Source organism: Methylobacterium sp. J-001 (genome assembly GCF_022829565.1).
Taxonomy (GTDB): domain Bacteria; phylum Pseudomonadota; class Alphaproteobacteria; order Rhizobiales; family Beijerinckiaceae; genus Methylobacterium.
Map to the genome: position 1 here is coordinate 1 of NZ_JAKSYN010000028.1, position 56,709 is coordinate 56,709.

A 56,709-nucleotide genomic window follows, 5' to 3' on the forward strand; every position below is an offset into this window, starting at 1 on the left:
CCGAACAAGCCCTACGACATGGGCGAGCTGATCCGCCGGGTGGTCGACGAGGGCGACTTCTTCGAGATCCAGGCGGCCTATGCCCGCAACATCATGACCGGCTTCGGCCGGATCGAGGGCCGCACGGTCGGGTTCGTCGCCAACCAGCCGATGGTGCTGGCCGGCGTGCTCGACTCGGATGCCTCGCGCAAGGCCGCCCGGTTCGTGCGCTTCTGCGACGCCTTCGCGATCCCGATCGTGACCTTCGTGGACGTGCCGGGCTTCCTGCCGGGCACCGCGCAGGAATATGGCGGCCTGATCAAGCACGGCGCCAAGCTGCTCTTCGCCTATTCCCAGGCAACGGTGCCGCTGGTCACGATCATCACCCGCAAGGCCTTCGGCGGCGCCTACGACGTGATGGCGTCCAAGCATGTCGGCGCCGACCTCAACTACGCCTGGCCCACCGCGCAGATCGCCGTGATGGGCGCCAAGGGCGCCGTGGAGATCATCTTCCGCAGCGAGATCGGCGACCCGGAGAAGATAGCCGCCCGCACCGGCGAGTACGAGGACCGGTTCCTCTCACCCTTCGTGGCGGCCGAGCGCGGCTATATCGACGAGGTGATCATGCCACACTCGACCCGCCGCCGGATCGCCCGGGCGCTGGGCATGCTCCGCACCAAGGAGATGGAGCAGCCCTGGAAGAAGCACGACAACATCCCGCTCTGAGGCGTACCACGCGGGGCGGCGGCTTCCGCGGCCGGTCTCTCAGCTCCGGTCGCTGTGCTCGATCACCGCGCACAGGGTCAGGGGCCCCTTGTCGGGCGAGACCATGGTCGAGCAGGTGATCCGAGCGCCGCCCAGGTCGACATTGCTGTGCCGCAGGCGGACGGCGTCGGCCTGGGCGCGGTGCGCGGCTTCCGTGATCGTCGCGGCGTCGATGCCGGTGACCGCGTGACCGGCCCGGCCGAAGGTATCGTAATACACGTCCGGCGGATTCGCCCCACGATACTGGGCGCCGACCGAGGACAGGTCCGGCGTGCCGCAGGCGAGGGACAGGGTCATGTCCGGGCCGGCGGTGAAGCTGGCGTAATCGCTGCGCCGCTCGGTCGCCTTCGCGGCCGTCTCCGCCGTGACCTTGTCGATCAGCGTGTCGCAGGATTGCGCCCGGGCGGGGCCGGGACCGGCTACGAGGACGCCCAGGGCAAGGATGGAGAGGAGTGCGCGCATCGCCAGAACATAGCGCGGGAACCGGGACCCGCGAGGGGCGCGGCGTTCGGGCGCTGCTGGTCCAGCAGCCGACCTCGCGACGCTGGCCGGCGGCATCGGTCGGATGTTCCTCAAGCAGGCAGCGCTTCAGCCGACTGATAGCCTTGCGTTGCAATGCGCTTGGCGCCGAATAGGCGCCGGCCAACGACGTCACCATGTCGCTCCGGTCGGCACGCTCCGCGACCGTGAGGTGTCGGTGCAGCAGGGGAATCGACGGGTCGGCAACCTGAGAGAAAGGCCGACGCGCCTGCGTGTATCGCCAAGCGCTCGAACGCGGCGGACATCGCGTCGATCCCGAGGGGCGTCTCCAGGAACTCGAGGATCTGCGTCTTCTCGCTCGCCGTGACCGGGCTCCCGGTCCGCACGATCTGGATCATGCGTATGCGTGCGGCCAAGCGCGCATCGTGGACGCGCTCCGGGGACGGGCCGAACACGTCCACCAGGACGGATCTCGGCCGCCGCTGAAGCCTCCCCGTGTCTCGGTCGACCGCGTTGAGGTGTTGAACCGTGCGCTGCGCCCGCAGGATCCAGAACAGGATGGCGGCCAGGACTCCCACCACGGCGATGAGGATCGGCAAAGCGGCCTCGCCCTCGATTCGAGACCGCGATATCGCCGCGCTGAATAAGCCCGGTCGATTTGACGCATGCCGTCCGGCGACGGGCGGCGGGCGGACCGGGATTAGGCGGCACTCGCCTCGGCATCCACAGATCCGAGCTCCAGCAAAACGATCTCTGGCGGCACGCCGAAGCGCACCGGGATCCGGCTCATGCCGAAACCGCCCGACACGATCAGGTGGCGCCCGTCCTGGATGACGTGGCCGTAGGCGTAATCGTGCCCGCGCACCCGCCGGATCGCGGGCGAATGCCCGAACAGCCGGATCTGCCCGCCATGGGTATGGCCGGCGAGCGTCAGCGAAACCCTGTCGGGCACGTCGGCGAAGATGTCGGGCTCGTGGGCCATCAGGATCACCGGCGCGTCGTCGGTGATCGTGCCGAGGGTGGCGGGCAGGTCGTCGAGGCCGACATCGAAGCTGTTGAAGTAGGGCTGCTGATCGGCGAGGCCGGCGAGCCAGAACGGCCGCCCGTCCTTCACCAGCCGGACCGCCTCGTTCTCCATCACCGGGATCCCGCGGGCCTCCAGGAGATGCTTGACCGCGGGCGAGCCACGCCGGGAGCGCTGGACGGCGTGGTCGTCCCACCAGTCGTGGTTGCCCAGGATCGCGTGGGTGCCGAGCGGCGCCTTCAGGCCCTCGACCATCCGGGCGAACTGCTCGAGCGGCAGCTTGCGCCAGGCGATCTTGCCGGCCGGGTAATCGCCGAGCATCAGCACGAGGTCGGGCTTCAATGCGTTGGTCGCGTCGATGATCTCCGCCACCCGGTCGAACGGCATATAAGGCTCGCAGATGTGGAAATCCGCCAACACCGCCACGCGCAGGCGGAGCGCCGGGTCCCAGCGCGGCAGAGCGGGCGCGTACGGCGTCACCACCAGGCGGTGCAGCGGCTCGACATCGACGGCGTAGACGCCGGTGGCTGCCACGAGCCCGGCGCCGGCGCCAAGTCCGGTCAGGAACTGCCGTCGGCTCGGCACGATCAGCATGGGGGATCCAAGGCTCTCGAAGTGACCTGCGAGCCGCTAGGCGCGCAGTCCGGCGAAACCGGGGCGGCGCCAGCCTGGCACGAAGACGCTTCAGCGAGTCTGAATTCCGCACCCGGCGATGGTCTGCGGCGACGGGCAGGCTATAACGGGCGGACAACGCCGCAAGAAACGTCCGGACCCCAATGTTGAACCGCCCTCTGCGCATCGGCACCCGCGGCAGCCCGATGGCCCTCGCACAGACCGGGATGGTGCGCGACAAGATCGTGGCCGCCAATCCGGGCCTCGAAACCGAGCTGGTGGTGGTCACCACGGTGGCCGACAAGATCCTCGATCGCCCGCTCTCCGAGATCGGCGGCAAGGGCCTGTTCACCAAGGAACTCGAGCAGGCTCTGTTCGCCGACGAAGTCGACGTCGCGGTGCATTCCATGAAGGACGTGGAGACCTGGCTGCCGGACGGTCTGGTGATCGGCTGCATTCTGGAGCGGGACGACCCGCGCGACGCGTTCCTGTCCCCGCATGCGGATGGGCTCGCCGGCCTTCCGCAGGGCGCACGGGTCGGCACGTCGTCGCTGCGGCGGGGCGCGCAGGTGCTGATGCACCGGCCGGACCTGAAGGTCGTGCCGCTGCGGGGCAACGCCAACACCCGGATGCGCAAGCTCGAATCCGGCGAGTGCGACGCGACCCTGCTGGCGCTCGCGGGGCTGCAGCGCCTCGGCCTGCAGGACATGGCCCGCAGCATCCTGTCGGTGGACGAGATGCTGCCGGCGGTGGCGCAGGGCGCGCTCGGGATCGAGTGCCGGATCGATGATGCCGCGATCCGCGATCTGCTGGCGCCGATCGCCTGCGCCCGCACAACCACGGCAATCGCGGCCGAGCGGGCGCTGCTCGCCGAGCTCGACGGCTCCTGCCGGACCCCGATCGCCGCCCTGGCACAGATCGACGGCGACCATCTCACGCTCGACGGGCTGCTGTTCCTGCCCGACGGCAGCCGACACTGGGCCGTCTCCCGGCAGGGCCCGGCGGCGGAGGCCGAGCGGATCGGCCGCGAGGCCGGCGCGGTGCTGAAGGACGCGGCAGGCGACACCTACACGCGGCACCTGCAATAGCCGGCGCCGTCAGCAGACCGACGACCATCCCGATCCCCGCATCCCGCTGAGATTGGGATTGTCCGACCGCAACCGGCTCACTCCCGCGCGTCACCGCGTGCGCGGTCGCGGCGGATGCTGCGGCGGACCGCGATGAGCTGCCAGAGGCCGAGCCCGAAGGCCAGGGCGAAGACCAGCCCGATATCGAAGGCGGCGAAGAGGCCGTCGCTCACGGGCCGGCCTCAGGACGGGGCGGAGCGGCCGTAAGCCTCGCGCTCGCGCATCCGCTCGATCAGCTCGAGCACGTGCACCACGCGGCCGCCCACGTCCCACCAGGGCCGCAGCACGGAAAGCCGTCGATCGGGCAGAGGCGGCTGACGCATCACCGCGTCGATCAGGAACGCGACTTCCGGAAGGGCCGGCGCCGCGAGGCCGGGTGTGGCCGGATCGGCGCGGAGGGCGCGAGCGATCAGGGTCAGCTTGCGCACGGTGCCGACCCGGGCGCGGGTGCTGATGGTATCATGATCCTGCACCGCCACGACGCGACCGATCTCGGCATAGATCAGCGCGGCAGTCCGGATCGCCGGGCGGCAGGGCGATGGCAGCGCCGCGATCCCGGCCTCGGCCCGGCGATAGAGTCCGTCCGCCTCGGCGAGCAGCCGGGCGACCACGCCGGCGAGCGCCGGGCTCGGCCGCGGATCAGCCAGGAACGCCGCCGGGTCGAGTCCCGCCGCGACCATCCAGTCGAGGGGCAGGTAGAGCCGGCCCATCCGGGCATCCTCGCCGACATCGCGGGCGATATTGGTGAGCTGCATGGCAGCGCCGAGATCGCAGGCGCGGGCGAGCGCGTCGGGGGAGCGCGCGCCCATGATCAGCGCCATCATGGCCCCGACCGAGCCCGCCACCCGGGCGGCATAGGCGTGCAGCGCGGACATGTCGGGGTAGCGCCGGCCCTCCGCATCCCAGGCAAAGCCCTCGATCAGCGCGTAGGGCAGGGCTTCGGGGATCGCGTAACGACCGACGATCTCCGAGAAGGCCCGATCGGCCGGCGTATCTGCCGGAGTGCCGGCATAGGCCAATGCGACCCGCCGACCGAGCCGCGCCACCGCGTCGCGACGGTCGGAGGCGGTGGCGGCGTCGTCGACGAGGTCGTCGGAGAGCCGGCAGAAGGCATAGAGGCCGTAGGCCGCCTCGCGCACCTCGCCGGGCAGCAGCCGTCCGGCGGCGAAGAAACTCTTCGAGCCGGCCCGGATCGCAACGCGGCAGGCGGTGCGGTCGGCGGCGGCTGCGAATTCAGGCGGAAACACGGGCATCCGGAACCACAAGATCGAGGATACGGGCGGAGGAGAGCACGCCGGGCAGACCCGCCCCAGGATGCGTGCCGGCTCCCACCAGGTACAGATTGCGGACGTCGCTCGACCGGTTGTGTGGCCGGAACCACGCGGATTGGGTCAGCACCGGCTCCAGGCCGAAGCCCGAGCCGCGGTAGCTCTGGAAATCGTCCTGGAATTCCTGGGGCGTCGTGACCTTCGAGGTGACGATGGCGTCGGACAGACCGGGCAGGACGCTCGATTCGAGCATTTCGGCGATCCGGCGCCGGTACGGCTCGGCGAGGGCGCCCCAATCCTGGCCGCCGGCCAGGTTCGGCACCGGCGCCAGAACGTAGAACGCGTCGCAGCCCGGGGGCGCGAGGCTCGGATCCGTCGCAGTGGGCCGATGCAGGTAGAGGCTCGCATCCTCGGCCAGCACCTTCTTGTCGAAGATGTCGGCCAGCAGGCCGCGATAGCGCGGCCCGAGCAGGATCATGTGGTGGGCGACGTCCGGGTAGCGGCGCTTCGTCCCGAAATACCAGACGAACAGCCCCATCGAGGAGCGCGCGCGCTTCAGCCGCCCGGAACTCCAGCGCCGGGGTTTCGGCAGCAGCCGCGCATGCGTCACCGCCGAATCGGCGTTCGAGACCACGAGATCGGCCGCGATCGTCTCCCCACCGGCGAGTTCGACGCCGGTCGCAATCCCGTTCTCGACCCGGATGCGGTCGACGTCGACGCCGAGCCGGACCCGGCCGTTCTGGCTCCGGATCAGGCGGACCAGACCATCGACCAGCTTGCCCGTGCCGCCCATGGCGAAATGGACGCCCCAGCGCCGCTCGAGATCGGCGATCAGGCAGTAGATCGCGCTGGCCCGGAACGGGTTGCCGCCGATCAGGAGCGGGTGGAAGCTGAATACGGTGCGCAGCCGCTCATCGCGGATGAAGCGCGCCACCACGGCGTGGACCGAGCGATGGCCCGACAGGCGCAGCAGGTCCGGGGCGATCTTCAGCATCGATCCGACGCTGCCGAACGGGACATGGCCGAGCTGCTCGAAGCCGATCCGGCAGACCGCGCGGCTGTGGTCCATGAAGCGGTCGTAGCCGGCGACATCGTCGGGGGCGAAGCGCGCCACCTCGGCGCGCATCCGCTCGGGATCGCCGGTGTACTCGAAGGTTTCTCCGTCGGCGAAGCGGATCCGGTAGAACGGATCGATCGGCACCAGCGCGACATCGTCGGAGAGCCGGCGGCCGGCGAGCTGCCACAGCTCCTCGAACAGCTGCGGCGCGGTGACGATGGTCGGACCGGCATCGAAGGTGAAGCCGTCCTGGCGGTGCACCCGGGCGCGGCCGCCCGGCTGCTCCAAGCGCTCCAGCACCGTCACCCGGTAGCCCCGGGCCCCGAGCCGGACCGCGGCGGCCAAGCCGCCGAAGCCCGAGCCGACGACGACCGCGTGCGGTCGCCGATCCGTCGCCTGCCGTTCCGACTGCTCGACCGCGAGTGTCAACATAACTTGACACTATGCCGGGGATTCTCCCGGGCGCAAGGCCGAAACGCGGGTCCGGCCCTGCTGACGCAGGTTGCCCTCAGAACTCGCCGGCCAGGCCGGCACGGACGCCGAGGTTGCTGTCGCCGGCGTAAGCGACGCCAGCGGTGATCGCGATCGGAACGCAGCAGGTCGGCAGCCGGTGCGCCACCGCGACGCCGCCGGCCCACTCGCCGCGATAGGTGGCGCCGTTCGTCGCCCAGGTGGTCTTGCCGGGAGCAGACGGCATCGGCGCGGTCGCCATCGCGATCGCCATGGCGACGCCCTGGCGGGCTTCCTTCCGGGTCTGGACCGCGTAGCGCTGCATCGTGTCGGTCTTGGCCTCCAGGTTGTTGACCTGGGACTGGACCGAATCGATCCGGTTGCCGAGGCCGACGATGGTCGAGGGACCGTAGGCCGAGGCCGCGAGGTTGCCGGCGGCGTCGGTGGTCACGAACGCCGTCGCTCCGCTCTGGGCTGCCGCACTCGCCTGCGAGGCGACACCGGCCAGCGTATAGGTGTTGGCGGCGTTGCCGATCGCCACCTGGTTGGCCTGGGTCGTCTTGACGTTGGCGCCGATCGCGATCGTGTTCGCCTGGTTGGCGGCGGCTCCGTTGCCGAGCGCGACGCTGTTGTTGCCGGCGGCCGAGGCTGCGGCACCGATGGCCGTGGATCCCGTGCCGGTCGCGCCGGCCACGAAGCCTAGCGCCGTGCTGCCGGCCCCCGAGGCCGCAGACGCGGTGCCGACCGCCGTGCCGCCCAACCCCTGGGCGCTCGCCGCGTAGCCGACGGCGACGCTGCCGGTGTTGACCGCGGCCGCCCCGGTGCCGAGTGCCGTCGACGCCGTTCCCGCCGCGCTCGATCCGAAGCCCACCGCCAGGGCGTCTCCGCCCGTCGCGACCGGTGCCGCAAGCGCGCTGGTGTTGTTGGCCGCGACGCCCGTGGCGCTGGAGAGCTGGGAGAGCCGGAGATCGGCGATGAAGGTCTGGCCCTGGGACTGCGTGACGTTGCCGGTCACGATATAGATGCCCTGGCCGTTGCCGCCGCCGCCACCGCCAGCAGTCCCGCCCGCGCCACCGGCCCCGCCGGCGCCGCCCGCACCCCCGGCACCGCCTGCTCCGCCGGTACCGCCACCGGTACTGCCACCGCCGGTACCGCCACCGCCGGTACCGCCGCCGCCGCCGGCGACTCCACCCACGGTGCCGAGGTACAGTCCGGTCCCGAGCAGGCCCTCGCCGGGACCCGTGGTCCCGACCAGCAGGCCGGTCCCGAGGACGCCGCCGCTGGTGCTGCCGATATTCAAGCCCGTGCCGAGGACGCCGGTGCCGGGATTGGTGGTGCCGACGGTAACCCCGGTCCCGAGGACGCCGCCGCTGGTGCTGCCGACATTCAGGCCGGTGCCGAGGATGCCGGTACCGGGATTCGTGGTGCCGACCGTGATCCCGGTTCCCAGGATACCGCCTCCAGTTGTATCAAGAGTTCCACGGAGAAGTTGCGCCTGCGCCGGGGCGACAACCGGGAGGGCGAGCAGGGCACCGGCCAGCAGGGGGGCGATGCGGCCGGCCGTTCGGCACAGGGCCGCATTCGATGTCCGCGGCCCAGCCGGGACGTCGGTCGAGTTACGCATCTCAGACTCCATTGCTGCGCGGCCCGGTCGCTTCCACCCCGAACCTGAAGTTCGGTGGGCGCTAGGCTGGTACCGGCACACCTTCTGGTAGAATGCTTAACACCAACTTTCGGTTGTATTTGTATTCGTCACTTCGCGTCTGGCGCGGCATCTCCCGCTCGGAAGCGGCTAAGATGCCCTGCGCCTCAGAAAATCCGCCTTTCCGCGGCGATATCCGCCCGGGACGGGGGTATGCTGGCCGAGTGAGCGCTGGCCGCAGGGATTGGACGCGTGATGGACGGGCGGGACAGGACCATCTTCGTGGCGGGGCACCGCGGGATGGTGGGATCGGCGATCGTGCGCCGGCTGCGGGAGCTGGGCTACGAGCGGATCCTCACGGCGGACCGGCAGGCGCTCGACCTGCTCGACCAGGCCGCCGTCCGCCAGTTCTTCGCCGCAAACCGGATCGATCAGCTCTACCTCGCCGCCGCCAAGGTCGGCGGGATCCACGCCAACAATGCCTACCCGGCCGAGTTCATTCACGAGAACCTGCTGATCCAGGCGAACCTCATCCATGCCGCGCACACGAGCGACGTGGACCGGCTGCTGTTCCTGGGCTCGTCGTGCATCTACCCGAAGCACGCGGCTCAGCCGATGCGCGAGGATGCGCTACTGACCGGTCTGCTGGAGCCGACCAACGAGCCCTACGCGATCGCCAAGATCGCTGGGATCAAGCTGTGCGAGAGCTACAACCGCCAATACGGGCGGCGCTACCGCAGCGTGATGCCAACCAACCTGTATGGGCCGAACGACAACTTCCATCCCGAGAACGCCCACGTCCTGCCGGCGCTGATGCGGCGCCTGCACGAGGCCAAGCAGGAGGGCCGCCCCTCCGTCACGGTGTGGGGCACCGGCCGGGCGATGCGCGAGTTCCTGCACGTCGACGACATGGCGCGCGCCAGCGTGTTCGTGATGGAGCTGGACGATTCGGTCTACGCGGCCAACACCAAGCCGGACCTGTCGCACATCAATGTCGGCACCGGCGCCGATTGCACCATCCGCGCGCTGGCCGAGGCGCTCGCCCGGGTGATCGGCTACGCGGGCCGGCTCGAGTTCGACGCGACCAAGCCCGACGGCACGCCGCGCAAGCTGATGGACGTGTCGCGCCTGCGCGCCATGGGCTGGCATCCGGAGATCGGCCTGGAGCAGGGCCTGGAGCAGACCTATGGGTGGTTCCTCGAGAACCACGCCACGCTGCGGCGCTGAGCGCGCCCGCCGCACGACTTCCGACCGGGCAGGAGAACCAGCATGGCCCCACGGGCCCCCGACGACGCCGAGCACGCGCGACGGCGCAAGTTCCTGCGGGACTTCCACACCTTCGATTCGAATATCCGCTTCCCGGCGCCCTACACGCAATTCGCCGGCAAGCCGCTCTCCCAGGCGGCGGAGCAGAACTGGCGCTACGACGCGCTCGGCTATCGGAACGACAGCCATCCCGAGGTGCGCCCGGCTTCCGAGACGCTGCGTGTGTTCGTTGTCGGCGACAGCACCCTGGTCGACGGCCAGGTCTTCGCCGATACGATTCCGGGGCGCCTCGAGACCGGGCTGAAGCAACGCCATGGGGCTGGCGCGCGGGTCTACAATTTCGGTGCGACTTCGGTCTGCCTGAACCAGATGATCGCGCTGATCACCACCCGGCTGATGGACCTTCAGCCCGACGTCATCTTCGTGCTCGGCGGCGCCACCGACATCTTCCAGCCGTGGAGCTTCGATCCGCGCGCCGGCTATCCGTACAACCACTTCGCGCAAGAGAGCCTGTGCGACTACTTCTTCAATACAGCCAAGAAGGACGAGGACGCCGAGGATCTGTCCTATGACAGTCTCCAAGCGCTGATCTTCGGCCGGCTCGACAACCTGCGGGCGCTGACGAACTGGCAGTCGGACATCTGGGAATGGGAGGTGGTCCGCCAGTTCGAGCTGGCCCTGAAGCGCCTCGGCCGTCTCTCCGGTGGCATCGGTGCGCCGGTGCGGTTCCTCCTGCAACCGGCGATCGTCCGTAAGTCCGAGCGGATCGGCGACGAGCAGAACGCCGCCTCCGGCGAGTTCCTGGCCTATCTCGACCGGCAATACACGCGGATCGAGCAGGTTCTGGGCCGGCTCGAAGCCGACGGCCTCGCGCAGGGGCCGTTCACCGCCCGGGATCTGAGCCGGATCTTCGAGGCCGACTCGCGCGCCCTGTTCACCGACATCGTCCACGTCACCTCGGAGGGCCGCCAGGTGATGGCCGACAGGCTGGCCGACGAGGTCGCGGAGATGCTCGTCCTCTCCGCGGAAGGCTAGGTCTTGGTCCGGCCAATCGTCTTCATCGGGGACTCGATCACCGAAGCCTGGGGCTTCCACCGGGCCGCCACCTTCGCGGCGCATGACCTGATCCCGCGGGGCGGCTCCGGCCAGACGGCGCGGTGGATCACCATGCGGTTCCGCCGCGACCTCGAGGAGACCGGTGCGCAGGGCGTCCACCTCCTGTGCGGCGTCAACGATATCGGCCGCAACGAGGGCTTCTTCGTTTCGGCCGAGGACATCGCCCGGACGCTGGCCGGCATGCTCGACGAGGCCCGGGCGCTGGGCGTGACGGCCTGGGTCGGCTCGATCATGCCGGCTGCCCGGATCCCCTGGAACCCTGAGGTCCCGGATGCCCCGGCGATGATCGCCGCGGTGAACGCCTGGCTGCGGGGCCACGCCCACGATCACGGCGCGACCTTCATCGACTACCACGCCGTGCTGGCGGACGAAGCCGGGGCTTTGCGTCGGGCCTACACGACGGACGGCCTGCATCTCAGCCCGGCCGGATACAAGGCGATCGAGCCGCTGATGCTGTCGGCCCTGGGGCGCGTGGAGGCGCCCGCTCAGGGTTTCACCGCCGCGACGCCGCCGAGATTCGGAGGACGACGCCGCGTTGCAGGGTTGGCGGCGACCGTTCTGGTGATCGTCGGCTTCGCCCTCCTGCTGACTTTGCGCTGACGGGGAAGCGGGTACCGCTTGTCCCCCACCGTCATCGCGAGCGGAGCGAAGCGACCCAGTGCGACGCTATGATCGGCAAGCCAGAGATGCCGTAGGTTGCTTCGCTCCGCACGTAATGACGGTGCGGGCCACACAGCCCCCTGATCGCAGATCGCAACGGAATGGGGTCGAGCATCCAGCAGCCCGACCCGCATCAGTCGCTATCACACCCGCCGCACCGCCCCGTGGGCCGCGCTGGTGGTCAGCATCGCATAGGCGCGGAGCGCCGTGCTGACCTTGCGCTTGCGCGGGCTCGCCGGCTGCCAGCCGGCGGCGTCCTGCTCGGCCCGGCGCCGCTCCAGCTCGGCGGGCTCGACCTCCAGGCGGATGCTGCGGGCCGGGATGTTGATGGCGATGGCATCGCCGTCGCGCACGAGGCCGATCAGGCCGCCCTCGGCCGCCTCCGGGGAGACGTGGCCGATCGACAGGCCTGAGGAGCCGCCGGAGAAGCGCCCGTCGGTCACCAGCGCGCAGGCTTTGCCGAGGCCCTTCGATTTCAGGTAGCTCGTGGGATAGAGCATCTCCTGCATGCCGGGACCGCCGCGCGGGCCCTCGTAGCGGATCAGCACCACCTCGCCGGCCGTGACCTTGCCGTTGAGGATGCCGTCCACCGCCGCGTCCTGGCTCTCGAAGACCCGGGCACGCCCCTCGAAGGTCAGGATCGAGGCGTCGACGCCGGCCGTCTTCACGATGCAGCCCTGCTCGGCGAGGTTGCCGTAGAGCACCGCCAGGCCGCCATCCTGCGAATAGGCATGGGCTGCGTCGCGGATCACGCCGCCCTCCCGGTCGAGGTCGAGTTCGTCGAAGCGGGATTCCTGGCTGAACGCCACCTGGGTCGGCACGCCGCCGGGCGCCGCCCGGTAGAAATTCAGGACCGAGGCGCTCGGGTTGTTGCACACATCCCAGCGGGCGAGCGCCGCGCCGAGGGTACCGGCGGACACGTTGCCGGTCTCGGTATCGATCAGCCCGGCCCGGTCGAGTTCACCGAGGATCGCCATGATCCCGCCGGCCCGGTGGACGTCCTCCATGTGGACGTTGGCCACCGCCGGGGCGACCTTGCACAGCACCGGCACCCGTCGGGACAGCCGGTCGATGTCGGGCATGGTGAACGGCACCTCCCCCTCGTGGGCGGCGGCGAGCAGGTGCAGCACCGTGTTGGTCGAGCCGCCCATGGCGATGTCGAGCGTCATGGCATTCTCGAACGCCGAAAAGCTCGCCACCGCCCGCGGCAGCACGCTCGCATCGTCCTGCTCATAATGGCGGCGGGCGAGATCGACGATCAGGTGGCCGGCCTCGACGAACAGGCGCTTGCGGTCGGCATGGGTCGCCAGCACCGAGCCGTTGCCCGGCAGGGCCAAGCCCAGAGCCTCCGTGAGGCAGTTCATCGAGTTCGCCGTGAACATCCCGGAGCACGACCCGCAGGTCGGGCAGGCCGAGCGCTCGATCACCTCGACATCGGCGTCCGAGATCCGGTCGTCGGCCGCCGCGATCATGGCGTCGACGAGATCTACCTTCTTGGCGATGCCGGGCAGCTGAACCTTGCCGGCCTCCATCGGGCCGCCAGAGACGAACACCGTCGGGATGTTGAGCCGCAGGCAGGCCATGAGCATGCCGGGGGTGATCTTGTCGCAATTCGAGATGCACACCATCGCGTCGGCGCAGTGCGCGTTGACCATGTACTCGACGGAATCGGCGATCAGCTCCCGGGAGGGCAGCGAGTAGAGCATGCCATCATGGCCCATCGCGATGCCGTCATCGACCGCGATGGTGTTGAACTCCTTGGCGACGCCGCCGGCCTTCTCGATCTCCCGGGCCACCAGCTGGCCGAGATCCTTCAGGTGGACGTGGCCGGGCACGAACTGCGTGAACGAGTTGACCACGGCGATGATCGGCTTGCCGAAATCGCCGTCCTTCATGCCGGTGGCGCGCCAGAGGCCGCGGGCGCCGGCCATGTTGCGGCCATGGGTGGTGGTGCGGGAACGATAGGCAGGCATCGCGCGGTTCAATCGGTTCAGAAGCGAATCTTTCAAAGGTGGGGGGCTTCTGCGCCCCCCGCCGCGTCGCTGCAAGCGTCGCCGGAGCCGGAGCGGCCGTGGCATGCTCCTGGCAGATACCGGATCGAAAAGAGGTTGAGTCGCGCGATGGACCGAGTGGATTTCCTGCGGCGAGCCATCGACCAAGGCCAGGGCCGGACCGAAGCCGACCTCGTACTCAAGGGTGGGCGCTTCCTCGACCTCGTCACCGGCGATCTCGTCGCCTCCGACATCGCCATCTGCGGCGACCGGATCGTCGGCACCTTCGGCAGCTATCGCGGCCGGCGGGAGGTGGACGTGTCCGGCAAGGTCGTGGTGCCGGGCTTCATCGACACACACTTCCACGTCGAATCCTCGCTGATGCCGCCGCAGGAATTCGAGCGCTGCGTCCTGCCTCACGGCGTCACCACGGGCGTGTGCGACCCGCACGAGATGGCGAACGTGCTGGGCGCGGAAGCCTTCGCGTGGTTCCTGGCTTCGTCCGAGACCCTTGCGATGGATCTGCGGGTCCAGCTTTCCTCCTGCGTTCCGGCCACCGACCATCTCGAGACGTCCGGCGCGCGGATCGAGGTGACGGACCTGTTGGCCTTTGCGCATCATCCGAAGGTCATCGGGCTCGCCGAGTTCATGAACTTCCCGGGTGTCCTCGCGGGCGCCCCCGGGGCGCTGGAAAAACTCGCGGCGTTCCAGGGCCGGCTGATCGACGGCCACGCCCCTCTGCTGCGCGGGGATGCGCTCAACGGCTACATCGCCGCCGGCATCCGCACCGAGCACGAGGCGACCACGCCCGAAGAGGCGATGGAGAAGCTCTCGAAGGGCATGACCGTGCTGATCCGGGAGGGCTCGGTCTCCAAAGATCTGCATGCCCTGGCGCCGATCCTGACCGAGCGCACGGCGCCGTTCCTGGCCTTCTGCACCGACGACCGGAACCCCCTCGACATCGCCGAGGAGGGCCACCTCGATTACGTCATCCGCACCGCCATCGCCCTGGGCGCCCCGCCGCTCGCGGCCTACCGGACGGCGTCCTGGTCGGCGGCCCGGGCCGTCGGGCTGCACGATCGCGGCCTGGTGGCGCCCGGCCAGCGCGCCGACCTCGTCGTCCTCGACGATTTTCTGGATTGCCGCGTCGCGCAGGTGTTCAGCGCCGGGCGGCTGGTGGAGGACGCCTTGTTCGCCGGCCGGCCGGCGATCCAGCCGATCGGTCGGGGCAGCTTGCGGGCGCGGCGGGTGACGGCGGCCGATTTCGCGGCCCCCGGCTCCGGGCCCTCGACCCCAGTAATCGGCGTGATGCCGGGCAAGATCATCACCCTGCGGCACGACCTGTCCCTGCCCTACGTCAATGGCGAGCGCCGGATCGACCTCGACCAGGACGTGATCAAGGTCGCCGTCGTCGAGCGCCACGGCAAGACGCCGCCGGGGGAGCGCGGAATCGGCGTGGCCTTCGTGAAGGGGTTCGGGCTGAAGCGTGGCGCCATCGCCTCCTCGGTCGGGCATGACAGCCACAACGTCACCGTGGTCGGCGCCGACGATGCCGACATGGCCGTGGCGGTGAACCGGCTCGGCGCCATCGAGGGCGGCTTCGTCGTGGTCGAGGGCGGCCGGGTGCTGGCCGAAATCGCCCTGCCGGTCGCGGGGCTGATGAGCCTGATGCCGTTCGATTCCATCCGCGCGTCGCTCGTGAGCCTGCGGGCGGCGGCGCGGGGCCTGGGCGTCGTCTTGCCGGAGCCATTTCTGCAAGTGGCGTTCCTGCCGCTGCCGGTGATTCCGCACCTCAAGATCACCGACAAGGGCCTTGTGGATGTCGACCGCTTCGCGCTCATCGATCCGTAAATTAGATTGCGCACAATCTACCTCGGGGCTATGCAGCCGGGGTGACGGCCCTAGATGCCGGACTCTCTTCCTGTAACCGGAGATCGCTATGTCCGTAGACGTGAAGTACCGCACCACCGCGACCGCCACCGGGGGCCGCGACGGCGCTGCCAAGACCGCCGACGGCAGCTTCGAGGTGAAGCTCTCGACTCCGAAGGAGCTCGGCGGAGCGGGCGGTCCGGGCGCGAACCCGGAGCAGCTTTTCGCCTCGGGCTACTCGGCCTGCTTCCTCGGCGCCTTGAAGGCCGTCGCTCCCTCGCTGAAGCTCAAGGTTCCGGCCGAGACCACCGTCACCGCCGATGTCGGCATCGGCCCGCGCTCGGAGGGCGGCTTCGGTATCACCGCCGACCTGACCGTCAGCCTGCCGGGCCTCGACCGCGCCGACGCGCAGAAGCTCGTGGACGCCGCCCATCAGGTCTGCCCGTACTCGAACGCCACCCGCGGCAACGTCGATGTCGGCCTGACGCTCGCCTGAGCCGGGCCGTCATTCGGCCCTTCTCCACCCCTTTCCCTCATCCTGAGGTACGCGCGCGAAGCGCGCGCCTCGAAGGAGCCCTCCAGCGGTCTCAGCGATCTCCGGATACCTCCTTCAAGGGCGCAGCCAAGCGGCGCTACCTCAGGATGAGGTCGCGGGTGGGATATCGGTAGGGTCGGCAATGCCCTCCCCGTCATCGCGAGCGCAGCGAAGCAACCCAGGGTCGCGCTACGTCCGCAAATCGCGCGCTGCACCGGGTCGCTTCGCTGCGCTCGCGATGACGGCACAGCTGAATTCCGAAGCGCAAGCGCTTACGCCGCCGCCTGCGCCCGCATACAGACATGCCCCGCCGCGTCGATGGACACGCCCTCGAACCCCTCCCCTGTCCGCCGCCCGCAAATCCGAAACATCTGATTGGCGGTCATCGGGGAGACGCCGCGATGCGTGAAGCTTCGCGGAACCCCTCCGAGCAGTGTCGCCGCGAGGTTCATCAGCAGCGTTGCTTGGATCGGTCCGTGGACCACGAGGTCGGCGTAGCCCTCCACCTGGGTCGCGTAGGGCTGGTCGTAGTGGAAGCGGTGGCCGTTGAAGGTCATGGCCGAGTAGCGGAACAGCAGCGTCGGCGTCGCCGGCACGGCCCAGACCTGCTGGTAGGCCGATGCGTCGTCGCGTTCGGCCACGCCCCCCGCCCCGCTCTGCGCCCCGGCGGCCTCCCGGTAGACGATGTCCTGCCGTTCCCGGATCGCCAGCCCGCGCGCCGTGGCGACGGCATGCTCGACGGTGACGAAGCAGAGCCGGCCGCTGCGCCCTTCCTTAAAGGCCACGTCACGCACGGTCTCGGTGCGGGTGACGAGGTCGCCCTCGCGCAGTTCGGACAGCGTCTCGACCTGTCCGCCGGCCCACATCCGCCGGGGCAGCGGCACCGGCGGCAGGAACCCGCCCTTGGCGGCGTGGCCGTCCGGCCCGAGGGCGTCGGCCGGCGGCGTCTCCGGGGCGAGGCACCAATGCAGGGCCGGCGGTGCAGCCCCATCCGACATCGGGGCGAGATGGGGCCCAAAGGTCGCGCGGAACTCGGCCAGCAGCCGCGGCGTGACGAGGTCCGTGGTCTCGCGGGTGCGGCCGATCCAGGCGCTGAGATGGGTCATGTCAGTACGACCGCGGCAGCCCAAGCACGTGCTCGGACAGGTAGGCGAGGATCAGGTTCGTGGAGATCGGCGCGACCTGGTAGAGCCGCGTCTCCCTGAACTTGCGCTCGATATCGTATTCCTCCGCGAAGCCGAACCCGCCGTGGGTCTGGATGCAGGCATTGGCGGCCTCGAACGAGGCATCGGCGGCGAGCATCTTGGCCATGTTGGCCTCCGCGCCCGGATTGGCGCCGGATTCGTAGAGGCTCAGCGCCTCGCGGACCATCAGCTCGGCGGCGCGCATGTTCGCGTAGGCTTTCGCGATCGGGAATTGCACGCCCTGATTGGCGCCGATCGGCCGGCCGAACACCGACCGGTCCGAGGCGTAGGTCTTCGCCTTGTCGATGAACCACTTGGCGTCGCCGACGCATTCCGCGGCGATCAGGATGCGCTCGGCATTCATCCCGGACAGGATATAGCGGAAGCCCCTGCCCTCCTCGCCGATCAGGTTCTCCGCCGGCACCCGGAGGGTGTCGAAAAAAACCTCCGTGGTGGCGTGGTTCATCATGGTTCGGATCGGCCGGATGGTCAGGCCGTTGCCGACCGCCTCCCGCATGTCGACGAGCAGCACCGAGAGGCCGTCGGTGCGCTTCATGCCTTCGCTCCGAGGCGTGGTGCGTGCCAGGAGCAGCATCAGGTCCGAATGCTCGGCCCGGCTGGTCCAGATCTTCTGGCCGTTGACGACGTAATGGCCGCCCTCGCGGCGGGCCGTGGTCTTCAGGCTGCCGGTGTCGGTGCCGGAACTCGGCTCGGTCACCCCGAAGGCCTGGAGCCGCAGGCGGCCCTCGGCGATGGCCGGCAGGTAGGCGGCCTTTTGGGCCTCCGAACCGTGCCGGAGCAGCGTGCCCATCGTGTACATCTGCGCGTGGCAGGTCCCGCCGTTGCAGCCCGCCCGCTGGACTTCCTCTAGGATCGCGGCGGCGGCCGAGAGCGGCAGGCCGGATCCGCCATACGCCTCCGGGATCAGCACCGAGAGGTAGCCGCTTTCGGTCAGCGCGTTCACGAACGCGGTCGGGTAGGCCATCTCCCGGTCAAGCGCCCGCCAATACGGGCCGGGAAACCCGGCGCAGAGCTTGGCAACGGCTTCGCGGATCTCAGTGTACGGTTCCATCGTGCGCCTCAGGCCGTTCGGCCGCCATCGACCGGAAGGTCGACGCCGGTGATGAAGGCGGCCTCGTCGGAGGCCAGGAACAGGGCAGCGGCGGCGATGTCCTCGGCCCGCGACATCCGTCCGAGGGGGATCGTCGCGATGAACCTGTCCCGGTTCTCCGGGGTGTCGGGCACGCCCATGAAGTGCTCAAGAAGAGCGGTGGCGCCTATCACCGGGCACAGGGCGTTCACACGGATCTTCCAGGGGGCGAGTTCGAGCGCCAGCGACTTCGAGGCAAGGCTCGCGGCTCCCTTGGACGCGTTGTACCAGGTCAGCCCCGGGCGCGGCCGCAGCGCCGCCGTCGAGCTGACGTTGAGGATCACGCCGCCGCCCTGGTCGCGCATCAGCGGGGCGATGGTCCGGACGGAGTGGAAGATCGACTTCACGTTCACCCGGAACACCCGGTCGAACTCGTCCTCGGTCACCTCCAGCAGCGGCTTGTTGCGGTGGGTGGTGCCGGCATTGTTGACCAGGATGTGCGGGATGCCGAACCGTTTGCCGGTCTCGGCGACGCTGGCCTCGACATCGGCGGCCGATCCGACATCCGCGGCGATCGCGATGGCGTTCGGGCCGATGCCCACCGCGACCCGCTCTGCCGCCACACGGTCGATATCCACGCAGGCGACCCGGGCACCCTCGGCGGCGAAGCGCTCGGCGATGCCGGCGCCGAACCCGCTGCCGGCGCCCGTGACGATCGCGACTTTACCGTTCAGTCTCATCGCTTCCTCCCGTTTTTGTTTCGTTTTATAAATAATACCAGACATTATTGGTAGATATGCCTCTTAATACGATCCCTGACAGATAGATCACTCAATCGACATCGCAACGTCAGCTTTATAAATCACTTTGTCATTCCGGGGCGCCGCAGGCGAACCCGGAATCCAGAGCCGCCGACTGTGCAGAACCTTGAGCTGTCGGCGTTTCTGGATCCCGGGCTCCGCTGCGCGGCCCCGGGATGACAAAGCGGATGTTTGGACGAAGACAGAACTCCTAAGTCGAATAAGAATATATTCTAAACTCGGCTCCATTGCCCTCACTTCCGAGCGCCGAACTCCCGCCGAATCCTTGCACTGTGCTCGCCGATATCCGGCACCCGGCCGAGCGCGCGGACTTCACCGTCGATCAGGACCGGCGGCGCGACGATGCGGGCCGGGCCGGCCGAGGTCTCGACCTCGGCGCGGACCAGGGCCGGATGGGTGGCGAGGTCGGCGAGCGTATTGACGAAGCCGTAGGCGGTGCCGGCGGCCTTGAGCCGGGCGGCGGCTTCGTCGCGGCTGAGCCGCACCAGGGCTGCTCCGACGCGCAGGTCCACAGCGGCGCGGTTCGCCACCCGGGCGTTGTTCGACGCGAATGTCTCGGCGTTGGCGAGGTCCGGTTCACCCAGAACGCGATCGCAGAAGCGCGCCCATTCCCGCTCGTTCTGGATCGAGATCAGCACCAAGCTGCCGTCGGCGGTGGGATAGGCACCGTAGGGCGAGATCGAGGGATGGGCGAGGCCGACCCGCTGCGGCTCCTGCCCAGTGCCTTCGAAGTAGAGCAGCGGCACGTTCATCCAGTCGGCCGCGCCGCTGAACAGGCTGACCTCCAGGGCGCAGCCTGCTCCGATGATGGAACGGGCGATCAGCGCCTCCAGCACGGCGGCATGGGCGTCCATCCCGCAGGCGATGTCGCAGACCGAGACGCCGACGCGGCCCGGGCCAGCCGGATGGCCCGTGATGCCGGCCATGCCGCTCTCGGCCTGCACCAACAGGTCGTAGGCTTTCATGTCGCTGTAGGCGTGGCCGGCGCCGTAGCCCGAAATATCGACCGTGATCAGGCGCGGATGGCGCGCCCGCAGGTCCGCCGAGCCGAAGCCGGCGCGGACGGCTGCCCCCGGGGCCAGGTTCTGCACGAAGATGTCGGTCTCTTCCAGGATCGCGTGCAGCAAACGGGCGTCGTCCGGATCCTTGATATCGGCGACGAGGCTCTCCTTGCCGCGGTTGAGCCAGACGAAGTAGCTCGCCAGACCGTTGACGGCGGAATCGTAGCCCCGGGCGAAATCCCCCTCCGGACGCTCGATCTTGATCACCCGGGCGCCGGCATCGGCAAGCCGCAGGGTGCAATAGGGCGCGGCGACGGCCTGCTCCAAGGCGAGGACGGTCAGCCCCTGCAACGGGCGGTTCACGCGCATTCTGGCTCCTCGGCATCCGGAACGCCCGACGGTACGAGGCCGGAGCGGGGGATCTGGGTCGGCCGCGCGCGCCGCCAAGCCGGGGCGGCTGACATCCGGCGCGAAGCCGCAGCGCTACTCCGCGGCGCGCAAAGGCCGATGATCGTGGGCAGCCTCGCCCGGCTCGGCAAGCAACGCGTCGACCGCCTCTGGCTTGTCCCGGAAGGAGAAGCGGTGCGCCAGCCGGTCGAGATAGACGTAGATCACCGGCGTCGTGAACAGGGTCAGGATCTGGCTCACCGCCAGTCCGCCGACCATGGCGTAGCCCAGCGGCTGGCGGATCTCGGAGCCGGTGCCGGTGGCGAGCATCAGCGGGATGCCGCCGAGCAGCGCCGCCATGGTGGTCATCAGGATCGGTCGGAACCGCAGCAGCGCCGCCTTGCGGATCGCTTCCTCCGGGCTCAAGCCTTCTTCGCGCTCGGCCACGATGGCGAAGTCGATCAGCATGATGCCGTTCTTCTTCACGATGCCGATCAACAGGATGATGCCGATCAGCGCGATGAGGCTGAAATCGTAGCCGGCCCACATCAGCACGGCCAACGCACCGACGCCGGCCGAGGGCAGGGTCGAGAGGATCGTGATCGGGTGGATGAAGCTCTCGTAGAGGATGCCGAGGATCAGGTAGACCACGAACAGGGCCGCGAGGATCAGCAGAGGCACCGTCGAGAGCGATTGCTGGAAGGCCTGCGCGGTGCCCTGAAAGCCCGTGGTCACGGTGGGCGGCACCTGGAGATCCTTCATCGCCTGGCCGATCGCCTCGGTCGCCTGGCCCAGCGCGACGTTGGGGCCGAGGTTGAAGCTGATCGTCACCGCCGGGAACTGGCCCTGGTGGTTGACCGCCAGCGCCGCCACCGGGTCGGTCGTCCAGCGCGCGAAGGCCGCCAGCGGCACCTGCCCGCCGCCGATCGGGGCCTTGATGTAGATCTTGTCCAGGCTCTCGACGTTGCCCTGCAGGGCTGGGAGCACTTCCAGGATCACGTGGTAGCTGTTGAGCTGCGTGAAGTACTGGGCGATCTGCCGCTGCCCGAACGCGTCGTAGAGCGTGTCGTCGATGAGCTGGGGCGTGATGCCGTAGCGGGAGGCCGCGTCGCGGTCGATCGCCAGCGTCAGGGTGGTGCCGCGGTTCTGCTGGTCGGTGGCGACGTCGCGCAGCTCCGGCAGCGTCTTCATCTTATCGAGGATGCGGGGTGCCCAGGTGTTCAGCTCGGCGAGATCCGGGTCCTGCAGGGTGTATTCGAACTGCGTCCGGGAGGTCCGGCCGCCGGTGCGCACGTCCTGCGTGGCCTGGATGTAGGTGCGGATCCCTTCGACCCGCTCCAGCTTCGGCCGCAGCCGGCCGATGATCTGGAAGGCATCGGCCTCGCGCTCCTCGCGGGGCTTGAGGGTGATGTACATGCGCCCCGAATTGAGCGCCTGCCCGTTGCCGCCCAGCGACATGCCGACCGTCGCCACGTCCGGATCGGCCTGGACGATGGCCCCGACCTTCTCTTGCAGGGTCTTCATCGCCGAGAACGAGATGTCCTGCCCCGCCTCGGTGACGCCGATCATGAAGCCGGTATCCTGCTGCGGGAAGAAGCCTTTCGGGATGACGATGAACAGATGGATCGTCAGCGCGAGCGTCGCGAAGAAGGTCAGCAGCGTGATGAACCGGAAGCGCAGGGCGAGGTCGAGGCCTTTCGCGTAGGACGACAGCAGCCCATCGAACACCGCCTCGCTCGCCCGGTACAGGCTGCCATGGTGGCCGGTGCCATGGGGCTTGAGCAGGCGCGCCGCCATCATCGGCGTCAGCGTCAGGGCGACGAAGGCCGAGACCGCGATGGTCATCGACAGGACGACGGCGAATTCCCGGAACAGGCGGCCGATGATGCCGCCCATCAGCAGCAGCGGGATCAGCACGGCGATCAGCGACACAGAAATGGACACGATGGTGAAGCCAATCTCGCCCGCACCCTTGAACGCGGCCTCCATGGGCCGCATTCCCTCCTCGACGTAGCGGCTGATGTTCTCCAGCACGACGATCGCGTCGTCGACCACGAAGCCGACCGAGATGGTCAGCGCCATCAGGGACAGGTTGTCGAGGGTATAGCCGGCGAGCCACATCAGCGCGCAGGCGCCGAGCAGGGCGAGCGGCACGGTCACGCTCGGGATCACGGTCGCCCAGAAACTGCGCAGGAACACGAAGATCACCGCGACCACCAGGACGATGGTGATCAGAAGCGTGAACTGCACGTCCTCCACCGAGGCGCGGATGGTCTGCGTCCGGTCGCTCAGGATGCCGATCTTGATGCCGGCCGGCAGGGTCGCGGTCAGGCGCGGTAGCTGCGCCTTGATGCTGTCCACCGTGTCGATGACGTTGGCGCCGGGCTGCTTGAAGACCACTAGAAACACGCCGCGCTGGCCGTTGGTCCAGCCGGCCTGCTTGGTGTCCTCGGGGCCGGCCACCGCGGTGCCGATGTCCCGCACCCTCAGGGGGGCGCCGTCGCGATAGGCGACGATGACGTCGTTCCAGTTCTGCGCCGTGGTGAGCTGATCGTTGGCGAAGATCGTGTAGCTGTGGCTCGCGCCGTCGATGCTGCCCTTCGGGTTGTTCACCGTGGTGAGCGACAGGGGCGTGCGGATATCCTCCAGCGACAGGCCCTTGGCCACGAGCTTGGCCGGATCGACTTGGATCCGGATCGCGGGCTTCTGCTGGCCGCCGATGAAGACCTGCGCGACGCCCGAGATCTGGCTGATGCGCTGGGCGAGTTGCACGTCCACCGCGTCGTCCACCTCGATCAGCGGCATGCTGTCGGAGGTGGCCGATAGCAGGAGGATCGGGGAATCGGCCGGGTTCACCTTGCGGTAGGTCGGCGGGGTCGGCAGGTTCTTCGGCAGCTGGCCGCTCGCCGCGTTGATGGCCGCCTGGATGTCGCTGGCCGCACCGTCGATGTTGCGATTGAGGTCGAACTGGACCGTGACCGTCGAGATCCCGAGGGAACTCGTCGAGGTCATCTGCGCGACGCCGGGAATCTGCGAGAATTGCCGCTCCAGCGGCTGGGCCACCGAGGAGGCCATGGTCTCGGGGCTGGCACCGGGCAATTGCGCCGTGACTTGGATCGTCGGGAAATCGACCTGCGGCAACGGCGCGACGCCGAGCAGCGGATAGGCCACCATCCCGAGAAACAGAATGCCGACCATGATCAGGGTGGTCGCCACTGGAAAGCGAATGAACGGCGCCGAGATACCAGCCTTCATCGCAAACCCTCCCGAAGCATCGGGGCCGCCCTGTCGCTGCGGATTCCGATCACGGATCGGCCTTTGCCGACCGGCTGGGACCCGACGGACTTGCGGTTGCCGTCTCGGCCTGCGCCGTATGGGCCGCGTGCGGATCGGCCACCAGACTGCCGTCCTGGACCTTGTACTGCCCGGCGGTGATCACCCGCTCGCCCGGCTTGAGATCGCCGGCCAGAACCTGCGTTCGGCCGGAATCCGAGCGTCCCGCCTTCAGCATCCGCTGATGTGCGTGGCCGGACTCGTCGATCACGAAGGCGAATAGGCCGTCCGGCCCGTGCTGAACCGCATCGTCCGGCACCGTCATGGCCGCCGCGACCGTACCGACCCGCATCCGGGTCGAGACCGACAGGCCGGGCCACAGGGCATGGTTCTGATTCTGGAATACCGCCTTCAGGCGGATCGTCCCGGTCGCTGTATCGACTTGATTGTTGAACAGGGCGAGCTTGCCCTCGGCCAACTTGGTCAGCCCGTCCGTGGTCCAGGCCGAGACGGGCACGTCGCCCGTCCGCAGGGCAGCGCCGATCGCGGGCAATTGGTCCTCGGGCGCCGTGAACACCACGAAGATCGGCTCGACCTGGGTGATGGTCACGATCGCCGACTGGCCCGCGGCGGTGACGATGTTGCCGATATCGACCTGCCGGAAGCCGGTGACGCCGTCGATCGGCGCCCGGATTGTCGCATAGCTCAGCTGTGTCGTGGCATTGTCGATGGCCGCCTGATCGGAGGCCACCTGCGCAGTCAGCTGGGCGACCAAGGCCGTCTGCGTCTCGGTCTGCTGGCGCGACGCGTAGGCGCCGAGACCGGTGTAGCGGACCAGATCCACCTTGGCGTTGTTGAGGTTGGCGGTGTCCTGATCCTTTTTGGCCTTCGCCTGGTCGAGGGTGGCCTGATAGGGGCGTGGGTCGATCTGGACCAGGATATCGCCCTTGCGGACGTTCTGGCCCTCGCGGAAGGCGATCTGGTGGATCTCGCCGTCCACCCGGGTGCGCACCTGAACGGTGTTGTAGGCCTGCACCGTGCCCAGCCCGTTCGATACCAGCGCGAACGGCCCCTGCTCGACCATTCCGACCGTCACCGGTACGGGAACCGGCGCCGCGGCCTTCGCCTTGGTGACCGGCCGCTGGGTCGTGCGCACGTAGCCGTAGGCCCCACCGCCTACGAGGGCCAGGGCCACGATTGCCGTTACCAGACCGCGGGATCGCCGCGGCTTCTGCTTCACCCTCATCGGCCGCGGGCCCCCTCCGTCTCGGATCGCGACAGCCTCGTCCGGTCGAGTCGCGTCGCGCTGCCCGTCATCCTCGCTCAGCATGCCTGGGTGACCCTTGCGCGATCAGGCCGCGATGCGCGTCGCCATCGTCCGACGGGATCGCGGCGCCGCATGGATCGCCAGCGAAGTAGATTGCATTCCCTAGCATACAATCTACGCGGCGACATTAGGGCGCCTGGCCCAAAGCTGGAGCCGCGGTGCTCGAAATCCGGGCTGGACCCGCCTGGCGCGGCGGCGGTTGCCCTTGAAGGAAAGCCGTCGCAGAGGAGCCGGAATATCGGTTCGCCGCCGCGCCCGCCCCCTGGGATGCGGGTCGGCGCATCGTCCAACGCCGGCGCGTCCGGCCACGAAGTCAGGACATTGGGACGCCGTATGGCCGAGACGCTGGAACTGGACGGCCTGAACGAGCTGCGCGCCGCCCTCCTAGAGGAGCGGCAGACCATCGTCGCCTCGGTGCGGAAGCTGCGCGACTCACGCCGGCAGAAAGGCACCTTCGTGCTCGGGGACGGCGCGGCCGCCGGGCCGCGGTTGGTGGCGGTGCAGCACCAGATCGACGTCGTCGAATCCATCATCGCCACGCTGACGAAGGCTTGAGGGCGCCCCTCCGCGTGGATGACCTGCGGCGGGGCGGGTCGGACAGGTGCCACGTCTCCGTGTCCGTTATGTTTCTCACCTCTGCGCAAGCGGGCCGGCGGCTCAGACCGCTACGGGAACCGCATCACGAGTCCGCGCGGAAACATCCGCTTGTAGAGCGATAGCTGAACACCCGGGCCGCCTGACGATTCGGTCCGGTTGTACAGGCAACGCCTGTCTTCGAGGCTGGACCGCATCAGTGCTGTGCTGATACGGGACCGCAGCTCAAGGCGCGGGATGCCACGACATGGACGCCCTCGATCACACCGGTACGGCGCGTGAGATTGATCCGCCGACGGAGCCGCAGCGCAATCCAGACCTGATCGCGCTCTGGACCGCCTTGGAGGCGGATCGTCGCGCCGGCGACGAGAGAACCGCTCGGCTCCGGGCCATGCGCCTGATCGGCGGGGACGACGAGGCGGTCTGACGACTGGGCGTCGTCAGCTTTCCCCGCTTTCGCCGTAGCCGGGCAGACGTGACGCCAGGGCGAACCCCACAGCCATCGCCATGGCTTCGGCCTGCACGATCAGGGCGGTGTCGCCGCTGTCCCGAGCAGCCTTCAGCAGCCCGACTGCGTGCTGGCCGAGTCTTACATCGATGTCGTTCTCGTCACGTCTGCGCGCGTCGCGTTCGTGCGGGCGTGGACCGGTCATTGGCGTGCCGCGGGATTGGAAACGGTCGGCGTGGGCCTGTAGGGCGCCGACGCCGCAACCCAGGATTGGGTGTCCATGACATCCGCAAAGACGCGCATGACGGCGCTCACCGAGCGATGGATGTCGTCGGCCGAGATGCCTTCGAGATCATGGCTGGCCGAAGCATCGGACAGGAACGTCACTTCCTGGCCCCGATGGAAGCCGTCGATCGCCGTGGCGAGGCAGGCGGCCTCGCCCGCGAAGCCCGCGATGACCAGTTGCGCGCCACCGCGCTCCATCGCGTCGGCGAAGGCAGGGCTGGCGTAGCAAGAGGGCCGATCCCGGTCGAAGATCATGTCGCAGCCATGCGGCTCGAAGCCTTCGATCCAGCGGGCGAAGCGCGTGCCCGCCTGAAACAGTGGCGCTCCGATCCAGCGCACGTAGGCGACCGGGATGCCGCTCTCCCGGGCGTGATCCAGCGCCAGCCGACATTTCTGCAGGGCGGGGGCGATACCCGCGAGCGCCAGTGGCCGGCCAGCAATCTCGTATTCCTGCTGCATGTCGACCAGCACGAGGACGGGGACGCTGCTCGGCCGGCGGTAGAGCGCCGGGTTCACGTGCCGGGTCACCGCGCGGCCTGCCCGTCGACGGAGGGCCGCGTGACGGCCCGCCCGCGGGACCGATCGAGGGCGCCGGCCTTGTGCCACCGGCCCTCGGGACGGATGATCACGTAGGGATCGATGCCGATCCCGATTGCCTCCGGATGCGGCTCCGCCTCCATCAGCATCTCGACATAGTCGAAATCCGAGAACACCAGCTCCTGCGCACCCTCGAACACCCGGAACCCGAACCGGCTCCAGAATCCGACGAGGCGCTTCTGCGCGTGGCCGTAGAGTCGGCGATAGCCCTTGACCCGCGCCAGTTCGATCCCGGCCCGGACCAGCGCGAAGGCCATCCGCGTGTTGCGGTACTCGGCTCTGACGGCCAGACGCTCGATCTTGGCGAAATCGGCGAAGAACCGGATCCGCAGGCATCCCGCCGGCTCGTCGCCGACATAGCCGATCAGGTGCGTCGCCGAGAGGTCGTTGCCGTCGAACTCCTCTTCGTACGGGCAGGCCTGCTCGGCCATGTAGACCGCGGCGCGGAGGGCGATGACGCGCGCCAGATCCTCGAAGCTGCGCGCGACCGCTACGCTGACGCCGGCGAGGCCGGGGCGGTGGCTGTCATAAGGGGGCGTTGCCTCCGGCACGGATGCACGAGCGAAGTGATAGAGACGGCCGTTGGTCCCGCCGCCCGTCGTGAAGCCGAGGGCAGTGAGTAGATCGGCCCCCTCCGGGGTCGCTGCCCGGGCGTAGAAGTCGATGCCGTGATACAGGGGGCTCGACAGGCGGTCGAAGACGAGGCCGACTCCGCCGGCGAGGCGACGGCGGGCATAGACCGCCCAGACGTAAATCGCCGCCGGACGCTCGTGCTGGGCGGCCAGCATGGTCGCTGGCGGCTCGGCCGCGTCGAAGGTTCGCGCCTTGAGGGCTGCAAGCCCGTCCGCGTTCAGCATCAGGCAGGCGACGAACCCCTCCCCGCGGGGCGCCGCCGCGTCGAAGCGGTGGCGTTGAGCGATTGCCACGATGCTGTCGGGGTTGGTCGACAGCACCCGTTGGACGGTAGCAAGGGGAGCGAGGTCCGGCAGGTCGACGCGAGCCGCCTCCATGAGGCAGGCGAGGTCGTCTGGCGTCGGCATGAAGACGACCAAGTGCCGAGCGACACGCTCGACCCGCATCGACTCGAGACTGTGTCGCGGCTGCGGCAGCAGGGATGTCAGACCGAGCCCCGTTGGGTCCTGTGCCTGAAATCGGGAATGGGCGACGTGCACCGTCATCGGATGACCTGTCATTCGGGAACGGATTGACGCTGCAGCACTTCGCATCTAGCGCACGGGTTGTATGTGCACGAATTGAAACAGGGGTGTTCCGGCGATGGAACGGGTCGAGATCGACCACGGCGCGATGCCTGATTGGCAAAGCGTTCGGGTGTTCCTGACCCTGCACCGATGCGGGAGCTTCCGCTCGGCGGCGGTGAAACTGGGCCTCTCGATCAACTCGGTCCGACGCCAGGTCGGCGACCTGGAGGCGCGGATCGGAGCGCCCCTCATCACTCGTCACGTCGACGGAGTCCGCCTCACCGCAGAAGGGCGCTCGATCCTGGATGCGGCGACCCGCATGGAAACGGCCGCGTTCGGCCTCATGCTGGCCGGTGAAGCCGCCCCGTTTGCCGAAATCGGTGAGGTGCGCATAGCGGTCACCGAAGGACTCGGCGCATTCTGGCTGGCACCGCGTCTGGTGGAGTTTCAGCGGGCCAATCCCCGCCTGACGGTCGACTTGCGCTGCGCCATGGAATCCGCAGACGTTCTGCGTCTGGAAGCTGACGTCGCGATCCAGCTCACGCGACCGACCAGCCCGGACCTGCGGATGGTCAAGCTCGGACGCATGCACGTCATGCCTTACGCCGCGCGCAGCTACGAGCAGCTCTATGGCTTGCCGGATAAGCCTGCGGACCTCACGCGTCACCGCATCGTCGTGCAGGCCGCAAGCCAGACGATCCGTCTGGAAGACTATGCAAGGGACCTGCCCGGCTTCCCTGCCGAGATCCCGGTGACACTGAAGATCAATGTCAGCAGTGCCTATTACTGGGCCATCGCGAAAGGCGCTGGGATCGGTCTGTTGCCGACCTATGCCACCGCCATCGGGGCACAGGTCGTGCCGGTGGACAATCTTGGCCTCTTCGGCCTCGACATCTGGCTCACCTACCATCCGGATGCCGAGCGGATCGGCCGGGTGCGTCGCGCGATCGATTGGCTGCGCGCGTCCTTCGATCCCGGTCGCTACCCGTGGTTCCGGGATGAGTTCATCCATCCCCGCGACCTGCCCAGTCGGATCCGGGGTGAGGCGCTTCCAGACCTCTTTGCTGGCTTTACGGCGATGTCGGACTGATCAGCGGAAGCCTTGACCCCGCGGCGCGCATGATCCTTGCTCCCGTCGCCGCGACGACGAGGTATCCCGTGCTGCTGACGCCCCGCGAGAAGGACAAGCTGCTCATCGCCATGGCGGCGCAGGTGGCGCGCAACCGTCTGGCGCGCGGGGTCACGCTCAATCATCCCGAAGCGGTGGCGCTGATCACCGACTTCGTGGTGGAGGGTGCGCGCGACGGGCGCAGCGTCGCTGAACTGATGCAAGCGGGGGCGAACGTCCTCACCGCCGATCAAGTGATGCCGGGCATCGCCGAGATGATCCCCGATATTCAGGTCGAGGCGACCTTTCCGGACGGGACGAAGCTCGTCACCGTGCATCACCCGATCCGGGGGGCAGCCTCCACCGACGTGCCCGGCCGGGTCTCGACGCTGCCCGGCGAGATCGTCTTCAATGCCGGCGCCGACCGCACCGTGATCGAGGTCGCCAATACCGGCGACCGGCCGGTTCAGGTCGGCTCTCATTACCATTTCTTCGAGGTCAATCCGGGTCTCGTCTTCGAGCGCGAAAAGGCGCGCGGGCAGCGTCTGGACATCGCGCCGGGTACGGCGGTGCGCTTCGAGCCGGGTTCGACTCGGGAGGTGGTCCTGGTGCCACTCTCGGGCGGACGCGCCGTGTATGGTTTCCGCGGTGACGTGATGGGCAGCCTCTGAGATGGCCAACATGCCCAAGCCGGCCGCCCTCCCCCGCGCCGCCTATGCCGACATGTTCGGCCCGACCACCGGCGACCGTATCCGACTCGCGGATACATCCCTTGAGATCACGGTCGAGCGCGATTTCACCACCTACGGCGAGGAGGTGAAGTTCGGTGGCGGCAAGGTCATCCGCGACGGGATGGGCCAGAGCCAGGTCACGAACGCGGCGGGCGCCGTCGATACGGTGATCACCAACGCGGTGGTGCTCGACCATTGGGGCATCGTAAAATGCGATGTCGGCATCGTGCGCGGACGGATCTTCAGGCTCGGCAAAGCCGGCAACCCCGACGTGCAGCCCGGGATCGACATCATCGTGGGTCCCGGAACCGAGGTGATCGCCGGTGAGGGCAAGATCCTCACAGCCGGCGGCTTCGACAGCCACATCCACTTCATCTGCCCGCAGCAGATCGAGGAGGCTTTGTGCTCGGGCATCACCACCATGCTGGGCGGCGGCACCGGGCCCGCGCATGGCACCTTCGCGACCACCTGCACCCCCGGCCCCTGGCACATCGCCCGGATGATCGAGGCCGCCGACAGCTTCCCGATGAACCTCGCCTTTGCCGGCAAGGGCAACGCCTCCCGCCCCGAAAGCCTCGTCGAGATGGTGCGGGCCGGGGCCTGTGCGCTGAAGCTCCACGAGGATTGGGGCACGACGCCCGCGGCGATCGACACCTGCCTGTCGGTGGCGGACGCCCACGACATCCAGGTCATGATCCACACCGACACATTGAACGAGTCGGGCTTTGTCGAGGACACGATCGCGGCCTTCAAAGGGCGCACCATCCATGCCTTCCATACGGAGGGCGCGGGTGGCGGTCACGCGCCGGACATCATCAAGGTCGCCGGGCTGCCGAACGTCCTCCCGTCGTCGACCAACCCGACCCGGCCCTACACGAAGAACACGATCGACGAGCATCTCGACATGCTCATGGTCTGCCACCACCTCGATCCGTCGATTCCCGAGGACCTTGCCTTCGCGGAGAGCCGGATCCGCCGCGAGACGATCGCGGCCGAGGACATCCTGCACGATATCGGTGCGCTCTCCATGATGTCGTCGGACAGCCAGGCCATGGGCCGGGTCGGCGAGGTGGTGATCCGCACGTGGCAGACCGCCGACAAGATGAAGCGCCAGCGTGGCGCGCTTGCGGGCGACGCCTCCGGCACCGACAACCTGCGCGCCCGGCGCTACGTCGCCAAGTACACGATCAACCCGGCCATCGCGCACGGCGTGTCGAAGCATATCGGCTCCGTGGAGCCGGGCAAGCTCGCCGATTTGGTGCTCTGGACTCCCGCCTTCTTCGGTGTGAAGCCGGATCTGGTGCTGAAGGGCGGCTGCATCGCGGCCGCGCCGATGGGCGATCCGAACGCCTCGATCCCGACGCCGCAGCCGGTCCATTACCGTCCGATGTTCGGCGCCTACGGCCGCGTGCCTTACGCGACGGCCCTCACCTTCGTCTCCCGGGCGGCGGTGGAGGACGGGTTGCGGGAGCGGCTCGGGGTGCAGAAGCAGCTGGTCCCGGTGGAGAACGTTCGCGGCGGTATCTCCAAGAAGGACATGGTGCTGAATGACGCGACGCCGGTGATCGAGGTCGATCCGGAAACCTACGACGTGCGGGCCGACGGCGAACTCCTGGTCTGCGAGCCCGCCGAGGTGCTGCCGATGGCGCAGCGCTATTTTTTGTTTTGAACGATCCCTGGGCAGTCTGACGTGAACGTCCCCAATCACGGGCGGCTCATGATTGAGCCGGCACTGGACGAAGGATTTCCGCCGAGGGGGTCCGCCTCGATGGATCGGCGGTGAGATCATGATCCGCGCCACTCGCATCCTCCGCCGTGAGCATCTGTCCGGCGGCGAGATCGTCGACCGGGTCGTGCTCGATTCCGGCGCGCGCCATCGCCGCCGCGTCGCCATGCGCGGCGCCGGGGGATTGGCGTTTCTGCTCGATCTGCCGGGGGCGGCCGTGCTGGAGGACGGCGACGCGCTTGTGCTGGAGGATGGCCGCCTCGTCTGGGTCGAGGCGGCACCGGAGCGGCTCCTCGAGATACGCGCCGTGAGCGATCAGGCCCTCAAACGGCTGATCTGGCATATCGGCAACCGGCATATTCCAGCCGAGATCGGTATGGAGGCGGTCTGGATTGCCTACGACCATGTCCTGGCCGACATGGTCCGGGGCCTGGGCGGCACCGCCGAACCGGTGGACCGTCCGTTCCGGCCGGAGGGCGGCGCCTATTCCGGCGGTCATGCCCACGGCCATGATCACCCGCATGGTGGGCATCATCACCACCACGCCGATGGCTGAGGGCCTGGATGCATTGCGCCTGATGGCGTGGTTGTCACCGGGCTATCCGATAGGCGCCTATGCCTATTCGCACGGGCTGGAATGGGCGGCCGAGATCGGTGACGTGCGTGATGAGGCAAGCCTTACCGACTGGCTGGCCGATGTCTGCGAGCACGGCACCCTGCACAACGACCTAATCCTGGCAGCCCATGCCCATCGGGCGGCATCCTCGGCTGAACCGGAGAGGATCGTCGAGATCAACGATCTTGCTTTGGCCCTTGCGCCGTCGCGCGAGCTACATCTGGAAACCAGCCAGCAGGGCCGCAGCTTCCTCGACGCCACCCTGGGCGCCTGGCCCTGCGAAGCCCTGACGGCTCTGGACGGGCATCTCCCGGGCGCGGTGGCCTATCCGGTGGCGGTCGGTGCGGCGGCGGGCGCCCATGGGATGGCGTTGCCGTCCCTGCTGGCCGCTTACGGCCTGGCCTTCATCCAGAATCTCGTTTCCGCGGCGCTGCGGGCGGCCCCGGTCGGGCAGGCCGCGGGCACGCGGGTGATCGCGTCCCTGACACCGCGAATCGTCCGACTCGCCGAGGCGGCCCGAACGGCGGATCTCGACGCGATCGGATCCGCCACGTTCCGCCTCGATCTCGGCTCGTTCCGGCACGAGACGCAATATTCCCGCATCTTCCGATCCTGAGGACGCAGCATGACATCCGCGAACGGCCCTCTCCGCGTCGGTATCGGCGGCCCGGTGGGCTCCGGCAAGACGGCATTGATGGAGCAGCTCTGCAAGCGTTTCCGCGACCGCTACGAGATCTGCGCGATCACCAACGACATCTACACCAAGGAGGATGCCCGGATCCTGACCGTGGCCGGGGCCCTGCCGGAGGACCGTATTCTCGGCGTCGAGACCGGCGGCTGTCCGCATACAGCGATCCGCGAGGATGCCTCGATCAACCTCGCCGCAGTGGCCGAGATGAGCCGGCGCTTTCCGAAGCTCGATCTGGTGCTGATCGAATCGGGCGGCGACAACCTGGCGGCAACGTTCTCGCCGGAACTCGCCGATATCACACTCTACGTCATCGACGTGGCCGGCGGCGAGAAGATCCCGCGCAAGGGTGGCCCGGGCATCACACGGTCCGATCTCCTGATCGTCAACAAGACCGATCTGGCGCCGCTCGTTGGGGCCGACCTCTCGGTGATGGAGGCCGACACCAAGCGCATGCGCGGCACGCGGCCCTACGTCTTCGCGTCCTTGCGAGGCGGCGATGGGGCCGATGATGTCGCCCGCTTCGTCGAGGAGGCCGGTGGCCTCGGCCGCTGATCACCCCTCAAGGCGTCGACTTCAGCGACCGGCCTCCGCCGAACGCGATCTTGCCGACGCCTTCGGCGTCAGGCCCATCAACGCATCGAGCCGGCTCATCCGGGCATCGAAATCCTTCACCACCGTTTCCCGAGCCTTGACGGCGGGATCGGGCAGCGGCTTCGGGTGGACGCGGGCCGAGCGGGCGTCGGCTGCTGAAACGAGGAGGAGCGAAGCAACGGGTAGCAATGTCAGAGCGCGAATCATGACGAGGTCCCTCATGGATTCGCTGCTTGGCGCAGCGGGCTCACCGCGAGAGTATGGTCGCTGAAAGCTTGGCTGCGTGCGCGAGCGCACCTCTCGCGCGACGCGTTCGGCGCGCGGCCGGATGATGATCGCGTCAGGCCTGCGAGCGCCGGACGGTGAGCCACGAGGCCAGGAGCACGAAGGCGCTGACCAGCACGACGAGCAGCGTCGAGGCGGCGTTGATCTCGGGATTCACCCCGAGCCGGACCTGGCCGTAAAGCCGCATCGGCAGGGTGGTCGAGCCTGGGCCCGAGACGAAGCTCGCAATCACGAGGTCGTCGAGCGAGAGCGTGAAGGCGAGGAGGGCCCCGGCGAGAACCGCGGGGGCGAGCAACGGCAGCGTGATGGTGAGGAACACCCGCAACGGCCCGGCGCCGAGATCGGCGGCCGCCTCCTCGAGACCCTGATCCAGCCCGCGCAGGCGCGCCGCCACCACGACGGCCACGAAGCCGGTGCAGAAGGTTGCATGCGCGATCACCAGGGTCGCGATTCCCCGGTCGACGCCGATGCCGATGAACATCAGCAACAGCGATAGGCCGATCATGACCTCCGGCATCACCATCGGCCCGAAGATCAAACCGGTGAACAGCGCCCGCCCTCGGAAGCGGCCGTGGCGCTCCAGGGCGAGGGCTGCGAGGGTTCCGAGAAGCGTGGCGATCAGGCTTGCGAGCAGCGCCACCTGCAGCGAGACCCAGGCCGCCGCCATCAAGGGGGCGTCGGCCAGAAGCGCACTGTACCACTTCGTGGAGAAGCCGCCCCAGACGGTCACCAGGGATGAGGCGTTGAACGAGTAGGCGATCAGCACCAGGATCGGCGCGTAGAGAAAGGCGAGCCCGAACACGAGGGCGGTGCGGGTCACCCAGGTCACGGGCGGCCCTCCTCGCCGGAGCGCAAGCTGTCGCGGAACAGCACCACCGGGCCGATGATGATCGCGAGGATCAACACCGCCACCGCCGAGGCGAGCGGCCAGTCGCGGTTCGAGAAGAACTCGCTCCACAGCACCCGGCCGAGCATCAGGGTCTCTGACCCGCCGAGCAAGTCCGGGATGACGAACTCGCCCACCATCGGGATGAAGCAGAGACCGGCGCCGGCCGCGATCCCGGGCAGGCTCAGCGGCAGGGTCACCGTCCAAAAGACGCGGATCGGCGAAGCGCCGAGATCCGCCGCCGCCTCGCGCAGGGCTGGGTCGAGGCGGTTCATCACCGCGTAAAGCGGGAGGACCATGAACGGCAAGTAGGCGTAGACCAGCCCGACGATCACCGCGACGTCGGTGTTCAGGATGATCAGCGGCTGCGAGACCAGGCCGAGCCGCAGCAGGATCAGATTCAGCAGGCCCTCGGGCTTGAGGATCGCGATCCACGCGTAGATCCGGATCAGGAAACTCGTCCAGAACGGCACCACCACCAGCGCGACGAGGAGGGGCTGCCGATGCGACGGAGCCCGGGCCAGCGCGTAGGCGAGCGGCGTACCGACCGCGACGAGGATCAGGCTCGCGACTGCCGCGTAGGCCAGCGAGCCGAGGGCGGCGTCGCGATAGAGCGCGTCCGCGGCGAGCGTCGCGTAGTTGTCGAAGTTCAGGGCTTCGAGAAAGGCCGACCAGCCGTCGAGGCCGCCCTGCCAATCGAGAACCGGTAGGTAGGGCGGGATCGCCGTGGCCGGCTCGGACAGGCTGATCTTCAGAGTGATCGCGAAGGGCAGCAGGAAGAAGGCCGCCAGCCAGAGAAGCGGCGGCAGGCGCACCAGCCGGTCGAACAGGCGCCATGGAATTCCGGCTCTCATGGCCGCCATCCGCGGAGGCCGACCGTACCGGCAAGCGTGATCCGAGGCCGGGTCATGCCGGCAGGATCACGGCATCGGCGCTGGCGAAACAGGCGCGGGTTTCCGTGCCTATCGGATCGCCAGCGTCGTCCGGCCGGCCGCTCGATCGCAGCAACGTTCCATCGGGAAGGCGCAGCGTCCGGCGCAGGCGGTCGCCCAAATAGGTCGCGTCGGCGATCGTCACCGGCAGACCTTCGGTGCCGACGATCAGGTTTTCCGGGCGCACCGCGACGACCACTGAAGCGCCCTCCGACAGCGCGGTCGCAGATGCACGGACAGGCCCGTGCGGGGTCTGCACCGCGCGGCTGTCGCCCGCCGCTGCAGGGCCGAGCCGGCCGGGGATGAGGTTCACATCACCGAGCAGGCCAGCCACGAACCGGTTGACCGGGCGGCGATACAGCTCGGAGGCCGGTCCGACCTGAGCGAGCCGACCGCCTTCCATGACGCCGATCCGGTCGGCCAGCATCATCGCTTCCTCCGGATCGTGGGTCACCACCACGAAGGCGGTTCCGAGGCGGCGCTGCACGGCCCGCAACTCGGCCTGGGTCTCCTCGCGCAGGCCGCGATCGAGGGCGCCGAGGGGTTCGTCCAGCAGGAGCAGCTTCGGCTCGCGGGCGAGCGCGCGGGCCAGAGCGACCCGCTGCCGCTGGCCACCGGAAAGGGACTCCGGCCGGCGATCGGCGAAGCCGTCAAGCTGGACGAGACGCAGCAACTCCGACACCCGGGCGGTGGCGACGGTCCGGCCCAGTCCCGCGAGGCCGTAACCGACATTCCTGGCCACGCTCATATGCGGGAACAGGGCGTAGGACTGGAACATCATGTTCACCGGCCGCCGATGGGGCGGCAGGGCAATCAGGTCCTGGTCACCGAGGCGGACACGGCCCGAACTCGGGGTCTCGAAGCCCGCGATCATGCGCAGCAGCGTGCTTTTCCCGCAGCCGGACGGCCCGAGCAGGCAGAAGAACTCCCCGGGGTCCAAGTCGAGGTTGACCGCATCGACGGCGACGTGTGTGCCGAAGCGTTTGGTCAGATCCTCCAGCCGCAGGCGCAGCGCGGGTGCATCCGCCAAGGCGTCAGGAATCCTCGCGCAATGCCTCGGCCACGCGCGCCTCGAGCAGGTCCGGCCGGCGCAGGACCAGGGCGCCGCGGGTGCGGTCGACCAGCCCCTCGGCGGCCATGGCGGTGAACTCGCGGGTGACCTGTTCGCGGCGGCAGCCGATCCGGGCGGCCAGCACATGATGGTAGGGCGGCGGCGACACGACCCGCTCCCCCGACGTGCCCGACCGCGGAACCGAGAGGCGCAGCAACTCGGCATAGAGCCGGTGCTTCAGGTCGAGGAGCGCGTGCTCCATGAGCCGGGTGTTGAGTTCGCGCACCCGCTTGGCCAGCAGACGGAACAGCCGGTCGGCGATGGCTTCGGAGGCGAACACCATCTGGCGGAACACGGCGGCCGGTACCACGCAGACCTCGCCGCGGGTCAGCGCCGTGACGTTGGCCGAGCGGCCGATACCGTCGATGGCGGCGAGCTCGCCGAAGAAGGCGCCGCCGCGCATCTCACCGAGGATCACCTCCTTGCCGGACTGGGTCCGGTTCAGGATGCGGACCTCGCCCGTGGCGATGAAGTAGACGTCCGTGGAGATGTCGTCGAAATCGACCAGCACCTCGTTCTCGTCGAAGCGGCGCCAATGGCAACGGGTCTCGAACGGACCGAGCTCGATGCCCGGATCCTTGAAGAAGGGTATGGTCCCCAACCGCGCCATCGATCCTGTCCCTTCGGCCCCGGCCTCCGTCCCTGCCCTGACGGGGCCGACCAGCAACCCTGGGCCAGCAACACTTGGGACGGGAGCTGCCCGCATCTCGGAGCCGCGCGCCGACATGGCCGCGCTCGATCGATGAGGCAAATGTGATCGTGACGGCCGCGCGCTGGCCGGTCAAGCCGCGCTTGGTTGAACAGGAGTTTATTAGCGGGAATCGGTGAGGAGGGATAATTTCCCGCGCCATGGCGCCCGACGATCCCGATGCACCAAGAGTTCGAGCTTGCAGATTTCACGTCCGGCCCGGTCATGCCGATCGGCCGGTGTCAGGCGACATTGGCCGATGCGTTCGAGCGGTCCGGCCACAGCTTGCATTCGGGCCGCTATGCCACCGTCCGAGTCTACCCGGCGCCCGCAGGGCACGGGATCGTCTTTCGGCGACGCCTGAAGACTGGCCGCACGATCGACGTGCCCGCCTTGTGGCAGTATCGGGAATCGCAGCCTCTCTCGGCGGCAATCCGGCGCGACGGTGCGCTGGTGCGCACCATCGAGCATCTGATGGCATCCCTGCACGCGCTGCGCATCGACAACGTGCTGGCCGAGATCGACGCGGACGAATTGCCGATCTTCGACGGCAGCGCGCTGCCCTGGTGCGAGGCCATCCGGGGCGTCGGCCGGGCCGAGCAGCCCTTCCCCTGCCGGGTCATCCGGATGCGCCGGACGGTGGCGGTCGAGGATGGGCGCCGCCGCATCCAGATCGAGCCAGGCGCGGGCCTTTACGTCACGGGCCATATCGCGCTGGCGCATTTCGGCTCGATGGACTGGTCCGGCCCGATCACGCCGGACAGCTTCGTGCGCGAGATCGCGCCGTCACGCAGCTTCGGCCGATACTTTCGGGCCATGGCCGGCCGCGCCTATGGCTATGCAACGGGACGGGACTTCCTGCAGGGCGTCTCACCGCGCACGGCGGCGCTCCTGATGCGCGGCCGTGTGGTCGGCGGGATGCACGTCCCGGCCGAGCCGGTCCGTCACCGCGTCCTCGACCTCATTGGCGACTTGATGCTGGCTGGCCATCCCGTGGAGGGCCGGGTCGCCGCCTTTCATACCGGGCACGAGTTGAACCACGCCTTGGTCGGGTCGCTGCTGGGCCAGACCAACGCCTGGGAGCTGGTCTGAACGGCTATTGGCTTAGGCCGTCATCCTCTGGGCCGGCTGTTCGCTGGCCACGGCGACTTGGCGGAAGGCCCGGACGAGATCGCCATCGAGCTTCGGGCCCATCGCCGTCAGGATTGCGTAGGCTTCCCGGATCGACTTCGGAGCCTTGTAAGGGCGGGTTTCGATGAGCGCCGCGAAAATATCGCAGATCGTGATCAGGCGGACGAGATCCGGAATCTCGGAAGTCCGCAGCCCGTCAGGATAGCCCGACCCGTCGAGATATTCGTGATGCGAGCGGACGGCTGCGAGCGTCCCGGCGTCGTAGCTCCCGTCGATCAGCATGGCATGGCCAATCGCCGGATGCCGATCCATCTCGATCCGCTCATTCGGGGTCAGCGGCGCCGGTTTGTTCAGGATAGCCAAGGGGATCCGCGCCTTGCCGATGTCGTGCAGCAACGCGCCCTTGGTCAGGTGATGAGCGTCGGCCTCGTTCAGACCCAGGCTCTGGGCGAAGGCTGCGGCCAAGCCGGCGACCGTCAGGCAATGCCGGTGCGTCACATCGTCGAAGCCAGCGACGATGTTCAACCAGTCGCGGACCTTCGTTTCCCGGATTGCCCGGTTGACGATGGTGGTGCCGGCATCGACAAGCGCGGCAGGCGGCGCCGTGTCGCCGCGGAAGATCGCCGCGAAGGCGGACCGCGCCTCCTCGGCGCAGCGCCGCAGGTCACCACCGTCCCCGAGCTCTGATCCGGCCTTGCTGAGGGCGGAGATCGTGTTGGCGAGCAGCGTGTTTGCCGCCGAGGCGGGAAGGCTCCGGGTGGCCCCAAGGGCGGTCGCCTGGATCTCGCCGCGCCCGAGATTGCCATGAATCAGCGCGAGGAACGGCGTGGCCCTGTCGCGCGCGACGGCGAGCGCCCGGCGCAGCCGGAGGACGGCATCCGATGTCAGCGCGCTCACGTCGCTGATGACCAGCGTGGCGCCCGTCGGCGGCTCTGCGTCGCCGTAGAGATCGTGGACGACGAGGCCCGGACCCCCGCCGAGATTGCGCACCAGGCGCTCTCCACGGCCGAGATCATCGGTCAGGATCACGGTGCGACCCAAAACGCCTCTCCCACCACACGCCTTCCGACGGGCGTACCAATCAGCGGACCGGCCTTCACCGCCCCGCACCGCAACCGGAAAAGCCAGGCTTCCGGTCAACCGCCGCTGATCGAGCGGCTCAATGTCTACGGCATGAGCACCGATGAATGTCCCATATTCGTCCGAGAGTGATGCGATTCCGTTAAAGGGACCTCCGACGTTTTCGGATTTCAGCACCACAATAAAGTTTCCGCCAATGCGACTGCTTGCTCAGCCCGGCGGCAGACGACAGCGCTGATAGGGCGCTTGCCTCCCCGGGCTCGGACGGCCAGAACGCCGCCATGCTGCGCGTCCATGACCTCACCTATCGCATCGGCGACCGCCTGATCCTCGATGCTGCGAATTTCTCGATTCCGGAAGGGGCGCGGGTGGGGCTTGTCGGGCGCAACGGCGCCGGCAAGACGACGCTGTTCAAGGCGATCCTCGGCGATCTGTCGGTGGACGCGAAATCAGTGTCGCTGCCCAAGGGCATGCGGATCGGCGCGGTCGCCCAGGAAGCCCCGGCCGGCCCGGAGACTCTGCACGCGGTGGTGCTCGCCGCCGACACCGAGCGATCCCGGCTGATGGCGGAAGCCGAGCATGCCGACGGTCTGCGTCGGGCCGAGATCGAGACCCGGTTGGTCGATATCGGCGCGCATTCGGCGCCCGCGCGCGCCGCCGCGATCCTGCACGGGCTGGGCTTCGACGCGGCCGCGCAGGCACGTCCCTGCTCGGACTTCTCCGGTGGCTGGCGGATGCGCGTGGCCCTCGCCGCCGTGCTGTTCTCCGAGCCCGACCTCTTGCTCCTCGACGAGCCGACCAACTACCTCGATATCGAGGGCACGCTCTGGCTCTACGATTATCTCGAGCGCTACCCACGCACTGCGATCATCATCAGCCACGACCGCGACCTGCTGGACACCAGCGTCGATCACATCCTGCACCTCGACCGCGGCAAGCTGACGATCTATCGCGGCGGCTATACGAGCTTTGCCAAGCAACTCTCCGAAAAGCGCATGCTGCTCGCTAAGGCGAAAGTGAAGCAGGATGCCGAACGAGCGCATCTTCAGAGCTTCATCGACCGGTTCAAGGCGAAGGCGACCAAGGCCCGCCAAGCCCAGTCCCGGGTGAAACGGCTCGCCAAGATGGAGCCGATCGCGGCCCTGATCGAGGACGACGTGCCGGTCATCCATCTGCCGAGCCCGGAGAAGCCGCTGTCGCCGCCGATCGTCGCGATGGAACGGGTCAAGGCCGGCTACGGCGACCGGGTCGTACTCAGCGGGCTCGACCTGAATCTCGCGCCCGACGACCGCGTCGCTCTGCTCGGCGCCAACGGTAACGGCAAGTCGACCTTCTGCAAGCTGATCGGCGGCCGGATGGGGCCGATCGCCGGGGAAATGCGGCGCTCGTCCAAGATGGAGGTGGCGTATTTCGCCCAGCATCAGCTCGACGAGCTGCGCCCGGCCGAGAGCGCCTACGCGCATGTGCGCACGCTGATGCCGGACGTGCCGGAGGCGAAGGTGCGCTCGGCCACCGCCCGGCTCGGCTTCGGCGCCAACAAGGCCGACACGCCGGTGGAAAAGCTCTCCGGCGGCGAGAAGGCGCGGCTGCTGATGGGGCTCGCAGCCTTCCACGGCCCGCACCTGCTGATCCTCGACGAGCCCACCAACCATCTCGATATCGAGAGCCGCCAGGCCCTGGTCGAGGCGATCAACGACTACGAGGGCGCCGTCATCTTGGTGAGCCACGACCGCTTTCTCGTCGAGGCCTGCGCCGATCGGCTATGGCTGGTGGCCGACGGCACGGTGAAGACCTTCGACGGCGATATGGACGATTACCGTCGCTTCGTCCTGTCCGGACCGGAGCGCGAGGAGACGCGCGACGCGGAGCCGGCGGGCGGCCAGAAGGCCGAGGCCCGCCGGGCCGGCGTCGAGCGCCGAGCCGCCCTTGCCCCGTTGCGGAAGAAGCTCGACGGGATCGAGGCCCGCATGGCCAAGCTCACCGCGGCGATCCAGAAGATCGACGCGGCGCTGGAGGATGGTTCGGCCTTCCGGGAGAATGCCGCGAAGGCCGGCGAGATCGCCAAGATGCGCGCGGACGCGGCAAGCGCGCTGGCCGCCGCCGAGGAGGAATGGCTGATGGTCAGCGAAGAGATCGAGGCCGCCTGAGGCATTGTTTCCAGGACTGATCACGACCGCCCCGGTTTCAAAAGGTCTCCGACCTTCTGCGGGTCCCCGGCAGAGCCCAGGTCTCTCGTGGGCCAAGCCCTGAAGTCTTGCCCCGAACACCGCCAAAGGACTTGCCCTTTGGTATCCCGGTCTTGGGCGCACTACACCGAGGCTTCGAGGGCACGCTCAAGGATGTCGACGCCCTGATCGATTTCCGCATCCGACACGGTCAGCGGCGGGGCGATGCGGAACACGCCGCCCATGCCGGGCAGCTGAACGATGTTCATGCTGAGGCCGCACTCCAGGCAGCGCCGGGTGATCGCATCCCCGAGTTCCGGCGCCGGGACCTTGGTCCCACGATCCGCCACGATTTCCATTCCTTGCAGCAGCCCGCGCCCGCGCAGGTCGCCGATGCAGGCGAAGCGCTGCTGCAACGCTCGCAGGCGCGCCGATAGCCTGTCGCCGGCTTCCGCGGCCCGAGCAGCGAGACCGTCCCGCTGGACGATCTCCAGCACCTTCAGGCCCACCGCCGCCGGAAGCGGGTCGGAGACGTGGGTGGTGTAGAACAGGAAGCCGCGCTCGTGGCAGCGTTCCTCGATCTCGGCCGTGGTGACGAGGGCCGCGAGCGGCAGGCCGGCCCCCAGCGTCTTCGACAGGGTGAGGATGTCCGGCACCACGCCGTCGCGCTCGCAGGCGAACATCAGGCCGGTGCGGCCGATGCCGGTCTGGGCCTCGTCGAGGATGAGAAGCATGCCCCGCTCGACGCATTTGCGCTTGAGGGCCGCCAGATAGCCGAGAGGCAAGTCGATGATGCCGCCCGAGCTGAGGATCGGTTCGGCCAGGAAGGCCGCGAGATTGCCGGTGGATTGCTGGTCGATCAGAGCGAAGGCGTAGTCCAGCTCGGCCTGCCAATCCGCGGCGCCGTCCCTCTCGAAGGTCGGGCGGTAGGCATTCGGAGCCGGGATCGCGAAGGATCCGACCGCGGCCGGGCCGTAGCCCTTGCGTCCGGCGCTGTAGGTCGCCGCGGCGGCGCCCGCGGTCATGCCGTGCCAGGACTGGGCGAAGCTCACCACCTCCCAGCCACCGGTGGCCAGCTTGGCCATGCGCAAAGCCGCCTCGTTGGCCTCGCCGCCGGTGGTGAGCAGCATCGCGCGCTCCAGGCTGCCCGGCGCGAGGCGGGCGAGTTCCGTGGCAAGATCGACCACCGGGCGGGTGAGCATGCCGCTGAACAGGTGGTCGAGATGCGCTGCGTGATCGGCCACCACGGCGGCGATCTCAGGATGGCCGTGGCCCAGAATGGCGCTCATCTGGCCGGAGGTGAAGTCGAGGATGGCGCAACCGTCGGCATCGTAGACGAAGCTGCCCTGCGCGCGCTCGATGATCAGTGGCGCGAAGGTCCCCCCGTAACGCACGAGATGCCGGCGCGCCCGGATCCAGAGATCGGGGTCTGCGTTTCGGGACATGGCTTGCTCCGATCCTTTGAAAGCCAGGCCATGCTAGGGACGGGAGCTCCCTCACGGTAGCTTATAGATCTGAACCGAGGCTTCAGGAATCCTGATGGCTGCGAGCCTGGACATCGACCTGTTGCGCAGCTTCGCCCACGTCGCCGAGACCGGCGCTCTATGTCGGGCCGCGGAACGGGTCGGACGCAGCCAAGCCGCGCTCAGCATGCAGATGAAGCGCCTGGAGGACATCGTGGGCCATCCGCTGCTGAGCCGGACCGGTCGCGGTGTGGTCCTGACGGTCCATGGCGAGCGCCTTCTGGTCCATGCGCGTCGGATTTTGGCCTCGCACGACGACGCCCTGGCAGAACTCACCGGTGGTCGCCTGGACGGGACGCTGCGCTTCGGCTGTCCGGACGATTACGCTGACGCCTTCCTGCCGGCGCTGCTGCGCAGCTTCGCCCAGCTTCACCCGGCCGTGGTGATCGAAGTCGTCTGCGCCGCGACGCCCCGGCTCGTGAGCCAGTACGAGCGGGGCGGCCTCGATCTGGCGCTGATCTCGGTCCCCCTCGATGCCGAGCGGGCGATCCTGCGCCGCGAGGCGCTCGTCTGGGTCGGTGCCAACGATGGCGCGACCGACTGGCCGGACCCGCTCCACCTCGCGCTCGGCGACCCGGATACGCTCGACCATCGCGCGGCGCTCGCGGCCCTGTCTCAGGCCGGGCGCAGCTACCGGATCGCCTATGCGAGCGGCAGCCTTTCGGGCCTTCTCGCTGTGGTGCGGTCCGGGCAGGCAATCGCGGTGCTCACCCGGGCCGCCGTACCCGGCGATTTGCGCGTCCTCTCGCGCACCGCCGGCTTACCGCCCCTGCCGAAGATCGGTCTCGTGGTCCGGCTCGATGAGCGACACGCCTCGCCGCTCACCCGCGCCTTCGCGGCCCATAATCCGGACCCTGCTGCCAGTTCTGTGAAGCGTCAGAACCGGTCGGACTCGCCGCCCGCCCGCCGCTCAGCCGAGCGCAGACGGACTGAACGCGCAGGCCGATATCTCTGCCCCGGATCACCGCGGCGGGAACCACTGGTCCGTGATTTTGGGCCAAACCGACACGATCTTCTTGTTATCGACATTGATCCAGTGGATATCCAAGCCCGGATGCTCGGTCTTGAAGTCCTTATAGTGCGAATCGTTGCACAGCAGGTAGAAGGTGATCGCGCTCACGAGGTTCGTGTCCACTTGGATGATGCTATCGAGATGGGCATCCCATCGCGCGGCCTCTTCCGCTTGGCGAACCGCCCTGCGCTCGACTGCGTTCGGGTCCGCCAAGGCCGGCGTATCGCTACCGGCAACCGGATGCGCTGGGTTCGCAGACGCACTGCCGGCTTCCATATCGGAACGAGCATATCCGTCGCGCGCAGTTTCAACGGCATTCTGAGCGTCGTTGGTCTGTCGCGGCTCAGACGTCTGCGGAACTATTGCAGCCGTATCCTGCCCCGGGGCTCTCGCTTGGAGAAGGGACAGGACGGCATCAGCCGTCTGTGTCGAAAGCGCGTAGGTCGGCCGCGGATCCAGCGCCACCGGCACGGGCAGCGCACTCGCGATCACCGATGCCACGCGCTCCGCAGAATGCGCCTGTAAGGGCGTCGAGGCAGCAACGGAGGACGGCCCTACAGGACTGACAGCGAACATGTTACCGGCTCCGGATGATTGGCCTAAGGCCATGCCACATGATGATCACACCTCGACGTAGATTGATTTGTCCAATCGGCGAAACGACGATGTTTGAACATTTTGTTATTGTGCTGGTTTCGCAAAAAACGAGCGGCGGATATCTCCTTCCCGGTTTCAAGCACTGCGCGTTCGAAGTTGTATTTTACCCGAAGACATCGCCGGCCACATCAGCTGGCGCGTCCCGGTTTGAAATCAGAACACGTTACACATGCATCAATATACGCAGGTCAAAAATTAATATGTACTGTCAGCCGCAATAATCTGCGCAACACAATTGTGAAATTATCGGCATCCAATGCATGGCGCACGGTCATCATGCGATCATCTTCCGAAGGCTATCGTGGCCGAGGAAGTAAAGGCTCGGACCGTCATACTCCAAGCTTTGCAATAGGCACACCGTAGCGTTGGCTTGTCAATGTGCTCTGCCGTCTAGCGGCGCACATGGAGACCTACAACAATTCCTCGCAGATAGTATTTATAACGATCGAAAGAGCGCGCTGAAAGCTCATTAACGTCGGGAAAAATTGGCGACACTGGTCCTGTGTCTCGATCCACCATCTATACCGGCCGCCCTGCAAATTGCCGCCAAACAGAAGAAATCTATGGGCTAGACGGGCAACGCGCCGGTCAGAAGGCCTGGGCCGCGGTCGAAGTGTGTATGCGCAAGTCATGAACCCGTCGCGAGAGCGTGCTCGACCCGCGAATCGGCGGCTGGCTCAAGCCCTAGCCGCCTCAGCGCTCTGAGCGCGACCACGCCCGAGCCCGATCACCAGCAGACAGCCGGCGCCCGAGAGCGCAACGAGCGGCAACAGGCCGAGCGGGTAGCTGCCGGTGGCGTCCTTGATGACGCCAAGCAGGTAGGTCCCGACGAACCCGCCGATATTCCCGATGGCGTTGATCTGCGCGATACCGGCCGCCGCAGCGCCTGCCGACAGCCATTCGGTCGACAGCGCCCAGAACGGTCCCTTCACCATGTAGGTCGCGGTGACGGCCAGGCACAGGATCAGGATCGTTGGCAGCAACTGCGTGGTGGCGATCGAAGCCGCGAGGCTTAACGCCAGCAGACCGAGCGGCAGCGCAGTGTGCCAGACACGCTCGCGCCTCCGATCCGACGAGCGGCCCCATAGGATCATCAGCACCGAGGCGATGCCGAACGGAATGGAATTCAGTAGTCCAGTCTCCAGGTTCGTTAGCCCGAACGACTTGATGATCTGCGGCTGCCAGAGTGACAGGCATTGGCTGGCGCCCGAGGCGCCTGCGTAGATCAGTGAGGCGGCGAGCACGTAGCGGTTACGCATCACCTGCCAGACCGAGAGATGGCGGGCTGGCGCCGCCTCGCCCGCGACCATGGAGGTGCGCTCGGCGGCAAGCCGGTCTTGGAGCCACGCGCTCTGCTGCGGGGTCAGCCAGCGCGCCCGGCCGGGCCCGTCGGGCAGGACCGCGAAGGCGATGACGCCGAGCAGCACGGCGGGCAACGCCTCCAGGATGAACAGCCATTGCCAGCCGCGGAAGCCGAGCATCCCGTCGGTGTTGAGGATCGACGCCGAGATCGGCGAGCCGAGGAAGCTCGAGATCGGGATCGCCACCATGAACACGGCCACGATCCGCCCCCGATAGGCTCGGGGGAACCAGTAGGTGAGGTACAGGATCACCCCGGGAAAGAAGCCCGCCTCGGCCGCACCGAGCAGCAAGCGCACCGCGTAGAACGAGGCAGGTCCGACGACGAAGGCCATGGCCGCCGATACCAGCCCCCAGGTGATCATGATCCGGGCAATCCAGATCCGGGCGCCGAATCGCTCCATAGCGAGGTTGCTCGGCACTTCGCACAGCACGTAGGACACGTAGAACAGGCCGCCGCCCAGCCCGAACTGCGCCGCCGACAATCCGATATCGTGGTTCATCTGCAAGGCGGCGAAGCCGGCATTCACCCGGTCCACGAAGGCGATGAAGTAGGCGAGCATCAGGAACGGCAGGATCCGCCAGGTCACCTTGCGCAGGGTCGCCCGTTCGATATCCGGGATTGCATCCGGCACGTTTGTCGGGGCCATCGTAATCCTCCGGGCTCTGCCACGCCCGGCTTGGATCAGAGGCGACGGGGCTTCCAGTACCAGCGCACGACAACTTCGCTCGACTGTCATGGCTCCGCATGACGCGCGGCTTCGCACCCACGATACGCCTCAATAGCCGCCGGTCCGGTTTGCCCGCGACCCGCGGACATGCGAGAGAAGCCGCATGTTGACGGTCGATAGCCTCTGGCGCGTGCGGCACCGGCTCGCGCAGATCGGGAAAAAGCGCACGGGCTCGCCCCGCATCCTGGTGGTCGGCGTCTGCCAAGCCGGCTCCATGGCCAAGGTGCTGCGCTTCCTCCTGCCCGACGCGCAGGTGGACTTCGTTTCGGCCTTCACGGCGAACCGCCGCTTCCCGAAGCTGGTCGACCTGATGGCGCATGCCGACGGCTACGACCACGTCTATTCCAGCATTTACCTACCGCGGTTCAAGGACGGCGGCACGATCGACCGGTTCCGGACCCATCCGAAGGTCCGGCTGATCCCGACCATCGTGTTCGGCGCCTACCATCCCGACCTGATCCATGTCGGCGTGCAGGATGCCGTCTCGCTCAACGGCCTGATCTCCGGGCCGATGGGACATTCGCACTCGGCGATCACGCTCTACGCCTATCTGGCGGGGTTCTCGCAGGCGCAGGCCCTGCGCCTGTTCGCGGAGCCGGTGTTCGAGCGCCTCGGCTATTTCGATCTGTGGAACGAGTCGGTCTCCTACCTGCGCGGCCTCGGCGCCCAGGCGCAGTACGATCTCGACACGCACCTCACGCGCTGGGCGCGGCGGGGCTGCTTCATGCACTCGATCAACCACACCAAGCTCTACGTGGTCGCCGATCTCGCCCGTGGACTCCTGACCAAGTCCGGCGTCGCCTATCCCGAATGCGATCTCGACGCGTTCGTACCGGACGATCTCGGTGGGCAGGGCAGCTGGCCGGTCTATCCGGAGATCGCTGCCCATTACGGCGTTCCCGGGAGCGCCCTGTTCTTCAAAGCCGAGACACGTCGCTCGGGCCCCGCCCGCACCATGACCCGGCAGGAATTCGTGGCCGCGGCCTACGCGAATTACGACCGGCGCCCGCGCGAGGCGCTGGTTTCGCAGCGCGTTCAGGGCTGGCGCAACGATCCGGCGACGGTGGATTTCTTCCGCGAGGCCGCAGGCCGCGAGATCAGTCCGATTCGCCCGGCCGAGCGTGCTCCGGCTCTCGCCGCGGGCGGCTTGGCCGGTCACGCATCCTGATTGGACGGCACAGTCTCCCCTCAACCGGCGCTCGCGCTATCCGGGCTGGGGCCTTACCGAGGTCGAAGAACCCGATGAGCCGTCAGCCTGGCAAGAGCGGTCGTGCCGGACCCTATGGCTTAGCCGCCGTCCTGACGTTCATCGGCTCGGCCGCCGGACTCGTCGGCTGGAGCCGGTTCGCCGTGAATCGGCATATGGACCTGCCGCCCGCCCTGCCCGGCCAGCTTGAAACACTGGCGACGGAGCGTGCCGGCGCGGTCTCACTCTACGGTTCGCCTGAGCAGGAGGGTGTACCGCTCCTGTTGATCCATTCGATCAACGCGGCGGCGAACGCCTATGAGGTCCGGCCTCTCTACAAGCACTACCGCACGTCCCGACCCGTCTATGCCCTCGACCTGCCGGGCTTCGGCTTCTCCGAGCGGTCCCGCCGCCCCTACACCCCGCGGCTGATGGTGGAAGCGATCCACGCGGCTGTGGCTGAGATTCGCAGCCGGCACCGGCACGGCGCGGTCGACGCCATGGCACTGTCGTTGTCGTGCTCCTACCTCGCCCGCGCGGCGGTGGAGCGTCCCGACGATTACCGCAGCCTCGGGCTGATCAGCCCGACGGGCTTCGACGCCAGGCTCTCCGGCGAGGGACCGCCGGACGGCCATCGCGGCCGCGACACCCTGCGTGACCTGCTCGACCGGCCGCCGTTCGGCCGGCCCCTGTTTGACGCGCTGGCCTCGCGGCCAAGCATGCGCTTCTTCCTGCAGAAGACATTTGGAACGAAGGATATCGACGAGGGCCTGTTCGCCTACGATTACGCCTCGGCACATCAGCCGGGGGCGGAGCACGCCCCTTATTGCTTCATCGCCGGCCACCTGTTTCCGACCGACACGACGCGGCTCTACGAAGAGCTGCGCCTGCCGGTCTGGATGGTGCATGGACGCCGCGGCGACTTCGTCGATTACCGGCTCGCGCCCCGGGTCGCCGGACGGCCGAACTGGCGCGTCATCAGCTTGCCGACCGGCGCCTTCCCCCATTTCGAGCGGCTGGACGACATGACGGCCGATTACGACGCGTTCCTGGCCGACCTCACCTGGGCGCCGCTTCGGCCACCGGCGTGATCCGGTAACGCAGCCAGACGACGCCGCCCGATAGGGTCTCACACGCAGTCAGGTCGAGCTTGCATCGGCCGCCCATCGAGTCCGCTTCCTCGCCGGCGAAGTCGAACAGGGCCGGCGTGCCGGACACTCCGTCGACCGCCGGGGCGAGCAGCAGGCTCAGCTCATCGATGACGCCGGCTTTCAGCATCGAGCCGTTGATGTGGCCGCCGCCCTCGACGAGTAGCCGCTCGATCCCGAAGAGAGCGCGCAGCTTGGTCACCGCCAGCGCGAAATCGACCGTCCTGTCGCCCGCGAACAGGTAGGACTGGCCGCCGCCCTGCAGCGCCCGCAGGTGGGCGTCCGGTACGGATTCGGTGAGCACGACCACGATGTGGTCACCCTCGATTTCGTTCCGGGCACCCCAATCCAGGCGCCCCCTGGCATCGAGGGCCACGGCGTAGCCGGACGCCCCGCGTTTCGCCACATGATCCTCCCGGGGGATCGGGTTCGTTTCGTCGATGACCGGTTCGGGCAGGGGATCGGCGCTGTCGGCGTAGCCCTGCATGGTCACCCGCCCGCACATCCAGGCATCGCCTTTCAGCTCGCCGTGGACGCGCTCGTAATAGCTGTCAGCGTCGAGGGTCTTCCAGCGGCGGACTTTGATCCGGCCATCCACTGAGGTTGTCATGTGACAGATGACGTAGGGGCGCTGTGCGTCGGCCATATCGTGTTCCGGGTTCAGGATCCGGCCGGAACGATAGGGGCGAGAACCCAGCCGGCAACGCGCGGACCGCCTTTTGCCGCGTCAGCGCAGGCCCAGAAGGCGGCGCAGCCGCTCGACGAGGTTGGGGTTAAGCTCCCGCCGCACCCGGCTTTCCGCGAAGGCGTCGACAGAGAAGCGGTCGGTGGGCACGCGCCGCAGGAAACGCTCGGCGATCTCGTAGACCACGAGATCGGGCTTCACCGCGCCGACGTAGGCCCAATCGATTTCGGCGGACCAGATCGCGTGCACCTCGGCAAAACTCTCGGCCAGCATCGCGGTGAGGCGCGGCCCCTGGTCGAAGACGTAGGAATCGCCGAACAGCACGATCCGCCGCGGGTCCGCGGCCTCAGGGTTCCGCATGACCGCACGCGATCCAACGAAGAACCCGCCCCGGCCGGCGACCCGGCCGGTCTCGCGCAACTGCACCAGCGCGTTGGCTTCGCTGCGCTGCGCCAGCCGCGGAAACGCGTGGGCGAAGTAAGTTTCGTCCACCGGCGGCTTGAGCTTGCCGCCGAGGTCGAACACGAAGCGCGCGGTCTCGCCGGTCGCCGCGAGCACATGCTTAGCCGGCGTCACGCCGAGGGCAGCGCAGAGCGCCCGGTAGGCGGCGATGTAGCCGCGATGGTTCCAGTGCGTGTCGGTCTTGAGGTAGACCGGCCCCTCCGCCCGGGCCGCCCGCAGGGGCTCGTAAAGATCGACCAGTTCGGCCTCGGTTTCCGCGAGGAGCCGGCCGAGGCGCTTGCCCGGCGGGTCATTCAGGCTGGGAAACGGCTTGTCCAGCGTGTCGGCATGGATCGCCAGTTTCTCTGGCACGACCGCGTGGACATAGGTCGCGCCGAGCGCCCTCGCCCGGCGGACGCGGGTTCCGACCAACCGGCCCCAACGGCGCAGCAGGCGCCGGGAGGCCGGGGAATCGGTGTAGAGGTCGACCAGCTCGTTCTTGCGGCCGATCCAGAACAGCCAGCCGTCCCGCCCGACCGCGATACCGCGCGCGCCTGTCTGAGCCAAAGATCCGCCATCTCTCGTCAATGCCTTCCGGCGACGCGAAGCCATGCCGTTCGCGGCCGCTGGACACAAGCCGGAAACATCGCTTTGCAGCGGAGCGTCCGATTGCGTCCTGGCCAGTGACGGAGCAGTCCTGGCATCGCTTTAGCCTAAGAGGCGTGCAGCAGGACGGCCCCGCACAGGACAGCAAGTCTTTGGATCGCCGTTGAGCACGCAGGAGCGCTGTCGATCGACGACCCGTTAGATTGAGCGGCGCATTGCCAAACCCGGAGGTGCAGTCCAGCTGGATCAAGATAAATCCCGAGCGGCTATTTATCGCCTGGTAGGCCGGCGTCATGCAGTTCCCGAACGGCATTTGGACGAAGCTGGTGTAACGCGTCCAGTCGGAAGTCGATGGCTAATGATTCCACGATACGGAGCCTGCCGGCTCCGAACTCTTCTGAATTTACGTCGCGCGGTATCTCAGCTTCGCCAGAGAGATTTGCTCGGATACCTGGCCCGGTGCAGATCTTTGGGACGTCTGAAACCCGCATCGTGGTGGAATACTCATCGCGAACGCCGGAGGCGATCGATCGCGCCGGCACGCTGCTCGGCCGGCTGATGCGCGCCGGTTAAGGCGACCCACTGCTCCACATGGTGGACCGGCCCCATCGCGATCCTCTAAGTAGGAGCGCGCCGCCCGGAGCGGCGACAGCCCGTGGAATCCGATGATCGACCTGACGCTCGAGGCCGCCCGCAGCATCGTGGACACCGCCCTGCGCGAAGCCCGCACACGCGGCCTGAAGCCGATGGCCGTCGTGGTCTACGATGCCCGGGGCGCGCTTAAATCCGTCGCCGTCGAGGATGGCACGTCGCTCCGTCGGGCCGAGATCGCCAGCGGCAAGGCCAACGGCGCCCTGGCTTTGGGCCTCGGCTCCCGGGCGATCCATGCCCGCGCCGAGGCGCAGCCCTATTTCGTCGCGGCGGTGAGCCACGTGGCGGGCCCGGCCGCACTCGTGCCAGTGGCGGGCGGCGTACTGATCCGCTCCCAGGAGGGACGGCTGCTCGGCGCGGTCGGCATCTCCGGGGACACCTCGGACAACGACGAGATCTGCGCGGTGGCGGGCATCGAGGCCGCCGGCCTGGTGCCCGAGACCGGCGCCTGAGCATGGCGATCCGCCGGCGCGCGTGGCTGGCCGGCGCCACCGCCCTCGCGGTCGCGCGGCCAGCCTGGGCCGGCGAAGCCGCGCTCTACCGGCGCGGCAACGACGCGGACCCGGAGACGCTCGACCCGCACCGCTCCTCCTCGGTGGCGGAAGCGCATATCCTGCGCGACCTGTTCGACGGCCTCCTGACCTACGACAATCACGGCGCCATCATCCCGGGCGCCGCCCGATCCTGGACCGTCTCCGAGGACGGCCTGACCTTCCGCTTCGTCCTACGCCCTGATGGAAAATGGTCCACCGGCGAGCCGGTGACGGCGGAGGATTTCGTCTACGCGTTCCGCCGCATGCTCGCCCCGGCCACGGGGGCGAAATACGCCGAGATCCTCTCGCCCATCCGCGGGGCGGCGGCTGTGAACCGCGGCGAGATTGCCGGCGATGCCCTCGGGGTGATTGCGGAGGGATCGCTCACTCTCACGATCACCCTCGAACAGCCGACACCCTACTTCCTCGAACTCCTGACCCACCAGACCGCCCTGCCGGTTCACCGGGCCTCGGTGGAGCGGTACGGCGACTCCTTCACCCGGCCGGGCAACTTCGTCACCAACGGGCCCTACCGGCTGATTGACCGGGTGCCGGGCGGCGCCATCACCCTGGAGGTCAATCCGCACCATCCCGACGCCGCCGCCATTGCGATCCGGCGCGTCGCCTTCCTGCCCATGGCGGACATGTCGGCGGCCGTGCGCCGCTACGCTGCCGGCGAGCTCGATTCCCTGTCCGAGCTGCCGGTCGACCAGATCGTCGACCTACGTCGCCGCTTCGGTAGCCAAGTGGTGCTCGGGCCCTCGCTCGGTCTCGAAGTCCTGGCGATCAACACCCGCAAGGCGCCCTTCTCAGACCGGCGCGTCCGCCAGGCCCTGTCCCTGCTCATCGACCGCGAATACCTCGCCGAAGGGCTCTACGGCGGTACGATGAGCCCGGCCTATTCCATCTGCCCGCCGGGCATCGACAATTACCGCACGCCCCCCGAGACGGAGGGCCGGCAGGGCCTGCCGATCGACCACGAGGCGGAGGCGCGGCGCCTGCTGACGGAGGCTGGGTTCGGCCCCGGCCGGCCGCTCACCGTCGAGTACCGGTTCAATGTCAGCGACAACAACCGCAACACTGCGGTGGCGGTCGCCGAGATGTGGCGCGATCTCGGGATCGAGACCCGGTTCGTCTACACCGACGCCAAGACGCATTTCGCCTTCCTGCGCGACGGCGGGGCCTTCGACGTCGCCCGCTACGCCTGGATCGCCGACTATTCCGACCCGCAGAATTTCCTGTTTCTGCTCCAGAGCGGCAACGATGGATTGAACGCCGGCCGCTGGTCAAACGCGGCCTATGACGCACTCCTGGCCAAGGCCGCCTCCGAGCGTGACCTCACCCGCCGGGCCGACATGCTCTACGACGCCGAGACCATCGCGCTCCGCGAGCTGCCCTGGATCCCGCTGATGCATTACCGCTCGAAGGCGCTGATCGCGCCGCGGCTGCAGGGCTACACACCGAACGTTCGCAACGCCGCGCCGACCCGCTTCCTAAGGCTCGACGCGTGATCCGCTTCATCCTGTGGCGCCTGGCGCAGTCGGTGCCGACGCTGTTCGCGGTGGTGGCCGTCAGCTTCTTCCTGATGCGGCTCGCACCCGGCGGCCCCTTCGATCTGGAACGCCCGCTGGCGCCGACCGCCATGGAGAACCTGCGCCGGGTCTACGGCCTGGACCAGCCGCTCATAGTCCAGTTCGGCCGCTACCTGGCGGCCCTGGCGCGGGGCGATCTCGGGCCGTCCTTCTCGTTCCGCGACATGAGCGTCCTCGACCTGATCGCCCGGGGCCTGCCGGTCTCGGCGACGCTGGGCGCTCTGGCCCTCGTGCTGGCCTCCTGCATCGGCATCGGGCTCGGGACCGCGGCGGCGCTCCGGCGCGGCAGCGCCCTCGATCGGCTCCTCGGTCTCGGGGCGGCGCTGACCCTGTCGCTGCCGAGCTTCGTCGTCGCGCCGCTTCTTCAGATCGTGTTCGGGCTGAGTCTCCGCTGGCTGCCGCTGAGCGGCTGGGAGGGCGGCGCGCCGAGCCATCTGATCCTGCCGGTGGTGGCCCTGGCGCTGCCGCAGGTCGGCGCGCTGGCAAGGCTGACGCGGGCCTCGCTCGGCGAAGTCCTGCGCACCCAGCCGGTTCGGACCATGCGCAGCCTCGGCCTGCCGCCATTCCGCATCACCCTGCACGCCCTGCGCGGCGCGCTGCTGCCTGTGGTGGCCTATCTGGCGCCGCTGGCGGCGGCCCTGCTCACCGGATCCGTGGTGGTCGAAACGATCTTCGGCCTGCCCGGGGTCGGGCGCTACTTCGTGGAAGGCGCGCTCAACCGCGACTACACGCTGGTGATGGGCACCGTCCTGCTGGTCGCGGCCCTGGTGATCGCCCTCAACCTGATCGCCGACCTCGCCTGCGCCTGGCTCGATCCGCGCCTGCGGAACGCCGCGTGAGCGCCACCCGTGCCATGGCCGGTCCGGCCGCTCGCACCCTATCGCGTCTCGCGCGCGAGCGGGTGGCGATGGCCTCCCTGGCCGTGCTGGTCCTGATCGCGCTGGCCGGCCTATTCGGGCCGGCGCTGACCGGGCACGATCCGACCCGGGCCTATCCGGACCTGCGCCAGCTCCCCGCCGGCCTGACGGCGCAGCCCGATCCCGACCATCTGCGCCCGGCGCTGGAACGCCTCGCCTTCCGCATGCGTGCACGCCTCGACGACGTCGCCCGTGACGGCGATGCGCTGCGCCTCACGCTCAGCTCCGAGGTCGGGGTGGACCGGCGCAGCCTCGTCTACCTGCCGCGCTCCGACCTGTTCGGCGAGCCACACGTGATCGCCGATACGGAGGGTGGGAAACGTCTTGTGGTGGTCGTGCCGCTCCGGCGCCTGTCCTTCCCGCTTGGCACCGACGTGCACGGCCGCGACCTGCTCACCCGCTGCCTCGTCGCCGGCCGGGTCTCGCTGCTGATCGGGCTCACTGCCACCTTGGTCGCGCTGCTCATCGGCGTCGGCTACGGCGCGACGGCGGGGTTCGTCGGCGGCGCCGTCGATGCCGTGATGATGCGGCTGGTGGATGTGCTCTACGCCCTGCCCTTCGTGTTCTTCGTCATCCTGCTGCTGGTGTTCTTCCGGGCGAGCCTGACGCTGATGCTGGTTGTGATCGGCGCCGTCGAATGGCTCGACATGGCCCGCATCGTTCGGGCGCAGACCCTGTCGTTGCGCGAGCGCGACTTCGTCCGCGCCGCCCGCGCCCTCGGGCTCGGCACGCCCCGGATCATCCTGCGCCACATCGTGCCGAATACGTTCGGGCCAGTGGCGGTGGCCGCCACCTTGCTGGTGCCGCAGGTGATCCTGCTGGAGAGCTTTCTGTCGTTCCTCGGGCTCGGCGTGCAGGAGCCGCAAACGAGCTGGGGCGTGCTGATCGCCGAGGGTGCCCGAGCGATCGAATCCGCGCCGCACATGCTGGCCGGCCCGGCCGCGTTTCTGATCACGACCCTGGTCGCCCTGACGCTGCTCGGCGACGGCCTCGCCGATGCCGTCGACCCGCGGGCCGAGTAGCCTCAGCTCAGCAGCCGTATCGGCGCACCGGCGAGCCACCCCTCGATATCCTCCACCGCCTGGGTGAAGAACGTCCGGTAGTTGTTAAGCGTGACGTAGCCGACATGCGGCAGCGCCAAAACATTCGGCAGGTGCCGGAACGGGCTGTCGGCCGGCAGCGGCTCGGTCTCGAACACGTCGAGCCCCGCCCCCGCGATCCAGCCCTCCTCCAGGGCCCGGACCAGGGCGGCCTGATCGACGATCGGCGCCCGCGATGTGTTCACCAGAATGGCGCTCGGCCGCATCCGGTGCAGCTCGGCCTCGCCCAACAACCCGCGCGTCCGGTCGCCGAGGACGAGGTGGATCGTCACCACGTCGCTCGCGTCCAGCAATGCATCCTTGGATTCGGCGCACTCGACCCCGGCGGCGGCAGCCCGGGCGTCGTCGAGGTTCGGGCTCCAGGCGATCACGCGCATGCCAAAGGCGCGGCCTATCGCGGCGACCCGCGTGCCGATCTTGCCGAGCCCGAGCACGCCCAGGGTCGCCCCGGCCAGATCGGTCCCCACCGTGCTCTGCCAGGGGCCGCCCTCGCGCAGGTTCCGGTTCTCGAACGGGAGATGGCGGGCGAGGCCAAGGATGAGCGCCCAAGTCAGCTCCGTCGGTGGCGTCGGGCTCGACTCCGTGCCGCAGACCGTAATGCCGCGTGCCCGCGCCGCCGCCACGTCGATCGCCAAGTTGCGCATGCCGCTGGTGACCAGCAGCTCCAACCGGGGCAGACGCGCCAGCAGATCCGCCGGAAAGGGCGTGCGCTCGCGCATGATGACCAGGATCTCGGCCTGCTCGATCCTGGAAACCAGGGCCTCCCGATCCGCGATGTGA

At 68.3% G+C, this 56,709-nt stretch carries 52 protein-coding genes and 1 pseudogene (1 of these 53 only partly in view); 25 read left to right on the forward strand and 28 right to left on the reverse strand.

Annotated elements, in window-relative coordinates; translation table 11 throughout:
- Window positions 1–705: acyl-CoA carboxylase subunit beta (locus tag MKK65_RS01915; RefSeq protein WP_279596459.1), on the forward strand; the 705-nt coding region annotated here is incomplete at its 5' end.
- A 39-nt stretch (window positions 706–744) separates the two neighbouring features.
- On the opposite strand, the gene MKK65_RS01920 is transcribed toward MKK65_RS01915, so the two are convergent.
- The 3 genes from MKK65_RS01920 to MKK65_RS01930 form a co-directional block, all read right to left on the reverse strand.
- Window positions 745–1,206 (reverse strand): hypothetical protein, encoded by a 462-nt coding sequence (locus MKK65_RS01920; protein ID WP_058194374.1) that lies wholly within the window; start codon window positions 1,204–1,206, stop codon window positions 745–747.
- Window positions 1,207–1,316: 110 nt separating this feature from the next.
- A complete protein-coding gene (locus MKK65_RS01925) occupies window positions 1,317–1,823 on the reverse strand; it encodes a hypothetical protein (protein ID WP_243954845.1) in 507 nt (168 codons plus the stop codon).
- 101 nt (window positions 1,824–1,924) lie between these two features.
- Window positions 1,925–2,842 (reverse strand): metallophosphoesterase, encoded by a 918-nt coding sequence (locus MKK65_RS01930; RefSeq protein WP_243954847.1) that lies wholly within the window; start codon window positions 2,840–2,842, stop codon window positions 1,925–1,927.
- A gap of 182 nt (window positions 2,843–3,024) precedes the next feature.
- Here MKK65_RS01930 and hemC point away from each other — a divergent pair, with 182 nt between their 5' ends.
- Window positions 3,025–3,948, forward strand: coding sequence for a hydroxymethylbilane synthase (gene hemC / locus MKK65_RS01935; RefSeq protein ID WP_243954849.1), 924 nt, complete (start codon window positions 3,025–3,027; stop codon window positions 3,946–3,948).
- Window positions 3,949–4,025: 77 nt separating this feature from the next.
- Here the strand turns inward: hemC and MKK65_RS31090 are convergent, their stop codons facing one another.
- The 4 genes from MKK65_RS31090 to MKK65_RS01950 all read right to left on the reverse strand — a co-directional run bounded on the left by MKK65_RS31090 (window position 4,026) and on the right by MKK65_RS01950 (window position 8,386).
- A complete protein-coding gene (locus MKK65_RS31090; RefSeq protein ID WP_279596475.1) occupies window positions 4,026–4,160 on the reverse strand; it encodes a hypothetical protein in 135 nt (44 codons plus the stop codon).
- Between the two features lie 9 nt (window positions 4,161–4,169).
- Window positions 4,170–5,240, reverse strand: a complete 1,071-nt coding sequence (locus tag MKK65_RS01940; RefSeq protein WP_243954851.1) for a phytoene/squalene synthase family protein — start codon at window positions 5,238–5,240, stop codon at window positions 4,170–4,172.
- The gene (locus tag MKK65_RS01945) at window positions 5,221–6,744 is read right to left on the reverse strand and encodes a phytoene desaturase (protein ID WP_243954853.1); all 1,524 of its coding nucleotides are present in this window, start codon (window positions 6,742–6,744) and stop codon (window positions 5,221–5,223) included. The genes MKK65_RS01940 and MKK65_RS01945 overlap by 20 nt, the downstream gene beginning before the upstream one ends.
- A 76-nt stretch (window positions 6,745–6,820) precedes the next feature.
- Complete coding sequence (locus MKK65_RS01950; RefSeq protein WP_243954855.1) at window positions 6,821–8,386, reverse strand: hypothetical protein; 1,566 nt, start codon at window positions 8,384–8,386, stop codon at window positions 6,821–6,823.
- Window positions 8,387–8,659: 273 nt separating this feature from the next.
- Here MKK65_RS01950 and MKK65_RS01955 point away from each other — a divergent pair, with 273 nt between their 5' ends.
- From MKK65_RS01955 to MKK65_RS01965, 3 genes are read left to right on the forward strand one after another with little or no spacing between them, the layout of a single operon-like run.
- On the forward strand, window positions 8,660–9,631 hold the full coding sequence (locus MKK65_RS01955; protein WP_243954858.1) for a GDP-L-fucose synthase family protein: 972 nt from the start codon (window positions 8,660–8,662) through the stop codon (window positions 9,629–9,631).
- A gap of 42 nt (window positions 9,632–9,673) precedes the next feature.
- Window positions 9,674–10,705 carry an SGNH/GDSL hydrolase family protein gene (locus MKK65_RS01960; RefSeq protein ID WP_243954859.1) on the forward strand — a complete coding sequence of 344 codons (1,032 nt, stop codon included), beginning with the start codon at window positions 9,674–9,676 and terminating at the stop codon, window positions 10,703–10,705.
- 3 nt (window positions 10,706–10,708) lie between these two features.
- Complete coding sequence (locus MKK65_RS01965; protein WP_243954861.1) at window positions 10,709–11,386, forward strand: GDSL-type esterase/lipase family protein; 678 nt, start codon at window positions 10,709–10,711, stop codon at window positions 11,384–11,386.
- Between the two features lie 203 nt (window positions 11,387–11,589).
- Here MKK65_RS01965 and ilvD read toward each other — a convergent pair whose 3' ends face one another.
- Window positions 11,590–13,419, reverse strand: a complete 1,830-nt coding sequence (gene ilvD / locus MKK65_RS01970; RefSeq protein ID WP_243954863.1) for a dihydroxy-acid dehydratase — start codon at window positions 13,417–13,419, stop codon at window positions 11,590–11,592.
- 147 nt (window positions 13,420–13,566) lie between these two features.
- Between ilvD and ade the strand changes: the two genes are divergently transcribed.
- Window positions 13,567–15,288, forward strand: a complete 1,722-nt coding sequence (gene ade / locus MKK65_RS01975; RefSeq protein ID WP_243954865.1) for an adenine deaminase — start codon at window positions 13,567–13,569, stop codon at window positions 15,286–15,288.
- An 88-nt stretch (window positions 15,289–15,376) separates the two neighbouring features.
- Window positions 15,377–15,802 carry an organic hydroperoxide resistance protein gene (locus tag MKK65_RS01980; RefSeq protein ID WP_058192172.1) on the forward strand — a complete coding sequence of 142 codons (426 nt, stop codon included), beginning with the start codon at window positions 15,377–15,379 and terminating at the stop codon, window positions 15,800–15,802.
- Between the two features lie 311 nt (window positions 15,803–16,113).
- On the opposite strand, the gene MKK65_RS01985 is transcribed toward MKK65_RS01980, so the two are convergent.
- The 6 genes from MKK65_RS01985 to MKK65_RS02010 form a co-directional block, all read right to left on the reverse strand.
- A complete protein-coding gene (locus MKK65_RS01985) occupies window positions 16,114–16,947 on the reverse strand; it encodes a MaoC family dehydratase N-terminal domain-containing protein (protein WP_243954867.1) in 834 nt (277 codons plus the stop codon).
- A gap of 1 nt (window position 16,948) precedes the next feature.
- Window positions 16,949–18,097: an acyl-CoA dehydrogenase family protein gene (locus MKK65_RS01990; protein ID WP_243954869.1), complete on the reverse strand. Its 1,149-nt coding sequence runs from the start codon at window positions 18,095–18,097 to the stop codon at window positions 16,949–16,951.
- 8 nt (window positions 18,098–18,105) lie between these two features.
- Window positions 18,106–18,855 carry a glucose 1-dehydrogenase gene (locus MKK65_RS01995; RefSeq protein WP_243954871.1) on the reverse strand — a complete coding sequence of 250 codons (750 nt, stop codon included), beginning with the start codon at window positions 18,853–18,855 and terminating at the stop codon, window positions 18,106–18,108.
- A 314-nt stretch (window positions 18,856–19,169) separates the two neighbouring features.
- Complete coding sequence (locus tag MKK65_RS02000) at window positions 19,170–20,306, reverse strand: CaiB/BaiF CoA transferase family protein (RefSeq protein WP_243954873.1); 1,137 nt, start codon at window positions 20,304–20,306, stop codon at window positions 19,170–19,172.
- A 114-nt stretch (window positions 20,307–20,420) separates the two neighbouring features.
- Window positions 20,421–23,579 (reverse strand): efflux RND transporter permease subunit, encoded by a 3,159-nt coding sequence (locus tag MKK65_RS02005; protein WP_243954875.1) that lies wholly within the window; start codon window positions 23,577–23,579, stop codon window positions 20,421–20,423.
- A 49-nt stretch (window positions 23,580–23,628) separates the two neighbouring features.
- Window positions 23,629–24,843 carry an efflux RND transporter periplasmic adaptor subunit gene (locus MKK65_RS02010; protein ID WP_409565348.1) on the reverse strand — a complete coding sequence of 405 codons (1,215 nt, stop codon included), beginning with the start codon at window positions 24,841–24,843 and terminating at the stop codon, window positions 23,629–23,631.
- A 414-nt stretch (window positions 24,844–25,257) separates the two neighbouring features.
- Here MKK65_RS02010 and MKK65_RS02015 point away from each other — a divergent pair, with 414 nt between their 5' ends.
- Both MKK65_RS02015 and MKK65_RS02020 read left to right on the forward strand, forming a co-directional pair.
- Window positions 25,258–25,479, forward strand: coding sequence for a hypothetical protein (locus MKK65_RS02015; protein ID WP_058192165.1), 222 nt, complete (start codon window positions 25,258–25,260; stop codon window positions 25,477–25,479).
- A 286-nt stretch (window positions 25,480–25,765) separates the two neighbouring features.
- A complete protein-coding gene (locus tag MKK65_RS02020; protein WP_058192164.1) occupies window positions 25,766–25,945 on the forward strand; it encodes a hypothetical protein in 180 nt (59 codons plus the stop codon).
- A 13-nt stretch (window positions 25,946–25,958) separates the two neighbouring features.
- Here the strand turns inward: MKK65_RS02020 and MKK65_RS02025 are convergent, their stop codons facing one another.
- From MKK65_RS02025 to MKK65_RS31095, 3 genes are read right to left on the reverse strand one after another with little or no spacing between them, the layout of a single operon-like run.
- Complete coding sequence (locus tag MKK65_RS02025; RefSeq protein ID WP_058192163.1) at window positions 25,959–26,171, reverse strand: hypothetical protein; 213 nt, start codon at window positions 26,169–26,171, stop codon at window positions 25,959–25,961.
- Window positions 26,168–26,767 (reverse strand): cysteine hydrolase, encoded by a 600-nt coding sequence (locus MKK65_RS02030; protein WP_243954879.1) that lies wholly within the window; start codon window positions 26,765–26,767, stop codon window positions 26,168–26,170. The genes MKK65_RS02025 and MKK65_RS02030 overlap by 4 nt, the downstream gene beginning before the upstream one ends.
- Window positions 26,768–26,775: 8 nt before the next feature.
- Window positions 26,776–28,026, reverse strand: coding sequence for a GNAT family N-acetyltransferase (locus MKK65_RS31095; RefSeq protein ID WP_279596460.1), 1,251 nt, complete (start codon window positions 28,024–28,026; stop codon window positions 26,776–26,778).
- A gap of 97 nt (window positions 28,027–28,123) precedes the next feature.
- Between MKK65_RS31095 and MKK65_RS02040 the strand changes: the two genes are divergently transcribed.
- The 6 genes from MKK65_RS02040 to ureG all read left to right on the forward strand — a co-directional run bounded on the left by MKK65_RS02040 (window position 28,124) and on the right by ureG (window position 33,471).
- Window positions 28,124–29,137, forward strand: coding sequence for a LysR family transcriptional regulator (locus MKK65_RS02040; protein ID WP_243954881.1), 1,014 nt, complete (start codon window positions 28,124–28,126; stop codon window positions 29,135–29,137).
- Between the two features lie 68 nt (window positions 29,138–29,205).
- On the forward strand, window positions 29,206–29,826 hold the full coding sequence (locus MKK65_RS02045; protein ID WP_243954883.1) for an urease subunit gamma: 621 nt from the start codon (window positions 29,206–29,208) through the stop codon (window positions 29,824–29,826).
- A 1-nt stretch (window position 29,827) separates the two neighbouring features.
- Complete coding sequence (gene ureC, locus MKK65_RS02050) at window positions 29,828–31,555, forward strand: urease subunit alpha (protein WP_058192159.1); 1,728 nt, start codon at window positions 29,828–29,830, stop codon at window positions 31,553–31,555.
- A 118-nt stretch (window positions 31,556–31,673) separates the two neighbouring features.
- Window positions 31,674–32,168 (forward strand): urease accessory protein UreE, encoded by a 495-nt coding sequence (locus tag MKK65_RS02055; protein ID WP_243954885.1) that lies wholly within the window; start codon window positions 31,674–31,676, stop codon window positions 32,166–32,168.
- Window positions 32,134–32,844 (forward strand): urease accessory protein UreF, encoded by a 711-nt coding sequence (locus MKK65_RS02060; protein WP_243954887.1) that lies wholly within the window; start codon window positions 32,134–32,136, stop codon window positions 32,842–32,844. The genes MKK65_RS02055 and MKK65_RS02060 overlap by 35 nt, the downstream gene beginning before the upstream one ends.
- Before the next feature lie 9 nt (window positions 32,845–32,853).
- Entirely contained in the window at window positions 32,854–33,471 is a 618-nt protein-coding gene (gene ureG / locus MKK65_RS02065; RefSeq protein WP_058192156.1) for an urease accessory protein UreG, read from the forward strand.
- Between the two features lie 21 nt (window positions 33,472–33,492).
- On the opposite strand, the gene MKK65_RS02070 is transcribed toward ureG, so the two are convergent.
- From MKK65_RS02070 to MKK65_RS02090, 5 genes are all read right to left on the reverse strand, one after another.
- Window positions 33,493–33,717, reverse strand: coding sequence for a hypothetical protein (locus MKK65_RS02070; RefSeq protein ID WP_243954889.1), 225 nt, complete (start codon window positions 33,715–33,717; stop codon window positions 33,493–33,495).
- Window positions 33,718–33,850: 133 nt separating this feature from the next.
- Window positions 33,851–34,624, reverse strand: a complete 774-nt coding sequence (locus tag MKK65_RS02075) for an ABC transporter permease (RefSeq protein WP_243954891.1) — start codon at window positions 34,622–34,624, stop codon at window positions 33,851–33,853.
- Complete coding sequence (locus MKK65_RS02080; RefSeq protein WP_243954893.1) at window positions 34,621–35,535, reverse strand: ABC transporter permease; 915 nt, start codon at window positions 35,533–35,535, stop codon at window positions 34,621–34,623. Before MKK65_RS02080 ends, MKK65_RS02075 begins: the two co-directional genes overlap by 4 nt.
- A gap of 52 nt (window positions 35,536–35,587) precedes the next feature.
- A complete protein-coding gene (locus MKK65_RS02085; RefSeq protein WP_243954895.1) occupies window positions 35,588–36,643 on the reverse strand; it encodes an ABC transporter ATP-binding protein in 1,056 nt (351 codons plus the stop codon).
- A 4-nt stretch (window positions 36,644–36,647) separates the two neighbouring features.
- Entirely contained in the window at window positions 36,648–37,334 is a 687-nt protein-coding gene (locus tag MKK65_RS02090; protein ID WP_147857045.1) for a Crp/Fnr family transcriptional regulator, read from the reverse strand.
- Window positions 37,335–37,592: 258 nt separating this feature from the next.
- Between MKK65_RS02090 and MKK65_RS02095 the strand changes: the two genes are divergently transcribed.
- The gene (locus MKK65_RS02095; protein ID WP_243954896.1) at window positions 37,593–38,504 is read left to right on the forward strand and encodes a UDP-3-O-acyl-N-acetylglucosamine deacetylase; all 912 of its coding nucleotides are present in this window, start codon (window positions 37,593–37,595) and stop codon (window positions 38,502–38,504) included.
- Between the two features lie 12 nt (window positions 38,505–38,516).
- Here the strand turns inward: MKK65_RS02095 and MKK65_RS02100 are convergent, their stop codons facing one another.
- Window positions 38,517–39,584, reverse strand: a complete 1,068-nt coding sequence (locus MKK65_RS02100; protein ID WP_243954898.1) for an HD-GYP domain-containing protein — start codon at window positions 39,582–39,584, stop codon at window positions 38,517–38,519.
- Window positions 39,585–39,904: 320 nt separating this feature from the next.
- Between MKK65_RS02100 and MKK65_RS02105 the strand changes: the two genes are divergently transcribed.
- Entirely contained in the window at window positions 39,905–41,770 is a 1,866-nt protein-coding gene (locus MKK65_RS02105; protein ID WP_243954900.1) for an ABC-F family ATP-binding cassette domain-containing protein, read from the forward strand.
- Window positions 41,771–41,931: 161 nt separating this feature from the next.
- Here the strand turns inward: MKK65_RS02105 and MKK65_RS02110 are convergent, their stop codons facing one another.
- On the reverse strand, window positions 41,932–43,233 hold the full coding sequence (locus tag MKK65_RS02110; protein WP_243954902.1) for an aspartate aminotransferase family protein: 1,302 nt from the start codon (window positions 43,231–43,233) through the stop codon (window positions 41,932–41,934).
- Between the two features lie 94 nt (window positions 43,234–43,327).
- Here MKK65_RS02110 and MKK65_RS02115 point away from each other — a divergent pair.
- A pseudogene (locus MKK65_RS02115) lies at window positions 43,328–43,465 on the forward strand (LysR family transcriptional regulator); the annotation flags it as partial.
- 36 nt (window positions 43,466–43,501) lie between these two features.
- Window positions 43,502–44,848: a LysR substrate-binding domain-containing protein gene (locus MKK65_RS02120; RefSeq protein WP_243955028.1), complete on the forward strand. Its 1,347-nt coding sequence runs from the start codon at window positions 43,502–43,504 to the stop codon at window positions 44,846–44,848.
- An 809-nt stretch (window positions 44,849–45,657) separates the two neighbouring features.
- Here MKK65_RS02120 and MKK65_RS02125 read toward each other — a convergent pair.
- Window positions 45,658–46,989, reverse strand: coding sequence for an MFS transporter (locus tag MKK65_RS02125; protein WP_243954904.1), 1,332 nt, complete (start codon window positions 46,987–46,989; stop codon window positions 45,658–45,660).
- A gap of 184 nt (window positions 46,990–47,173) precedes the next feature.
- On the opposite strand from MKK65_RS02125, the gene MKK65_RS02130 reads away from it, so the two are divergent.
- Both MKK65_RS02130 and MKK65_RS02135 read left to right on the forward strand, forming a co-directional pair.
- The gene (locus tag MKK65_RS02130; protein WP_243954906.1) at window positions 47,174–48,238 is read left to right on the forward strand and encodes a WcbI family polysaccharide biosynthesis putative acetyltransferase; all 1,065 of its coding nucleotides are present in this window, start codon (window positions 47,174–47,176) and stop codon (window positions 48,236–48,238) included.
- Window positions 48,239–48,312: 74 nt separating this feature from the next.
- Window positions 48,313–49,347, forward strand: coding sequence for an alpha/beta fold hydrolase (locus MKK65_RS02135; protein ID WP_243954907.1), 1,035 nt, complete (start codon window positions 48,313–48,315; stop codon window positions 49,345–49,347).
- Here MKK65_RS02135 and MKK65_RS02140 read toward each other — a convergent pair.
- Entirely contained in the window at window positions 49,316–50,050 is a 735-nt protein-coding gene (locus MKK65_RS02140) for a dihydrofolate reductase family protein (protein WP_243954909.1), read from the reverse strand. The genes MKK65_RS02135 and MKK65_RS02140 overlap by 32 nt on opposite strands.
- Window positions 50,051–50,131: 81 nt before the next feature.
- Window positions 50,132–51,097, reverse strand: coding sequence for an alginate O-acetyltransferase AlgX-related protein (locus tag MKK65_RS02145; protein WP_243954911.1), 966 nt, complete (start codon window positions 51,095–51,097; stop codon window positions 50,132–50,134).
- A gap of 704 nt (window positions 51,098–51,801) precedes the next feature.
- On the opposite strand from MKK65_RS02145, the gene MKK65_RS02150 reads away from it, so the two are divergent.
- The 4 genes from MKK65_RS02150 to MKK65_RS02165 are packed head-to-tail and all read left to right on the forward strand — an operon-like array spanning window position 51,802 to window position 55,851.
- Window positions 51,802–52,239, forward strand: a complete 438-nt coding sequence (locus tag MKK65_RS02150; protein WP_243954913.1) for a GlcG/HbpS family heme-binding protein — start codon at window positions 51,802–51,804, stop codon at window positions 52,237–52,239.
- A gap of 2 nt (window positions 52,240–52,241) precedes the next feature.
- Window positions 52,242–53,831: a peptide ABC transporter substrate-binding protein gene (locus MKK65_RS02155; protein WP_243954915.1), complete on the forward strand. Its 1,590-nt coding sequence runs from the start codon at window positions 52,242–52,244 to the stop codon at window positions 53,829–53,831.
- A complete protein-coding gene (locus MKK65_RS02160; RefSeq protein WP_243954917.1) occupies window positions 53,828–54,751 on the forward strand; it encodes an ABC transporter permease in 924 nt (307 codons plus the stop codon). The genes MKK65_RS02155 and MKK65_RS02160 overlap by 4 nt, the downstream gene beginning before the upstream one ends.
- A 14-nt stretch (window positions 54,752–54,765) precedes the next feature.
- The gene (locus tag MKK65_RS02165; protein WP_243955030.1) at window positions 54,766–55,851 is read left to right on the forward strand and encodes an ABC transporter permease; all 1,086 of its coding nucleotides are present in this window, start codon (window positions 54,766–54,768) and stop codon (window positions 55,849–55,851) included.
- A gap of 2 nt (window positions 55,852–55,853) precedes the next feature.
- On the opposite strand, the gene MKK65_RS02170 is transcribed toward MKK65_RS02165, so the two are convergent.
- On the reverse strand, window positions 55,854–56,709 hold the 3' portion of the coding sequence (locus MKK65_RS02170; RefSeq protein ID WP_243954919.1) for a D-2-hydroxyacid dehydrogenase family protein. It continues 101 nt past the right edge of the window; 856 of the gene's 957 nt are visible here — the last part of the coding sequence; its start codon lies beyond the right edge, outside the window — the gene reads right to left on this strand; it ends in the stop codon at window positions 55,854–55,856.

Excerpts from the sequence above, each read along its gene's own strand:
- MKK65_RS01920 (WP_058194374.1), bottom strand. The coding sequence starts at position 1,206 with ATGCGCGCACTCCTCTCCATCCTTGCCCTGGGCGTCCTCGTAGCCGGT.
- MKK65_RS01930 (WP_243954847.1), bottom strand. The coding sequence starts at position 2,842 with ATGCTGATCGTGCCGAGCCGACGGCAGTTCCTGACCGGACTTGGCGCC.
- hemC (WP_243954849.1), top strand. The coding sequence starts at position 3,025 with ATGTTGAACCGCCCTCTGCGCATCGGCACCCGCGGCAGCCCGATGGCC.
- MKK65_RS01940 (WP_243954851.1), bottom strand. The coding sequence starts at position 5,240 with ATGCCCGTGTTTCCGCCTGAATTCGCAGCCGCCGCCGACCGCACCGCC.
- MKK65_RS01945 (WP_243954853.1), bottom strand. The coding sequence starts at position 6,744 with ATGTTGACACTCGCGGTCGAGCAGTCGGAACGGCAGGCGACGGATCGG.
- MKK65_RS01950 (WP_243954855.1), bottom strand. The coding sequence starts at position 8,386 with ATGCGTAACTCGACCGACGTCCCGGCTGGGCCGCGGACATCGAATGCG.
- MKK65_RS01955 (WP_243954858.1), top strand. The coding sequence starts at position 8,660 with ATGGACGGGCGGGACAGGACCATCTTCGTGGCGGGGCACCGCGGGATG.
- MKK65_RS01960 (WP_243954859.1), top strand. The coding sequence starts at position 9,674 with ATGGCCCCACGGGCCCCCGACGACGCCGAGCACGCGCGACGGCGCAAG.
- ilvD (WP_243954863.1), bottom strand. The coding sequence starts at position 13,419 with ATGCCTGCCTATCGTTCCCGCACCACCACCCATGGCCGCAACATGGCC.
- ade (WP_243954865.1), top strand. The coding sequence starts at position 13,567 with ATGGACCGAGTGGATTTCCTGCGGCGAGCCATCGACCAAGGCCAGGGC.
- MKK65_RS01980 (WP_058192172.1), top strand. The coding sequence starts at position 15,377 with ATGTCCGTAGACGTGAAGTACCGCACCACCGCGACCGCCACCGGGGGC.
- MKK65_RS01985 (WP_243954867.1), bottom strand. The coding sequence starts at position 16,947 with ATGACCCATCTCAGCGCCTGGATCGGCCGCACCCGCGAGACCACGGAC.
- MKK65_RS01990 (WP_243954869.1), bottom strand. The coding sequence starts at position 18,097 with ATGGAACCGTACACTGAGATCCGCGAAGCCGTTGCCAAGCTCTGCGCC.
- MKK65_RS01995 (WP_243954871.1), bottom strand. The coding sequence starts at position 18,855 with ATGAGACTGAACGGTAAAGTCGCGATCGTCACGGGCGCCGGCAGCGGG.
- MKK65_RS02000 (WP_243954873.1), bottom strand. The coding sequence starts at position 20,306 with ATGCGCGTGAACCGCCCGTTGCAGGGGCTGACCGTCCTCGCCTTGGAG.
- MKK65_RS02005 (WP_243954875.1), bottom strand. The coding sequence starts at position 23,579 with ATGAAGGCTGGTATCTCGGCGCCGTTCATTCGCTTTCCAGTGGCGACC.
- MKK65_RS02010 (WP_409565348.1), bottom strand. The coding sequence starts at position 24,843 with ATGAGGGTGAAGCAGAAGCCGCGGCGATCCCGCGGTCTGGTAACGGCA.
- MKK65_RS02015 (WP_058192165.1), top strand. The coding sequence starts at position 25,258 with ATGGCCGAGACGCTGGAACTGGACGGCCTGAACGAGCTGCGCGCCGCC.
- MKK65_RS02020 (WP_058192164.1), top strand. The coding sequence starts at position 25,766 with ATGGACGCCCTCGATCACACCGGTACGGCGCGTGAGATTGATCCGCCG.
- MKK65_RS02025 (WP_058192163.1), bottom strand. The coding sequence starts at position 26,171 with ATGACCGGTCCACGCCCGCACGAACGCGACGCGCGCAGACGTGACGAG.
- MKK65_RS31095 (WP_279596460.1), bottom strand. The coding sequence starts at position 28,026 with ATGACGGTGCACGTCGCCCATTCCCGATTTCAGGCACAGGACCCAACG.
- MKK65_RS02040 (WP_243954881.1), top strand. The coding sequence starts at position 28,124 with ATGGAACGGGTCGAGATCGACCACGGCGCGATGCCTGATTGGCAAAGC.
- ureC (WP_058192159.1), top strand. The coding sequence starts at position 29,828 with ATGGCCAACATGCCCAAGCCGGCCGCCCTCCCCCGCGCCGCCTATGCC.
- MKK65_RS02055 (WP_243954885.1), top strand. The coding sequence starts at position 31,674 with ATGATCCGCGCCACTCGCATCCTCCGCCGTGAGCATCTGTCCGGCGGC.
- MKK65_RS02060 (WP_243954887.1), top strand. The coding sequence starts at position 32,134 with ATGGTGGGCATCATCACCACCACGCCGATGGCTGAGGGCCTGGATGCA.
- ureG (WP_058192156.1), top strand. The coding sequence starts at position 32,854 with ATGACATCCGCGAACGGCCCTCTCCGCGTCGGTATCGGCGGCCCGGTG.
- MKK65_RS02070 (WP_243954889.1), bottom strand. The coding sequence starts at position 33,717 with ATGATTCGCGCTCTGACATTGCTACCCGTTGCTTCGCTCCTCCTCGTT.
- MKK65_RS02080 (WP_243954893.1), bottom strand. The coding sequence starts at position 35,535 with ATGAGAGCCGGAATTCCATGGCGCCTGTTCGACCGGCTGGTGCGCCTG.
- MKK65_RS02090 (WP_147857045.1), bottom strand. The coding sequence starts at position 37,334 with ATGGCGCGGTTGGGGACCATACCCTTCTTCAAGGATCCGGGCATCGAG.
- MKK65_RS02095 (WP_243954896.1), top strand. The coding sequence starts at position 37,593 with ATGCACCAAGAGTTCGAGCTTGCAGATTTCACGTCCGGCCCGGTCATG.
- MKK65_RS02105 (WP_243954900.1), top strand. The coding sequence starts at position 39,905 with ATGCTGCGCGTCCATGACCTCACCTATCGCATCGGCGACCGCCTGATC.
- MKK65_RS02110 (WP_243954902.1), bottom strand. The coding sequence starts at position 43,233 with ATGTCCCGAAACGCAGACCCCGATCTCTGGATCCGGGCGCGCCGGCAT.
- MKK65_RS02125 (WP_243954904.1), bottom strand. The coding sequence starts at position 46,989 with ATGGCCCCGACAAACGTGCCGGATGCAATCCCGGATATCGAACGGGCG.
- MKK65_RS02130 (WP_243954906.1), top strand. The coding sequence starts at position 47,174 with ATGTTGACGGTCGATAGCCTCTGGCGCGTGCGGCACCGGCTCGCGCAG.
- MKK65_RS02135 (WP_243954907.1), top strand. The coding sequence starts at position 48,313 with ATGAGCCGTCAGCCTGGCAAGAGCGGTCGTGCCGGACCCTATGGCTTA.
- MKK65_RS02140 (WP_243954909.1), bottom strand. The coding sequence starts at position 50,050 with ATGGCCGACGCACAGCGCCCCTACGTCATCTGTCACATGACAACCTCA.
- MKK65_RS02150 (WP_243954913.1), top strand. The coding sequence starts at position 51,802 with ATGATCGACCTGACGCTCGAGGCCGCCCGCAGCATCGTGGACACCGCC.
- MKK65_RS02155 (WP_243954915.1), top strand. The coding sequence starts at position 52,242 with ATGGCGATCCGCCGGCGCGCGTGGCTGGCCGGCGCCACCGCCCTCGCG.
- MKK65_RS02165 (WP_243955030.1), top strand. The coding sequence starts at position 54,766 with ATGGCCGGTCCGGCCGCTCGCACCCTATCGCGTCTCGCGCGCGAGCGG.